Genomic DNA, 57,671 nt, shown 5'->3' on the forward strand with positions numbered 1-57,671 from the left:
GCTCTTTGGGGGTTGGGGGTTGTGTTTGGGGGGGATTTTGGGCTTGCCAAGATTTTAAGGGGCTAGGCTTGGGCTCAAAGAAGTTTTTTAGCGCATTGTTTAAGAGTTTGAGACCTTTTTTGAGTCTAGAGGGGGCTTGCAAACCAAACTGATAAAGCCATGTTTTGGAGGTTTGGTAGGTGCTAGGCATCAAAGTAGCCCACGCCCATATCCCCATGCATAAAATACACACCCACACCCCCAAAGACCCAATATAGACTTTTAACGCCCCCGTCAAGATCACACCCACCATACCTTTTTGGAACACCAAAGCCTGGATGAATAAGAGAGTCAAAAAGGCGATCAAGCTGGCTAGCAAGTGTTCTAAGGCTTTAAGAGTAGCGCGGCGTGCTAGAGTTACTATATAATACAGATAAAAGACATTGAGATAGCCCACATAACCAAAGTAATGGGTGTTAAAGCGTGCCACCTCTTGACCTATAGTCCCCACCAGCCCGCCACCCCCAAACCAAGTGGTTAAGAATAGAACAAATAAGAGGGCATAAAAAAGCCCAAACCCTATTTTAATGCCCCCTCCTCATTCTATGCCACACATATCAGTATAGGGGCAAAATTGGCAATTCTGTCTAAAGGGGGTTTTTTCAAAATCCACTTCACGATCCAAATCCCCCAATAAGGCTTCTAAGCGTTCTTGTTTGCCCTGCAATATTTCGGGGGTTTCTGGCACAAGTTTGCCTGCCCTGAGATCGTAAAATGCGGTTTGGATCTGACCCTCTAGCCCCAGAGAAGGGGCGGCAAGTTGGTAAATTAGCAACTGGTAATCTAAGCCCTTGGGGCTGTCTAGGTCCTTATCCACGCTCACTTTGGATTTAAACTTGTAATCCAAGATGGCATACGACCCATCTACGCCTTGATCGATGCGATCAATGCGCCCATTAATTAAAACCCCATGCCAAGAGAAAGAGAATTTTTTTTCACACGCCAACACCTTGCCACTAGCTAACCTTTTTTGCTCCTCAGCAAAAAACGCCCCCATTTTCTCCAAACCCAACTTAACATTTAAATGTTCTAATGGGCTTAGATTTTCTAGGCGTTGTTGGAGGTAGTTTTGCATGTGCGCTTTGGTGATGGGGGTTGCGGGGTGGGTGCTGTAGTGCTGGTATAAAATCTCATGGAAGAATGTCCCCATGTTGAAACCCTCTGTGGGCGTGGGCGCATAATTTTTGATATATTTAAAGTAGAAACGGCGTTTGCAGGCACTCCAATCGTTAAGCTTAGTCGCACTCCATGTAAAACCAGCAGGGATGGTTGTGGTGATTTTTTCCTCTTGGTAATTGAGTGTGCGGGGGTTGGGGAAGAGTTTAAAGGGGGATGGGCTGTTTTTGTTTTTATGGCAATCGAGTAATTGGAGCTCTAAGATCATCTTGGAGTAAGTGCCATTGTTGGCTTGGCTGTAGGCAATGTCTACTTGGGTGCTGTTTTGCAAAAGCTGGTAGTAATAGTGCTTTTTGAGATTCAATTTATCTTGCAAGGTGGGGATTTTGAGGCGTTGGCGGGTGGGGGTGTTTAAAAAGAGGTCGTGATCCTTGATGTGGGGCACGAGGTGATCGTTAAAATCCAGTAACACCACATGTTCAAAGCGCAAGCCCCTAGTTTCTAACACATCAAGTACCTTGACCTTCCCCCCGCCCACATCATCAATGCGTAAATCCTTGAGGGCACGCATGTAAAGTTCTAACAAGTCTTTAAACCCATAGCCCTTCAGGCTAGCTTGGATGGGGGCATAGGTGCACCTAAACTCCTCATTAAAACTTTGGAGTTTAGGCGGGATGGTGTGGTAGATTTGCAAACATTGTTGGCATGCTTGCTGGAGTTGCTCTAAGGGGGGCTTGGGGTTGTGTGGGTCTGGTGCAAAGTTTTCGAGGGCTTTTAAATAGGGCTCAAAGATCGCGCATGCCTCTTTCCCACGAGCAAAATTCAAATTGCCCTTAATATCTAGGAGTTTGAGCCATGCATTCATCTCAGGACTGGGCGTGATGATGGCTAATTTGCTAGGCTCTAAGCCTTTTTTGAGCCACTCTTGCACACGGGCTAAAGCTAAGCCAATTTGTTCCATGCGCTCATTAAAGCCCCAAATGTTGATTTTATCTTTGTCAAAGGGCGTGTATGTGCTGTGCAAAATAGGATTCTGCCCGCCCACAAGGGCGCGTAAATCTAGCGCGTAGGTGTGATCGACTTGCAATTCTAGGTGCAGAAAATCTAAAAAATCCTTGTTGTAGCGATCGCAAGCGGTGTGCAAGATCACGGGCACTATCTCATTGATTTTAAACAGCATTTCCTTTTCGCATGCATTTAAAAAGCCCTCCATGTAAAACTCAATGTGGTTAAATTTTTGGAGCACGCTGGGGAGCAAGATAGGTTTAAGTGCCAATAGCGGGTCGTAAAAACCCCATGTTTGCAGGGCTTGGGTGTAGCGATCATAAATGCGTTGCAAAATCTCTAGATGGTAGGCGTAATCCCCGTAGGTGTCTTGACTAGGGATTTGGGCAATGTCTAGATCAAACTTAGCTAATTCGCTAAAAAAATGCGCCACAAAAGCACTCCCATCCAAATACCCCAAAAAGGTCTTTTCAAAAACAATTAAGTTTTCTGACCCCTCTAAAACACCCTCCTCTTGCACCTCTTGGATCGCGCCCATTAAGAGCACTTGGCGCACGCCCTCTGGGATTTTTTGCAAATGGGGCACATAGCTCACTTGGCTATAAAACTCTGACACGCTCCAAACAGTGGGCAAAAACCCATCCTCTTGTTGGGCACAAAATGCATTGCACGCACGGCGACTACTAAAGACATAGAGAATATTTCCAGCAGACATGGCTAACTTTCCAGCAAACTTTGCGCTTTTTGGGCGATAGTTTCAGAGCTAAAACCAAAATGTCTAAATAGCGCAGAGCCCGGGGCGGACCTGCCAAAACTCTCCATATTCACAAGCGCATGCGCAAATCTAAACCACTCCAACCCACGGCTAGCCTCAATGGCTAACACCTTGCCCACAAATAGCCCGTCTAAATACGTGCGGTCCTGCTCTAAGAGCAAATCAAAGCAAGGCACGCTCACCACTTGCACGCCGATATCTTGTGCCTCTAACAAAGAAGCCGCCTGCAAGCACGCTTGCACCTCGCTCCCACTACTAACTAAGGTGATCTGCACAGGCTGGGGGCCTTGATAAAGCACATACCCCCCCCTTTGCACTTTGGTTAGATCGCCTATGGGCAAGACCTCAAGGTTTTGGCGACTCAGCACAAAAGCACAGCTCTTTTTAAGCCCCAAAGCCACCTGCCAACAAAGGACATTTTCATGGGCATCCATGGGTCTAAAGACATAGAAATTAGGCAGGGCTCTTAGGTGGCTCAAGTGTTCGATGGGCTGGTGGGTCGGGCCATCCTCGCCCACCCCGATACTATCATGGGTGAAAATATAAAAAACTTGGTTGCCCATCAGCGCGCTCAAGCGCAAACTAGCGCATAAATAATCGCTGAAGACAAAAAAAGTCGCACAAAAGGGCACAAACAAGCCATAATTGGCAATCCCATTACAAATCGCCCCCATGGCATGCTCTCTGATTCCAAAATGCAGATTGCGCCCCGCATGGGTGGGGTTAAAATCTTTTAGTCCGTGTAGAGTCGTGTTGTTAGAGGGGGCTAAATCCGCACTCCCGCCTAAAAAACCTTTGTAAGCCCGACTGATCGCATTTAAGATTTTGCCATTGCTCACCCGTGTGGCAATTTGTTGCCCGACCTCAAAAGTGGGGTAAGCCACTTGGCTAAAATCTTTGGCTTGCAAGTGAGCGATCTGCTCTTGGATGCTTGGGGTGAGCTTTTGCTCCCACAAACGCTCCCACACCTCGTTTTTTTCCATGTGAAAATGCAGGGCGGCACTCTTGGGGATATAAAAAGGGGGGTGTTCCCAGTTTAAAGCACGCTTAGAGTTTTCTAGCACCTCCAGGCCCAAAGGCGCGCCATGCACCTTAGAGCTCCCCTCCAAGCCCAAAGCCCCTTTCCCGATGGTGGTTTTAGCGATGACGAGCGTGGGTTTTAAGCTTTGTTTAGCACTCCTTAAAGCCCGATCGATATCTAAAAAATCATGCCCATCACAGCTAAGAACCTCCCAATTCTGCGCCCTAAAGCGCAACTCTACATCTTCGCTAAAGGCTAGATGGGTATCCCCCTCAATGGTGATGGCGTTGCTATCATAGATCACAATGAGATTTTTAAGCTCCAAATGCCCGGCTAAAGATGCGCTCTCATAGCTCAAGCCCTCTTGCAAATCCCCATCCCCACACAGACAATAGACCTTGTGATTGATGATCTCTGTGCCCAACATCTCCTGAGCCAACTTGCTAGCTAGACTAAAGCCCACAGCGTTAGCAAACCCCTGTCCTAGCGGACCGGTGGTGATCTCAATGCCCTCTGTGTGCTTGTATTCTAAATGCCCGGGGGTTTTAGAGCCCAGTTGTCTAAAGGCCTTTAAATCCTCCAAACTGATATTAAATCCCCACAAATGCAAGAGCGCATAGGCTAGAGCACTGGCATGCCCACCACTAAATACGAGGCGATCGCGATTAAGCCATGCCGGGTTTTTAGGGTTGATTTTCAAATGCAAGCCTAGCACCACCGCCACATCGGCTAACCCCATCGCCACACCCGGATGCCCGCTATTGGCTTGTTGCACCATGTCCGCACACAAAAAACGCAAAGTGGTTGCCATGTTTTGGAGTGTGGGCAAATCCTGGGGGCTTAAGGCTAAAGATTGCATACAATACCTTTTGATAGATTGGGCACATTGTAACATACTTCCCACAGCTTCAAGCTAAAGCATAGAAATACTCCCAATAAGCGCATTGGTGCAAACCCACACGACTAGCGAGGAGATCAGCCAAGTACAGGCCATAGAGAGGCAAGCACCCACACAAGACATACCAGCCTAACAAGCCCCAAGGCAACCACTGCCAAAAATACCCATCAGCGCACTATTTGGAGTATTAAAGAAAATTTAAGGGGAATTGTGGTCAATGGCACTAGCGGACGTTGCCCCTAAAAAGGGGGTTTAAACGGGTTTTGATATAACCATCAAAACCGCTAACACTACGATTAATTTCATAGTTTGCTCTCCTTTGGAGAGTTACCCCTCTCTCCAGCCCACGCTAAAAGCGCATTACCCCATAGCGCAAAAGGGAAGCAAACTACTATGTGACGCCCCCATTTTAACGCATTTTGGCTTAGGGAGGCGCATTAACGCTTTATTATCAACCAACGTTAAAGCATTTTGCAAATGCGTTGCGTTTGCGCATTAAACCCTTCGGCACTCTAAGATAGGGCTTTCGCCCTCTATATCATATAAACCCTTCGGGTTTAGTCCTTGTCCTCTCTCTAGGCAAATGCTAAGATGTTAGGGCAAATGAGAGAGTCAAGCAAGAGGGCATTGGCATTTAGAATTAGCCTAAACCACGTTTAAAAAGCAAAATGAAACCCAGTTTGCTAGCAAAGCCCAGCAATTAGAGACACAATTCAAGAAGGCCATTCAAGAGAGCTTAGATCACCCCCCATTCAACATAGATATATAAGCGTGTTTAGAGAATCTAGTCAGCCAGCAAATCCAAACTTTAATGCCCCCCAAATCAGCCAAAAGGCGCGCACAGGAAAATAAGAAGTTAGATGCTAGCAGATCGCACAAGAGGTACAAGATAACCTCAAAGAGGCTATTATTGCCAAGCTAAACCTAGAGGATATTTTAAGCCCTCATAGAGTTAGAGGGACTTTAGGGGAGATTAAAAACCCAAGTGGTGCAACACTGGCAAACCCAAGAACAAGCCTTTTAACCACTTTTCAAACCCAAATACAGGGCATTTTAGGCAAGGGGCAAGAGAAGCTAGAGCAGGGGACTTTAAAGCCAGATCGAGAGACTAGGGACTGGGCAACAAATCGCTTTTATCTCTAATGAAAGCCCAAGTGGAACGGCTTGACTTAGGTTTTTAAAAGAGCAACACGATCTCTTTACCCCGCCATTGAAAAGCACTTGAAGGCGTTATTTTTCAGGGAAATAGAGCAAGACTTTTTAAAGCGTTTTGCAAAGACGGCTAGCCCAAGAGACCCAATTCAGAGCTTCAAAGAAATGGATTTGAAGCCCAAATGCACTTAGAGAGTTTGTTGCTAGACAATGCGTCAAAGATATTGTAAGAGGAGCAAACAGAGCTGATGCAAATGCGTTTAAAAGAGTTGTAATTTGCTAATAATATGGCATTGGCGATGAAACGCCAAGAGCTCATCAAAAGGGTATCTTGCAAGAAGAGTGGCTGGATTGGTGTTTGTTTAAGTAGCGCAACTAAAACTAGGCAGTTATGAAACAATTAGTCTAAAAGATTACTAAATAGAATAAGAAGGCATGATACATTATCTTAAGGTTTATTTTATTAATGGCATATATGATTTCGTTTGTAATTCCATTTTCAAGGCGTGTGATGAAAAGTTTTAAGATATTAAAAAGAGTGTTGCCATGTAGCGTGGCTCTTTGTGGGTTTTTAAGTACGGGTTTGCAAGCGGCTAGCTTTGCTTACGATCTCAAGTTTATGAGCTTCACCTACAACTTGGCGGGCAAGGACAACCCTTATTGGAATAGTCTTGTTAATATGAAAAACCGAATCATGCCCGAGATTGGGATTCAATTTGACAAGCACCAATCTATCATGTTTGGGGGGTGGTTTATCCAAAATCTGCACACCCATTATAGTTATTTCCCCTACTCTTGGGGGGTTACGATGTATTATAGTGCGGTGGGCAAGGACTTTAGAGCATATGTGGGCATCATCCCCAGAACTTACACGATGGCATCCTACCCCTTAGCCGCCTTTAAAAAGCTCTTTTGGTTTAAAGACCCGACCGTTAGGGGGGCGATGTTCCAATATAAACCCGCCTACAACCCTAACCGCTGGTGGAATGGCTGGGCGGAGTTCATCATTGACTGGTATGGGGGGCGCAACTGGAATAACATTGGTGGCAAGAAATATGCCGCCAACCATTACAACATGAACCAAATGCTCTACTTTGGGGCGAGTGAATGGTCGTTTTTAAAAGGTTATTTGGGCTTTGGGGGGCGCATTGTGGCATTCCACAACACCAGCTCTTATAGCATGGGTGATCCTTATCCCTTTGGGGGCAACCCCGATCCAGCCATGCGCGGACAAGACCCACTATGGCCCAATGGTTACCCCTATGCCGCCGGGCAACCCGAGGCTGGCAAACCCGGTGTTTATTCTAACCCCACGGTGCTCGATCGCATTTACTACTATGGCTACATCAAAAGCGATTTAAAACGGCTTGCTCCCTTTTTAGACAAACTCTCTGTTGCTTTTGGCACAATGAGTGAGCAAGAGCATTACTGCGTGCGCTCGGGCAATCGTTGCGGGCCTAGCCAGTGGTACAATAGTTTTGGAGGGCAATTTGACTTCGAGGTACAGTATAAGGGCTTTGGATTTTACAACAAATACTACTTCTCTGACAAGCCCCAAATGAAGTTTTATGCCACCTATGGGCGCGCGCTCTATACGGGCTTGCCATGGTATCATGCCCCCAACTTCGAGCGCATTGCCCTTTATTATGTCTATAAAAACAAATTCTTAAGCGTGCGTGCAGACGCTTTCTTTAACTTCATGGGCGGGGGCGATGGGCATAGCTTGAATGGGCATGGGGGCAAGTGGTACACCACTTTCCAACAATTTGTAACCGTTGGTATTGACACCCGCCAATTAGTGGATTTTGTCCGCGCCCACCACAACTAAAAAAGCCTTTAATCGTTTTTGACTCTCTTGATCCCCTAGGATAAAGAGAGCATCTTTTAGCCCAATGCCCCCAGCCTTGCCTAGCAAGGCCAATCTCAAGGGCAACATCAAAGCCGCGCTTTTAAGCCCATGTTCTTGCATAAAGGCATGTAAAAAATCCTCCAAGCTCTCTGGACTACTAAAAAGATCGGGATGGAATGTTAAGGGTTCTAGGGCTTTGCATGCACCCTCTAAGTTTTTAAGTTTATTGAGTTCATAGGTGCTAGGAGGGGTTAAAATCTCTTGGATACTCAATGCCATTTGTTTGAGGGTGGCACACCTAGCTTTTAGTGCTTGCAACAACACTTCTTGCTTGAAGGGGGGTAATTTTTCTAAAGGGTTGCAACCAAAATCTTTTAAAAGCGTTTTGAGCCGGTCTGTGGGGCTTTCTTTGATATAATGGGCGTTGAGCCAATCAAGTTTGTGTAGGCTAAAGCAACTGGGCGCGCTGTTGAGATCATCGGGGTTAAATAAGTTAGTCATCTCAGCCAAGCCAAAGATCTCTTGATCCCCATAACTCCAACCTAAGCGCACTAAGAAATTTAGCAACGCCTCTTTAAGATAGCCCAAAGCCTTGTAATCCATCACCCCCATTGCTCCATCGCGTTTGCTGAGTTTATGCCCGTACTCATTAAAGATCATGGGTACATGGTAGAATTTGGGGGGTGTGAAGCCCAATGCCTCATATAAGATCAGTTGTTTGGGCGTGTTGCTCAGATGATCATCGCCCCGAATGACAACATTAATCCCCATTAAAGCATCATCTACACTGACCACAAAATTATAAGTGGGCGTGCCATCCGCACGCGCAATGATAAAATCATCCAATTCCTTAGCCTGAACCGCCACCGCCCCCTTGATCCCATCATCAAAACAGATAGCACCGCTTAAAGGGGCTTTAATGCGCACCACGGGTTGGTTATGCGGGGGTGTGCCCTTAAAATCGCGGTAACGCCGATCATATCTTGGAGTCTCCCCTCTAGCCCTTTGTGCCTCTCTTAGAGCCTCTAATTCCTGCTTGTCCATGTAGCAATAATAAGCCTTGCCTTGATCTAGCAAGCGTTGGATATGCTCTTGATAAACTTTTAAGCGTTGGGACTGATAGACAATCTCCCCATCAAAATCCAAACCCACCCACTCAAAGGCTTTTAAAATCGCCTCGCTGGCTTCTTGGCAGTTGCGTTTGGAGTCAGTATCCTCAATGCGCAAATAAAATTTCCCGCCATTTTTTCTAGCCCAAAGGTAGTTAAAAAGTGCTGTTCTAAGCCCGCCGATGTGTAAATGCCCCGTGGGCGAGGGTGCAAAACGCGTTACAACCATAGATGTCCTTTTTAAGCGCAAAAATCTTAAAATAGGCATTTTAATACAGCTAACTTAAGGGGCGGTTATGATCTGCGTGTTGGATATTGAAAGTGTACCCGATGTTGCCTTAATTCAAGAGCATTACCCACAAATGTGTATGGGGGCTACTAATGATTTAGAGATTTGCCAAAAGGCTTTTGAGTGGCAAAAGGAGCAAAGCGGGACAGCCTTTTTACCTTTGTATCTGCACAAAGTGATCTCCATTGGTAGCGTGATCGCCGATGATTACGGGCATTTTAAAAAGGTGGGCAATTTTGGCAAACAACTTGCAGAGAAGAGCGAAAAAGGCTTGATTGCGGATTTTTTAGCATTTTTCAACAAGCACCAGCCTAAGTTAGTTACTTTTAACGGGCGGCACTTTGATCTGCCCTTGTTGATGCTCAAAGCCCTAGCCTATAACTTAGATGCGCATGCATTTTATGAACAAGATAACCCAGAACGCAATAAAAGCAAATGGGAGAATTACCGCCAACGTTACAGCGAAAAATTCCACACTGATTTATTGGATAGCTTGTTGCAATTTGATAGTACAAGGGGGCTTAGTCTTAAGGGGGTTTGTGCGTTGTGTGGCTTGCCGGGTAAATATGATGTGAGCGGGGATCAAGTCCATGTGCTCTACCATGCGGGGCAATTAGAGCAAATTGATAGTTATTGCCAAAGTGATGTGCTCAACACCTATTGGCTTTATTTGAAATACGAGCTCAATAAAGGGCATTTGCTCAAAGAGGATTATTTGAATATTTTGGTGCATTTAAAAGAGAATTTGCCCTCAGAGCAACCCTATACCTCCTTTTTCACCCAAGCTTTGCTAACCGAGATTGACAAAGAGTTACAAGCTTGAGTTTGTCTAGGTTTGTTATGATCGCCAATCTATACAACACAAAGGATTAACATGTTAAAAAATGCCGTATTTTGGCTTTTAGGGGCAGGCTTGCTTATGGCTGAACCCAACCACGATTTGAAATTTGATGTTTTTTACCGACCTGTGGGCGGGAAGATGATGGAGAGCATGATCAAACGCACTTATATGCGTATCACTTCTTTAAACAATGAAGCAGTGTTGATTGAAGATATTATTATCAACCGCGGGAACTCTTGTGCCATTGCCAAAAAAATAGGTGATAACTTCAAGGATAAGTTTAAAAAACAACCCTTGTTCAACTACCGCCTCAAATATTCCCAAGAAAGTGCTTATGAACTCAAATGCGCGCCCTCCCAGCTCCTAGAGATCAAGATTGTAACTGATAAGGGCGACTTTGAGCGCAAGGTGCAATAGGGGCTAGCGTGCAACCAATTTTTCTGGATAAAAGGGAGCTAGACAACCGCGCGCAGGTGCTCTATGGCTTAAGCGATCAGCTACTGATGGAAAATGCTGCCAATGCCTTAAAGCAGGTGATTTTAGCGCGGGCTAAAGCCCCTCAAGAGGTATTGATCGTGTGTGGGGGCGGGGATAATGGGGGCGATGGGTATGCTTTGGCGCGCCAGCTCAAGGGGAGTGGTTATGGCGTGCGTGTCTATGCCCCCAAAACCCCTAAAAGCACTCTATGCCAAATCCAATACCAGCGTGCTCTAGCCACTCAAGTGGAAATGGTTTTGGGCTTGCAACCCTGCGCTGTGTTGGTAGATTGCCTCTTTGGGTCGGGCTTTAAGGGGGATTTGAGCCCAGAAGATCAAGAACTCATCACACAAATGAACGCCTTAGAGGGGCTTAAACTGGCTTGTGATGTGCCTAGCGGGATAGACTCTAAGGGGTGCGTGGATTCTGTAGCCTTTAGGGCAGATGTGAGTGTGAGCATGGGGGCTTTGGGGCTGGCTCTTTTTAGCGATGTAGCTAAGGACTTTGTGGGCGAGGTGGTTGTGGGGGATTTGGGCGTGGGGCGTGGACTCTATGAGATTGAAAGCCCGCTTTTTTTGCTGGAGAAAAGCGATCTATGCCTGCCCCTGCGAGTCAAGCAGAACACGCATAAGGGGTATTTTGGGCATGTGTGCGTGTTTGTAGGCGAGCAAAGTGGAGCGGGCTTACTCAGTGCCCAAAGTGCTTTAGCTTTTGGAGCAGGGATGGTGAGCATTGTGGGCGATGGGTCGCTAAAGAATAGCAAGCCCCTAGAAATCATGTATGCCTCAGATGTGTTGCCACAAGCTAATGCCTTTGCCATTGGCATGGGCTTAGGGCAGAGCGTACCTAGTTGCTTGGAGCAAATGCTCCAACAAGGTCCATGTGTGATCGATGCGGACATGTTTTATCGCCCCTTGTTAAAGGATTTATTAGAGTTGCCCTATGATTTGGTGCTCACCCCCCATCCCAAAGAGTTTTTATCCCTCTTGCACATGGTGGGCTTTGAAGTGAGCATGCCAGAGTTATTGCAGGCTAAACTGGATTATGCCCTAGCCTTTAGCCAAGCCTACCCGCATGTGGTCTTGCTCTTAAAAGGGGCAAATGTGTTCATCGCCTACAATGGGCATATCCACATTAATACGCTAGGCAGTAGCGCGTTGGCTAAGGCTGGGAGTGGGGATGTGCTCAGTGGCATGATCGCTGCACTATTGGCACAGGGTTATAGTTTATTGGATGCTAGTATCCATGCTAGCCTTGCGCATGCCCTAGTGGCTCAAGATTTTTGTTCCTTTGCCCTCACGCCCTTGGAACTCATCAAGCACCTAAAAGAGTTAGCCTAATGACCTACACAAACACTTCCCAAGAGAATTTAATCATGATGGAAAGGGCGGTGTTTTCAGCTCTTTTGGAGGGCAATAAATACGAAGATTTTGCCTCGATACTCAAGCCCGATGACTTTTTTTATCCCAGCCACCGCCTTCTTTTTAACCTCTGTGGCACGCTTTATGACGCCAAAAAGCCCGTTGATGCGTCTTTTTTAGATAAAGAGTTGCTCAAACACGCCAACCACCAAACGCATCGGGAGGCGTTAGCCCAAATCATAGCAACTTCTCCCATTGCCAACCTAGAGGCTTATATCCGCGCCATTCAAGAAGCCGCAATCCACAGACGCTTGTTGCAACTCAGCATTGAGATTAGAGAGCAATGTTCCCAAGACAAGCCAAGTTCCATGATCTTAGATGAGGTGGAGCGCGCCCTTTATCAAATCTCCATGCAGGATGCCAAGAAGAGTTTTAGACCCGTTACAGAGATTGTTTATAACACCCTGAAGATGATTGAAGAAGCCAAACTACGGGGCAACAACAAAGTTACGGGTTTGGATACGGGTTTCCACCAGCTCAACGAATACACGGGGGGGTTTCAAAAGGGGGATTTGGTGGTCATTGGGGCTAGACCCTCTATGGGTAAAACAAGCTTTGTGCTCAATATCGCCCAAACCACCCTAGCCCACAACCAAGGCGTGGCGATCTTTAGCATGGAGATGAGCGGGGAGCAGTTGATGATGCGCCTCCTCTCCTCATTGTCTATTTTGCACCTGCATGACCTCAAAATGGGGAATTTGACAGACCCTGCTTGGGAGAATCTCTCTAGGAGCGCGCAAAACATCGCCCAAAAGCCCTTGTTCATTGATGATAGCAGTGTTTTGACCATCCAACATGTACGTTCCAAATTGCGCCAGCTTAAAAACCAGCACCCCGAGATTGCCATTGCCATTGTGGATTATTTGCAACTGATGAGCGGGGATCGTGGCGAACTCAAACGCCACGAGCAAGTTGCCGAAATCTCTAGGGGACTTAAGACTTTGGCCAGAGAGCTAGATATTCCCATGGTTGCCTTATCCCAGCTCAACCGCGCCTTGGAAAGTCGTGAAGATAAACGCCCTATTCTATCCGATCTCAAAGAGAGTGGAGCGATTGAGCAAGATGCCGATCAAGTTTTATTTTTATACCGCGATGCAATCTATAAAAAACGCGCCCAAAACGATCTGCTAGCCAAAATGCGCAAAGAGGGCAAAACTGAGGAAGTTAAAAAGCTAGAGAAACAATTTAGCGAGGAGGGTAAGTTGGAGTTTGGGCGAAACAATGGAGTAGAAGATGCCGAGATCATTTTGGCTAAAAATAGGAATGGGAGCATTGGGACGATTAAAGTGGGCTTTAATAAGGCTTATACCCGTTTTGAAGATCGCATTGAGCAAGAGGGCGATCAAAAACCCACCAACATGTCCAATGTGCCCGAAACGACCATGTCGGGTATGCCAAAGCCAGAGCCTTCTTATGATCTCGAGACGACCATGCCTAACATGTTGGAGTTTGTCTCCGTGCCCGAAACAAATACGCCAAGCATGTTAGAGCCTGCCGATGTGCCCGAACATGCCTCTAAAGAGTCCATGACCCTTGTACCCATCAACCACCGCTGAAAACACATTCTTTAGTCCAGCCCCTCTTACAAACTAAGCGCGATTGCTTGGGGGTGTGCCTTATCTTGCTCACTCTCCTTGCCCTTTCACTGGGCTATAAATACACCCAATACCAAACATTTTTAGGCAAAAAACCCCTAAGAATGCATGCTCAAGTGATCTTACAATATGCCAAGGGTCCCCAGCCCTATTATGTCCTCAAGCTCAAAGACCAGCATGGCAATCTCTTTTTCACCACCAGCAAAGAGGACATCAAGGACTTGACCTATGCTTTTGTGCAAGTCTATGGCAAGATGGCAAAATGTTCCTTTTGGGAATTTTTAAAAAGCTGTTATTTCCACACCTTTTATCTTGCCCTAAGCCCTTCTAAAGATTATAAAAACCCACTACGCACCTCTATTAACGCCCAACACCTAAACCCGCTGATGGGCAACTTCTACAACACTTTATTTCTAGCCGATTCTTTAGATGCACGCACCCGCAAGGTGAGCGTAGGGCTAGGCTTGAGCCACATCATCGCCATTAGCGGGTTTCACTTGGGAATCCTCAGTGCCTTTTTTTATGCCCTCTTTAAAATCCCCTATACTTTTTTGCAACAACGCCACTTCCCCCACCGCAACCGCACCTATGATTTGGGCGTGCTGGTGTTGCTTGTTATGGGGGTTTATTTGGTGCTCTTGGACTTCCAACCCTCATTTTTGCGCGCTTTTGTGATGGCTGTGGGGGCGTTTGTGCTCTTTTTTAGCGGGGTGGAATTGTTGAGCTTTGCGTTTTTGTTATTGGTGGTGCTGGTGGGTTTAGCCCTCTTCCCAAACCTAATCCGCCATATCGGCTTCATTTTGTCGGTGAGCGGGGTATTCTATATTTTTCTTTTCATCAAATACACGCCCAAAATGCCCGTTTGGCTCTATGCACTCTTGTTTAATAGCACGATTTTCCTCCACATGCTCCCCATCGTGCATGCCTTCTTTAGCCCCTTTAGCCTCTACCAACTCAGTGCGATCTTATTAGCCTTTGTCTTTGTGATCTTTTTCCCCCTAACTCTCATCTTGCATACTCTAGGCTTGGGGGGCGTATTTGATCCTTACTTGCTTAAAGCCCTAGAGTGGCACATCCCCACTTTGGACTACCTTACCCCTAAGTGGCTCTTGGGGCTCTATGTGAGTCTCTCTTTGTTAGCCATGCGTTATAAGTGGGCTTATATCGGGCTTTATGTGGTGGGTTTGGGAGTCTTTGCTCTCTTAGCCCTGCGTGCGCTTTATTGATTTTTATGCTAGAATAGGGATTTTTAGAAAGGCTAGCATGTGGGGTAAACTCAAGCTCTTTGGTGCGTTAGTCGCCATTGAGCACACCATTTTTTCTGGCATGTTCATTTTGATAGCCATCGTGGTGGCATGGGCACAAGCACATGTGGGTTTTGGAAAGGGGCTTTGGCTCTTGCTTTTGTGTAGCTTGGCTCTGCTAAGCGCGCGCAATTTTGCGATGGGCTTTAACCGCCTAGTAGACCGCAAATTTGATCGTAAGAATGCACGCACCAAGGATCGCCCCAGCGTAAATGGGAGCTTGGGTATTTTCTCCCAGCTAGTTTTTTGTGTAGCTAATGCTCTGCTTTTTGTGGGGGTGAGCTATGCCATCAATGCTCTTGCCTTCAAACTCTCCTTTTTCTTTTTGTTGATCTTGGGGGGGTATTCTTACATGAAGCGTTTTAGCTATTATGCGCACTGGGTGCTGGGTGTGTGTTTGGGGCTAGCCCCTATTGCGGGCGTGGTGGCAATCTTGGGGTCTGTGCCCTTGTGGAGTGTGTGGCTAGCTTTGGGGGTGGTCTTTTGGGTGGCAGGTTTTGATCTGCTCTATTCCTTGCAAGATATGGAATTTGACAAGCAAGAGGGGTTATACTCTGTGCCCGCCATCTTTGGAGCGCAAAAAACCCTTTGGCTCTCACGCTTAAGCCATCTTTTGGCGGTGTTGTGCTGGGTGGGGTTTGTTTATAGTGCGCATTTGGGAGTGGTGGCGTATGTGGGGGTGTTGGTGAATTTGGGGATTTTACTCTATGAGCAATGGCTGGTATTTAAGGATTTTGAAAATATCCCCAAAGCCTTTTTTGTGTTTAATGGATATTTGGGGGTGGTGTTTTTGATCTTTATCCTCATCGATCGGAGTGTGTGGCTTGGATTTGGGGCACTTTAAGCAACTTTGCAACCAACATGGACATTTTACCCGTTTAGTGGCTTGCTCATTGCCCATAGAATACGCGCCCTATCAAGAGGTGCATGCAAGCGAATATGAAAGTTTGGGTTCTTCAGATGCGATCCAAGCCCCCGATTGGGAAGTTTTCTATGGCAAGGATCGCGAGGATGTGATCTTAAGGGCTCTTTCTGAGATTTATGCCAAACTCAACCATCTAGAACAAATGATGAGCGAGCAACAGATCGCCTATTTGCCCTTAGAGTCCCAAAGCACTTTGGAGGTTTTAGGGCATGGCATTTTGGGCACGACTAAGGCTGGTTTTGAGCCCTCCCAAACTTACTACATGCGCTTTAAACTCCCCCACATGCCCTACAAACGTATCCCCCTCATAGCAAGGGCTTTTGATTTGCACTTGTTGCACATCACACGCATGCACCCCAGAGATGTGAAAGATTTTGATGGTTTCATTGCCAAAAGAGAATTAGAAAGTTTAAAAAAAGCGGATTAAAGGGCGCGCATGCAATTAAGTTTTGATGTGTTAATATGGATCATCGGCGGGGTGGTGGTTTTGGTTTTTGCTTGCTTGATAGCTTATAGTTATATCAAGGATAAAGAGTTTGCCAACAAGACCAAACAGCTTGAGAAAGCCCTAGATGCGATCAACCAAGAAATTTATAAAATCCGCAAGTGGATTCAAGAGAGCGAGTTACAAGCCGAGTTTAACGCCTCTAGCATGAGCGCGAGCGTGAAAGATGCAGTCAATGATAACCTCAATGCGAGTTTGTCTAATCTTTACAACCATCTCCAAGAAATCCAAGATAGCATCCACAAAGAACGGGATTATTTGGAAGAAAAGATTATTGTTTTAGAAAACAAATTCAAAGAATTGGGGCACTTCACGCCCAGCAATGATGATATTGATGAAAAAAAGGTCATTAAGATGTACAAAGAGGGCTGGAGCGTGGATTCAATCGCTAAGGAGTTGCGTAGTAGCAAGGGGCAGATCGAGTTTATCTTAAAGCTGGCGGATATTTAACATGGGAAATAGCAATACTTTATCAAGGCTCTTTGGCAAGTTTGCCCGCCACGCCTTCCCCACACCCGTGCAAAAGGTGATCAACCGTGTTTATGTGCGTTTGTTTAACATCGATCTAAACGGCTTTGCACCCCTAGAGTCCTACACCACCCTAAATGCCCTCTTCACCCGTGCCCTGCAAACCCCCAGACCCCTAGATACCAATCCCCAAATCTTAAATGCACCCAGTGATAGTATAATCACCGCTTGTGGGCTTGTGCAACACCAACAAGCCTTGCAAATTAAAGGTATGGCTTATAGTGTCTATGAACTCTTAGGACTAGATCGGCCCCTAGAGGAGCATTACCACTTTTTTAACTTCTACCTCTCCCCCAAAGATTACCACCGCTTCCACGCCCCTTGTAATCTCAAAATCCTAGAGGCGCGCCACTTTTGCGGGGAGCTTTTGAGTGTAGGGCAACGCGCCTTAAACAAACATTCTAATGTTTTTGTGCGTAACGAACGGGTGGTGGTGATCGCCCAAGACGATCGGGGCTTTTTGCTCTATTTTGTGGCTATAGGGGCGCTCAATGTGGGGCAGATTGTGCTCAACTTTGACCCCAATATCCAAACCAACGCCAAAATCCACCCCAAACCCCAAATTTACCACTACGATCCGCCCATTGTGCTAGAAAAGGGGGCAGAGTTAGGGCGTTTTGAGATGGGTTCTAGCATTGTGCTTTTTGTAGCACACAGCACGCCCCTACCCTTAGTGGGTCAAAAAGTGCTCTATGGCACCAACATTGCTACCTTGAATTGAGGTTAAACCATGCAAGATTTAGCCCAAAGCGTGCAAAAGTTGCTTGGCGATCTAGATGCGCTTTTAGTGGCGCATTTTTACCAAAAAGATGAAATTATCGCACTAGCCCAGATCACGGGCGATAGCCTAGAGTTGGCTAGACGGGCGAGTGCTAGCCCCCAAAACCTCATCGTCTTTTGCGGGGTGGGTTTTATGGGCGAGAGTGTGAAAATTTTAGCCCCCCAAAAAGAGGTCATCATGCCCAAGTTGGCTTGTTGTTCGATGGCTAGAATGATTGATAGTAGCTATTTTGATCAAAGCATGCAAATGCTCCAAAGATTAGGCATCCACGATGTCTTACCCATCACCTACATTAATTCCAGTGCGGGAGTAAAAGCCAAAGTCGGCGCGATGGGGGGGCTGGTTTGCACCAGTGCGAACGCCTCTAAAATCTTTGATTATGCCCAAAAAAAGGGGCAAAAAATCTTTTTCTTGCCCGATCGTTGTTTGGGGATGAATTTAGCGCGCGCCCATAATCTCAAAAGTGCCCTTTTAGGACTAGATAGCCCCGAGCAAATTTTACGAGCCGATGTGATCTGTTATAATGGCTTTTGTGCTGTGCACCAACTCTTTAAGCCTAGCGATGTGGCTTTTTTTAGAGAAAAATACCCCGATATTTTAGTCGTGGTGCATCCAGAGTGCGATCCTAGTGTAGTGGAGTTAGCCGACTTTGTGGGTTCAACTAGCCAAATTATCCAATTTGTGCGTTCCTTGCCCTTAGAACAAAAGGTCGCTGTGGGCACGGAGTTTAATTTAGTCAAACGGCTACGCGCACAAAATACCTATGTGCTCTCCAGCACCCTGCCAGAATGCCCGACCATGAATGAAACCACTTTGGGCGATCTCTTTGAGGTGTTGAAAGCCTATAAAAACCACCGCGCTTATAACCGTATCGAAGTGGATACTGAGGTTGCCAAGTGGGCGAAAGTGGCATTAGATCGCATGCTGGAGCTCTCATGAAAGACACACAGATTTTAGACTTTTTAAAGGCGTGTTTGCAAGAGGATTTGGGATCGGGGGATTTGTTTGAACGCCTAGCCCCACCCCTAGAGGTGCAAGCATGCGTGCTAGCTAAGGGGGCGGGGGTGTTATCCGGGCAACTCTATGTACAAGCCCTCTTGGAGTGGATGGGGATCAGGGGCACTTGGCATATTCATGATGCCCAAGCCTTTAGCCCCCAACAAGTGATTTTAGAGTTGCGAGGCGATTTTGCCTTACTCTTAAAATTGGAGCGGGTGATCTTAAATATCTTGCAACACTCCAGCGGAATTGCCACCCAAACCGCACGCTATATGAAACTCATTCAAGATTTGCCCATACAACTTTTGGATACCCGCAAGACTCGCCCCCTTTTGCGGGTGTTTGAAAAGTATTCGGTGCGTAATGGGGGGGCTAGAAATCACCGCATGGGCTTAGATGATGCCCTCATGCTTAAAGATACGCATTTAGCCCACATTGGCGATCTCAAAGACTTTATGCAAAAAGCACGCGCCGGCATTCCATGGACAGCCAAAATTGAAATTGAATGCAGTAGCGTGGCGATGGCACAAGAGATCATGACATTGGGGGCAGATATTATCATGTGTGATAATATGAGTGTCAAAGAGATAAAAGAGGTGGTTGCCTTTAGAAATGCGCATTACCCTTTGGTGCTTTTAGAGGCTAGCGGAAACATTACCCAAGAGAGCGTGCGCGCTTATGCGCAAAGCGGGGTGGATGCGATCAGCAGTGGGGCGTTGATCCACCAAGCGGTGTGGGTGGATATGAGCATGCAATTAGCTTAAACTTGGACATTGAGCGTTATTTTTTAGAGACTCTGCAAAAAAGCGCGATCACGCAAGGAATTGGCGATGATGGCGTGGTGTTAGCTAACCTGCCTAAAAATTTGGTTATGGTGTTGGATCTCTTTAGCGAGGGCGTGCATTTTAAAAGAGAATGGTTTGGTTGCGAGCAGGTGGGTTATAAAGCCTTGATGGTGAATATCTCTGATGCGATTAGTATGGGGGCTGTGCCCCAATATGCGCTTCTGGGTGTAACTTTGCCCAAAAAGATCACACCTGCTGAGATTAGGGCACTCATCAAGGGAATTGGACGTGCTTGCGTGGAATTTGGCGTGCGTGTGATCGGAGGGGATACTATTGTGGGGCAAACCCTAAGCCTGAGTGTGAGTTTGCTAGCCTACACGCCTAAGCCCTTGTATCGAGTTGGGGCACGCAAGGGGGATTTGATCATGCATACTGGCACGCTAGGCAGTAGTTATCAAGCTCTGCACACGCTCTTAAGAGGGGGGAAAGTTTCTAGTCACTCTAAATTTTACGCCCCCAAATTAAAAGCCTGTGCGCGTTTTATGCAAGAGGCGCGATCCATCTTGCATGTGGGCATGGATATTTCTGATGGACTCTTTGCCGAGTGCAACCGCTTATCTAAAACCAACCGCCTAGCCTTTAAGATCAATAACCCCCTATACCCACCCCACAAACGCGCCTTTTTGAGTGGCGAAGAGTATGAAATGCTCTTATGCCTAGCCCCCAAGCACAAACTTAAAGCCTACCGACTCGCCCAAAAACACCGCTTAAAACTGCGGATCATCGGGCGTGTCCAACAAGGGCAATCTCATTACCACCCCAAAATTTGGCATGCTTAAAAATCCATAAGCTACACCCTAATCACCCTTGACAAATTAGGCAAAGTCTATTAGAATTATGTTATTGTTATTTTTAATCATTTTTTATTATTTTTGCTTTTTTAAGGAGCTTTTTTTGATTACAATAACCAAAAACCTTAAGCATTCTCTATTGGGTTTCAGTATTCTGGCATGCCTAACTAACCCTTTGGGTGCGGAACGCAATAGCGGGTATTTTGCTTTAGGTTTCCAATATTCTTATATGAGCTCAGAGGGGAAGACTCAAGTTTTTGCCAGCCCTGTTCCTTCTGCCCAAACCGCAACAACCGATGCCATATCGGGTAGCCTTTTTGGGGGCAATCTCCAGCTAGGTTACAAACAATTTTTTGGCAAGAAAAAACGCTTTGGTCTGCGCTACTATGTGATGTTCAGCGCGCAAGGGGGGCGTTATAGCTACCCATATGGTTACAAAAATAACGCCGATGGCACGACTACAAGCTACACGATCCGCAATGGGGGGATGGCAGATTTATTTTATGGTGCGGGCATCGATGCGCTCATTAACTTTTTTGATGGCAAAGACCGCTCTTTTGGAGTCTTTGGAGGCGTGATGTTGGGGGGGACCTCGTGGCTTTTGGGGAACAATAAGGCATGCCCGGCCATGGATTATGTGGTCAGCGATAGTGCGGGGACAATCACATGCAACACCACGGATTCTTATGCACAACTGGCTAGAAAATTGGGGAGTAAGGCGCATTACTCGCCTAGTTTCGTGCAATTTGCCTTTAATTTTGGGGTGCGTGGCAATTTTAGTAAGCATAACGGGTTTGAAGTGGGGTTGCGTGTTCCTGTCATCAACACGCCCTATTTTACCAATAAAGACAACCCAACCATGAACTTAAGCTTTAGGCGGGTGATTGCCATCTTTGCCAATTATGTGGTGAATTTTTAGATTTCTCGCTGTGTCCTTGCTTAGTCAAAACATGCTATTATGTAGTTTTGCAGAAAGGATCATGATGAGACGGCCATTTAGAAAAATTGCAGATTATGCGATCGTGGGAGGGTTGAGTGCGGTGGTGGTGGTAACTTTGGCGGGCTGTAATAGCTCAGATCATAATAGCCACGAGCAAAAACCCAGCGAGCAGAGTAACACCAGCAACGCCTTAAAAAAGGGGGCATTTGTGATCTTGCAAGAGCAAGCAGACAAAAGTTATAAGGTCGCAGAAGAATATCCTAGTGACAAAACACGGGTTGTCGTGCGGGATCTGCAGGGCAAGGAGCGCATGCTCAGTGATGAGGAAATCCAGAAGCTCATTAAGGACGAGGAAACTAAGATCGATCAGGGCACCAGCCAGCTAACAAAGCCGGCTAGTGAGGGCGGGGGATCGGGGCTTGGCATTGGGGCAGCAATCTTGGGCAGTGCCGCGGGGGCGATTTTGGGGAGCTATATTGGCAACAAGCTTTTTAACAACCCCAATTACAACCAAAATGCCCAGAGAAATTACACCTCCCCACAAGCCTATCAAAGAAGCCAAAATACTTTTAAAAGCCCCTCAAGCCCAGCGGGCGCACCCGCATCTAGTGCAGGCAAGAGCGGATTTTTTAAACCTTCATCGAGCACGCCCCATGCTGGTGGTGCTCCCCATACTCCCAGTGCAAGTTCTTAAGGAGGATTCATGCAAGTTAAAACTTTAGACCCTTTGAGCCAGCAAGCCCTAGAGGAAATCGGGCTAGAGTGGCACACAGATACGGATAACAGCCCTTATATCAGCCAAGATTTGGTGGTGGTGAGCCAAAAAGAAGCCGATGCCTACTATGAGGCGTGCAATGAGCTTTATGAGATGTTTGTAGAAACCGGACAAGTGATTATTGATGAAGGGCGCTTTTTTGAGTTGGATATCCCTAATAGCATTGTGCCCTTGATCAAACAGAGTTGGGAAAATGAGGTGCATTGGCATATTTATGGGCGTTTTGATTTGGCGGGGGGGTTAGATGGCAAGCCCATTAAATTATTGGAGTTTAATGCGGACACACCTACGATGCTCTATGAAAGCGCAGTGGTGCAATGGGCGTTACTCAAATACAATGGCTACGATGCGGACTTGCAATTTAACAACATCCATGAGTCCTTGACGGAGAATTTTAAGCGTTTAGTTACTTTAGATGAGGATACAAGCGCATTTGAAAACATGTATGAGGGCTGGAAGATTCTCTTTTCTAGCATTAAGGGGAGTAGCGAGGAGGAACGCACCACGAAATTTTTAGAAGATGCGGCCAGAAGTGCAGGTTTTGAAACCAACTTTGCCTATATCGATGAGGTGCAGTTTGACAAGGATCGGGGCGTGTTTTTTGGGGGCGTGAATTACGAATACTTGTTTAAGCTTGTGCCTTGGGAGAATATTGCCATTGATGAACCCGAGCTAGCTGTCATCATGCAAACCATGATGGAGAATCAAAACACGATCTTTTTAAACCCGGCTTATACTCTGCTCTTCCAAAGCAAACGTTTTTTAAAAGTACTTTGGGATCGCTACCCCAACCACCCCTTATTGTTACAAACAAGCTATGAGCCCCTTAGTAATAAAAAACAGGTTAAAAAGGTCGCCTTTGGTCGAGAGGGGGCAAATGTAGCAATTTTAGGTGCTAATGGGCAGGTTTTAAAGCAAAGTGAGGGGGTTTATGGCAACCACAAACCCATTTACCAAGAATATTACGAGCTCAATAAAGACGGGGAGTTTTATTACCAACCCAATGTCTTTTTTGCCTACGAGGCGTGTGGATTGGGCTTTAGAAAGGGCGGATTAATTTTGGATAATTTTTCTAAATTTGCCAGCCACATCATTAGATGAAACGCAAATCCTCTGTGGGTATAGCCTATGCCTTCCATGCGTATGCGAGTGTCTTTTTCCTACCAATGGTCTTGCTCTTTGTGGTGAGCGGGGGGGCGTATTATTTGGGTTTTAACTCCAATACCGGAGCCCAGATTAGCAAATGGAGCGTGCCAGCGGTGGCAACCCAACAAGAATTAGATTTTTTGATCGCCTTTTTAAAAGACAAACAGGCCTTGCCCTCTAAAATTGAAGCCAGAAAATTCAGAGGGGCTTTGGTCATTGGCACACCCGCTTATGAAGCCAGTTTGGTAACCAAGGGAGAGAAAAGCGAAATCACGCTCACCAAGCGTAGCTTTTTGGGGGTGATCATGCAAGTGCATAAGGGTCGGGCTAATAAAGCCTTGTTGATCTTTGCGGGTATCTTTGTGGTGTTCTTGTGCCTGCTCTATGTTAGTGGGTTGTCAATGGGGATCAAGCGCAAGACTAAAGGGCTAATGGGTGTATTTTTGTTAGGCGTGGGGGTTCTTGGGGTGTTATTGTGGAGTGCACTTTAAAGCCAACCCTTCTTTTTAAAATAAAGAATAGGCAAAATGGTTGAGATGATCATGGTGAGCACGGCTAGGGGGTAGCCAAATTCCCAACGCAATTCGGGCATGACCTCAAAGTTCATGCCATAAATTGTGCCAATCAAAGTCGGGGGCATCATCGCCATAGTCGCCACGGTGAAAAGCTTGATGATTTTGTTTTGTTCCACATTGACTTGAGAGGTGAAAAGGTTTTGGATATTATCTAGGGCGTTGAGATTAGCCGTGCTGAAATCTACCAAGGAGCTAAAATCCTTTAAGATAATATTAAAATCCTTTTTGGTCTCATTATCAACCTTGTTGCTTTTTAGCAAGGTGGTGATGATACGCCGCTTGTCAAAGAGCGAGTCGCGCAATTCCATGTTAAATTCTTGCAAAAAAGAGAGGGTGATGAGGGTGTCCTCATGGGTGCAGATATTAGGTTCGAGCACAATTTGTTTTCTAAGTGCACTGGTTTCGCGATTGACCTCCTCCAAATAATCCGCACCCTTTTCAAAATAAAGCTCTAGAATTTTAGACAGAATATCAAAGCCATCCTGGAATTTTTTAGGGCTGGCTAGGATTCGTTTCTGCACATCTTCGAAGATGGGTAGGCTACCATTGTAAAGGGTGAATAAAATGTTGTCTGAAATAAAATAAGTCATCGGCTCGGCATGGAAAGCTAGGGGCGTGTCTTTATAAACAGAATAGGTATTGATGGTAATGGAAGTGCTATTCTCCCAATACTTGGCAATTGCGCTTTTCTCGGGCTCTTCTTGACTGGTGTTGATGTGGTAGTTTTGGACGATGCATTGTAATTCGGTGTCAGTGGGGTTGATGAGCTCAAACCACAAGATATTTTGCTCGTCCAAAGGGAAGGATTCAAAGCCGTGGAAATCCACAATCTCCACTAAGTGGTTGTTTTTGGCAAAAACATTAATCATGATCGGCCCAATTTTGTTTTTGATCCAAAACCTCAAAGGCGACTAAAATCTTGCCCTCCAAAAGCTCCAAACTCGCCCCTCCACCTGTGGAGATAAAACTCACACTATCTTTATCGCCCGCACGGGTCAAAACATCGATGGTGTCGCCTCCGCCAATCAGCGAATAGGCATAGGTGTTGGAAATGCTATGGGCGATCTGAAACGAACCTCGGCTAAAAAGAGGCACTTCATAAACACCTAATGGACCGTTCCAAATGATGGTTTGACTCCCTTGAATCACCAATGAAAAGAGCTTAGAGGTGGCAGGACCAATATCTACGACAATATGGTTTAGTGGGATGTCTTGAGCAGGGGTGATTTGGACTTGATCGGTATGATCCATGTGCGGGGTGCTCACCACATCCACGGGCAAATAGATATGCACACCCTTTTGTTTGGCTTTTTGTAAAATCTCTAGAGCCTCTTGAATCAAATCTTCTTCCACTAAGGAGGCTTGCATATTGTAACCCAGTGCCTTTAAAAAAGTGTTGCTCATCGCCCCGCCGATAATGACCTTATCTACGCGATCTAAAATATTGCGTAAAAGTGTGAGTTTGGAGCTCACCTTAGCCCCACCCACAATCAAGAGCACCGGTCTAAGCGGGTTGGCTAGAGCCTTCGCAAAGGAATTGATCTCTTTTTTGAGCAAGAAGCCTGCCACCTTCACAGACACATAGCCGGCAATCCCATAAGTGCTGGCGTGTTTGCGATGGCTTGTGCCAAAGGCATCATTGACATAAACATCGCACAAACTCGCTAGCTTTTGGGAAAAAGAAGGGTCATTGCTTTTTTCGCCTTTATAAAAGCGCAAATTCTCTACCAAAATAATGGGGTGATCTTGTTCTTGCAAACTCTGCGCCATCTCAAGCGAATGGGCAAACAGCACCTCTTTATTTAAAAGCCTCTCTAGGCGTTTGACCAAGTGGCTAAAGGAAAATTGAATCTGCTTTTCGCCATCTATCTTGGGCTCAGGCCGCCCCAAATGCCCGACCAGCACGACCGACTTAGCCCCATTATCGATACAATAGTTGATCGTGGGGATACTCTCACGCATGCGCGTATCCTCAGTGATATTAAAATCCTTATCCAAGGGCACATTAAAATCTACGCGGATCAAAACCCGTTTATCCTTGAGTGCCACATCCTGAATCCCCAAGACCTCTTGCATTTTCTTAATGCCCGCTAGCATGCTTGTCCTTTGCGTTGGTGAATGTATTGCGCCATATCCACTAAGCGGTGGCTATAACCCACTTCATTATCATACCATGCTAGGATTTTGGCATGGTGCTCGCCTAGCACAAGGGTTTGATCGGGGATGTAGATGGAGCTTAGGGGCGATCCTAAAAAATCGCTGGAAACACATTGGTGTTCATCAATGCCCAATACACCCTGTAAGGAGCCTTGAGAGGCTACATGCATGCTGGCATGGATTTTTTCTAAGCTCAAGGGCGTGCGTGTACTAAAGCTCAAATCTACCAAACTCACATCGGGGGTGGGCACTCTTAGGGCTAGCCCGCTGATCTTGCCAGCCAAATGAGGCAAGACTAGGGCAATGGCTTTATTAACCCCCGTGCTTGTGGGGATAATATTAAGGGCAGCTGCGCGCGCCCGGCGCAAGTCTTTGTGCTTGGAGTCTAGTAGGTTTTGATCGTTGGTGTAGCTGTGAATTGTTGTCATCAAAGCATGTTGCACGCCAAAATTTTCATCCAGCACCTTTAAGAGCGGGGCTAGGGCGTTGGTGGTGCAAGAGGCATTAGAGATAATGGGTTGGTTGTTGTAGGCAGTGTGATTGACCCCATAGACAAAGGTTGGGGTGTTGTTAGCTGGGGCTGAGATCACCACTTGTTGGACTTGGTTTTTGAGGTGGGCTTGGGCTAGGTCCATACTATTAAACTTGCCTGTGCATTCCAACACGACCTGCGCCAAACCAAAATCCAGTCTGGAGGGATCGCGATCGCTTAAGATCCGGACATACCGGCTATGTCCAATGGCGATGTGTTGCGAATCAACTTGCTCAATTTCTAGCGCGTGCTTGTGCAAGGAGTCAAAGCGCAAAAGGTGGATTAAAGTTTCTAGTGGACATGTGGAGTTGATTGCTACCAACTCGATGTCTTTTCTAGCCCCAACGACCCGGCTTGCACACAAGCCGATCCGCCCTGTCCCATTGATCGCTACGCGCACCCTTAAAATCCCTTAAAGCTTAGTATGAGGGGCTATCATACAAGTAGCTAGCTTGAATCGCTCTTAAAGGGGGGTGTCTGCCTTGAGATTTAAGGCTCTAAAGGAAGGTTGGAGCGGGTTTTGTTCCCTAAAATTTACATTTTGTAGTATAATGCTTGCCGTATTTTAAGCATGTCAGAAAGGTTTGAGATGAAAAAAGCGGAGTTTGTCGATTTACTTAAGGAAGAGGGTGAATTTGAGAGCAAAAAAGACGCTGAAAAGGCGTTAGATGGTTTTGTAAAAGCCATTGAAAAGGTGTTAGGCACGCATGAGAGTGTGGAGCTGGTAGGTTTTGGCAAGTTTGAAGTGGCGTTGCAAAAAGGCAAGAGCGGGAAGGTGCCCGGTAGCGATAAGACCTATAGCACACCGGATAAAATGGTCCCCAAGTTCAAGCCCGGTAAGTTGTTAAAAGATGTGGTGGCAGCGCACAAGAAGCCCAAAGTAAATAAGAAGAAGTAGCTTAGCTTTAAGCCTGATTTTTGATGAGTGTGGATCACACTCAGAATCCGGTGTTGTTGCTTTCTGTTAGATGGATTGGTCCTTGTAGCTCAGTTGGATAGAGCGTACGATTCCTAATCGTAAGGTCGTGGGTTCAAATCCCGCCAAGGACACCACCCATTTTTGTGTGTTGCTTAAATTGGAGTTAGTCGTGGGTTTTTTGCGTTTTTTACCAATCCAAAGTAAGAGGTTCTCATGGATTAAGGGCGGTTTGGCATTGGCTTTTTGCTGGAATTTACAGGGTTTGGAATTAGAGACCTATTCTCCCCCCGGAGATGATCTAGGCCCCAATATGAAACAATTAGAAAATATGGAGGATCGCAAATTTGCCGATACACAAGGGCATGCGCTGGGTTTGGCAGATTTAATCAAAAATGCAGACAATAACTATTCCCTCCAAGCAGCCCGCCTGCAAGTGCGCCAAGCCCTCAAAAACCACGCCATTGCTAAGGCTAAGTTTTTACCCACCTTGAGTAGCAATTACACCTATAACCACCGCAACAGAAACACGCCTTTTTATCCCGAATACGACATGCAATTACTCAACACCAATCTAAAACTCAATGTCTTCAATGGCTTTAGCGATGTTAATAATGTCAAAGAAAAATCAGCCAGTTACCGCTCTAGTAGTGCCAATATGGAATACACCAAGCAAAGCATTTATTTGCAAGTGGTCCAGCAGTATTACCAATATTTCAACAACATGGCACAGCTGGTCGCCTCCAAAAAGAAATTAGCTGAGTTGCGTTCTGATATTGAGCGCACCAGACAACTCTTTGAGCAAGGATTAACCACGGCTGATAATTTAGAGAGCGCAAAGGCACAGGGGGCTCTTAGCGAAAATGATATTACCCAAATGGAATTTGATATTGAGCAAAACCGCTTGACCTTAGAGTATCTGACCAATAGCAAGATTCCCTCTCTAAAGAGAACCACTCTACTTTCTCCCACTCTCTCATTAAAAGAGCGAGCAGATCTGCGCGCCCTAAGAGAACAGATTACGGCGATTCACTACCAAAACAAACAACTCAACTATTACCCAACCGTTGATGTTAATGACGACTGGCAATATTATATCCAAAAACCTGCCTTTGCACGGGGGAGTGATAACCGATTTGGAAACTTGTTCCCTAACCAGCAAAACACCGTGGGGGTCGTAGTAACCTTGAACATTTTGAATGATATTGGCTTGAATTTGCAAAAACAATACCTGCGCTTAAACCAAATGGCGCAAGAAAAAAATCTGATGTATAAAAAAATGGAACAAGTCAAGGATGTGGAACTTTACCGCAAGTCTTTAGACATGGCACGATCGCGCATCCGTAGCTCTGAAGCCAGCTTAAAATCTGCCAATATCGCCTATGAGAGCATTAAGAAAAAATACAATGCCAATTTGGTTGATTTTACTACCTATTTGAGGGCTCTAAGGACACGCTTTGATGCCGAAGTAATCTATAACCAATCTCTCAACAACTACGAAATGCAAAAAGCCAATTACATTTTTTATAGTGGGCATCATATCCAAGATTATGTGCGCTAAGGGATTCAGTATGCGATTAATATTCATTGCCCTATTCTTGATGGTAGGGCTCCAAGCAAAAGAGGTTTATGCGATTTTTAATGTGGTCGCGCTCAAAGATGCCAGTCTAAAATTAGATTCAGCGGGTATTGTGGATGCCATTTATGTAGATGTAGGCTCTCATGTCAAAAAAGGCGATGTGCTCTTAACCCTTTATAACAGGGACAAGAAAGCCCAAGCCGATTCAATCACCCAGCAATATGACTTTACGCAAAAACAATATGCGCGTTACCAAAAAATCGGGCGTGCCGTGGATAAGAATACGCTAGACAAATATTATGCAGATTATAAAAAACTCGAATACGATCGCGACTATGCCCTCTCGGTGGTGGAAAAGACCATTTTAAAAGCCCCTTTTGATGGGGTGATCGCTAGCAAGAATATTGAGCTAGGGGAGGGGACTAGTGCGAATAGCACCGTACTTTTTAGATTGGTGAGCAAGCGGGTAAAGATTGTGCTAGAGTTTGACTCGAAATATTTGCCTGTCGTCAAAGTGGGGGATAGATTCATCTATAGCATCGATGGCAAACCTGAGAAAAAAGAAGTCAAGATCACTAAGATTTACCCCACGATTGATGTCAGCACCCGCAAGGTGAATGCAGAAGCCCTACTGCCTGCCAACAGCCCCCTAGTCCCCGGCATCTTTGGGGATGGCTTTATCCAATAGGGGGCTTTTGTGTATAAGTTTGCGATCCAAAGACCCATCACAACCTTAATGTTTGCGTGCATGGTGGTCTTCTTTGGCACGATGGCACTCAAAAAAATCAGTGTTGCGCTCTTCCCCAATATTGACTTCCCCATTATCGTGGTGAAAACCGCTTACCCGGGGGCGAGTGCGGACATTGTGGAGAGTAAAGTAACCGACAAGATTGAAGAAGCTGTCATGGGTGTGGATGGGATCAAGAAGGTTACTTCCAATAGTGCGCGCAATATTAGTATTGTGGTCGTGGAATTTGTGCTTGAAAAGCCCATCACGGTAGCTCTCAATGACATCATCAACAAAGTTTCCTCCGTGAGTTTTGGTGATCCCAATATCCGCCGCCCTTCCATCGATAAGGTCGATACCAGTGGGCAAGCGATTCTCTCGATCTTTTTAACCAGCAAGACCAAGACTCCGGCCGAGCTCAACGATCATGCTAAAAACATCATCAAACCCATGTTGCAAAAGATCGAGGGTGTGGGTGGGGTGCAATTACAAGGTTTTGAAGAAAAGCAAGTGAGGATTTATGCCGACCCAAGTTTGATGAACAAATATGGCTTGACCTACACCGACCTTTACAACGCCCTAAAAAGCCAAAACCTAGAAATGGACGGGGGCAAGATCACTGGTCCTAAGAAAAACTACGCCATTTTGGTGGATGGCAATAGCTATACCCTTGAAGAATTGGCTAATATCCAAATTGGTAACCATGTTCGCCTAGCCGACATCGCCACGATTGAAAAGGGCATTGATCCGGACATCACTTATGCTAGTTACAAGCACGATCAAGGTATCGTTTTAGAGGTGCAAAAGATTGCCGGAGCCAATGAGATCAAAATTGTGGATGCGGTGTATCAAGAAATGGATGCCATGCGCGCAGTGAGCCCGGGCTATGAGTTGCGCCCCTTTTTAGACACCACCGATTACACCCGCCACTCCATTAAAGATGTCAAGTTTGACTTGATATTGGGGGGGATTTTAGCGATCTCTGTAGTCTTTTTCTTTTTGCGTAGTCTATCCATCACCTTTGTATCCGCAATGAGTATCCCCATCTCCATTATGGGGACATTCGCGCTCATCCAGTGGATGGGCTTTTCTTTGAATATGCTGACCATGGTTGCGCTCACACTCTCCATTGGGATCATCATAGACGATGCGATTGTGGTGATTGAAAATATCCACAAAAAGCTAGAAGCGGGCATGGACAAAAGAACCGCCAGCTATGAGGGCGTGCATGAAATCGCCTTTGCAATCATTGCCATTTCGGCAATGCTTTTATCTGTCTTTATTCCTGTGGGCAACATGAGCGGGATTGTGGGGCGCTTTTTCCAAAGCTTTGGGATCACGGTTGCCCTAGCTATTGTGATTTCTTATTTTGTGGTGGTTACAGTGATCCCCATGTTAAGCTCTATCATCGTATCCACCGAGCAATCTAAATTTTACAAGCGCACAGAACCCTTTTTCCAAAAAATGGAGCAATCTTATGCCAAGTTATTAAGCTGGCTTTTAAACCATAAATTGATTGTGGGATTAGCCGTGGCGGGGATTTTTGCTAGCTCTGTGCACGTGGCTGGTAAGCTGGGCATGGAGTTTATGTTAAAAGAAGATCGGGGCATGTTTTATGTCTATGTCAAAGCACAAACTGACATTAGTCTAAAAGCGATGCTGGCCAAAATGAAAGCTTTACAAGCCGTGATTGAAAAGGACCCTGATGTGGAGTTTGACTCCATGCAAGTGGGTTATGGCAATATCCAAAGCACCTTTAAAGGTAAATTCTATGTCAAGCTCAAAAAAGGGCACAAAAGAAGCCAATTTGTGATTATGGAGGAGATGCGTCACAAATTAAGGGCCATCCCAGAGGCTAAAGACATTGCCTCCATTAATCTAGCCGAAGTGCCTTTGATTGGTGGGGGGGATAATTCGGCGTTTCAAGTCTATGTCTATGGCCCCACGCAAAAGCTCGTGGATGAAAGCGTGGCAAATCTCCAAAAATTCTTGCTAGAAAGCCCTGAGATGAAGGGCAAGGTAGCAGGCTACCACACCAACACCTCAGATTATCAAACCCAATACCAATTACGCGTTTTAAGGGCAGCCACAACCAAATACGGCGTGAGTGCCCAAGACATTGCGAGCGTGGTGAGCAACGCCTTCTCAGGGGAGAATCGGGTGAGCTACTTTAAAGAGGATGGCAAGGAATATGACATTGTGATCCGTGTCCCCTCCAATAAAAAAATCAATATGGATGACATCAAGCGGCTACAGATCAAAAACAAAGATGGCAAACTGATGTTTTTAGATGGGCTGATTGAAGTCGTTGAGCGTAAAGTACCCTCCAATATCACTCGCTACAACCGCCAAAGGAGTGTTACTGTGCTTGCCCGCCCCGCTACTGGGGTGGATTTAGGCGAACTCTTAAGCCAAGTGCAAAAGCACCAAGATCAATGGCTGGCTAAAGGGGCAGCTTTCCGCTTTACAGGCGACTCAGACAAACTCAAAGAAACTAATGAGGCCTTTGGCGTGGCGATCGCCACTGCCTTTATTCTCATTTACATGATCTTGGCCGCCCTTTATGAGTCGCTCTTAGAGCCCCTGATCATCATGGTTACCATGCCTCTAAGTTTCTCAGGGGCATTCTTTGCGCTAGGGCTCGTGCATCAGCCCATGAGCATGTTCTCTTTAATGGGGCTGATTTTGCTCATCGGCATGGTGGGCAAGAACGCCACGCTCATCATTGACATTGCTAACGATCGGCGTAAAGAAGGGCATGGCATTGAAGAAGCCATCATTTTGGCCGGTGAGTCGCGCTTACGACCCATTTTGATGACCACGATCGCGATGGTGTGTGGGATGTTGCCTTTGGCTTTGGCTGTAGGGCAGGGCTCGGCGATGAAGTCGCCTATAGGTATTGCGATGAGTGGGGGACTATTGGTGTCTATGGCATTAAGCTTGTTGGTCGTGCCAATTTTCTATCGCTTATTAGCTCCTTTAGATGACAAGTTAAAGCGATTCTATCAGGATCGCAAATGATAAAACGGATATGCGGACTCTTGCTGGGTGTGGGGTTATTGGGTGCTACTAGCGAGAAAATCCAGCATAAAAGCCATATTTTTGTGGGTGTGATGAGCGGTTTTGAAACCTATAGACTTTCCATTGCGCCCAAACGTCCTTGGACAAATTCTTTTTTGTGGGGGATCAGGGCAGGTTATCAATACGATTTGGTGAAGTATGCCACTTTGCGTGTGGATTTGAGTTATATCATGGGTTTAAAGCCCACAGCGTTCCATACCCTCGTGCATTCCTTTTTAAGCCTCAATATGGATGTGGTGAGCGATTTTTACAAGATAGGCAAATATTATTTTGGAGCTTATGCGGGTTTGGGGTTTGGGTATTTTCAAGGTGCCCCCACTTTGGTCAGCTCAGATAGCAACCGCTCTTTTATGGGTTATAACGGGGTTTTTAATGTGGGCGTGGGGAGCACCATTGAGCAAAGACACCGCGTGGAGTTAGGGGTTAAAATCCCCTTTGGCAAGACAAAAGCACTCATGGGGAAAGGATTCTACTCGGAGCGTTTCTACTGGGTGGCTAGTTATGCTTATTTGTTTTAATGCCACTGGCTGGCAAAACTTGGCTTTTTAGTCTGTAGAAATCTCTAAAAATCTTTGGGCGACCTTGAGTTGGCGCATCTGCACGCCCAAAGTTTGTTGCTCCTCTTGGAGTCGTTCAATGGTCGTGCTGATAAGGGCTTTAGCGGTCTCTAAAGTGGGCAAATCGCTACAACCCTCTTTGAGGAGCGGGCACTCTTCAACCAGCTTAAAAGCTTTTTGCGTGTTGTTTTCTAAAAGCGCGATCTTGAGCTCATCGACCCAATTCATGAGCATGGATCTCCCGCCAAGCCTCTAACAAGCCCCTAGCAACCCCCATCACCAAATCGATTTTAGTGCTATCATTCTCCACATTGGCCTGTGTGAGGGTTTTGATCTGGTGGGTGTAAAGCCCGGTTAGATAAACAGCCACTTCACCCCCACGCTCATAATCCAAGACATTTAAGAGTTCGGTAAAAATATCGGCGACCTTATTGATATAGAGAATCTTTTTTTCAATATCATCGGCTTCCATGTGCCTTTTAGCCTGGGCAGCGAATTTCAAGATACCCTCATAAAGCATCTCAATCAGTTTAGCCGGAGACTCCACACTCACAGAGTTTTGCTGGTATAGATTATACGCATTTGCCTTAAACATCTTCATCCTCACTAATTCTTTTTGGCTGTTGCTTGATCGATCATCATTTGCACCGCATCAAATGACTTGTTGGCTTTGGAGATCTGCCCGTCATAGGCGGCAAAACGCTCCGCCATGATGTCATAACGAGTTTTCAACAAATCCATCGCGCTCTGTTTGTCACGACGCAAATCCTTAGCATCTTGTTCTAAGGAGTCTCCATATATTTTCAAGCTAGCACTACTACCATCGACTAAATGCGATAAAACTTTACCGAGTCGTTCAAAAATCCCCTCCTGGTGAATCTCCTTGCCCCCCATGCTTTTTACCTGAGACCCATAGAAAAAGTCTTGCACACCTTGAGGATCTGTGCCAAGAGCACTGGACAGCTTGCTTTCATCTAGACTCAACTGCCCGTTCTCATTAAACATGATCCCATATTTCATCAAGCTATCCACGCCCTTCTCAGTGGTGCGTGTAAAAGCGATGGCATTGTTGATTGAGGAACGGATCGTGCGGATATCCCCCACACCATTAAAAATCCCGGCAATCCTAGTATCGGGGTCGTAACGGGTGGTCTCATCTAATTTGGGAATCAAGGCGTTGTAAGCTTTGACAAACTCTTTGACATGATCGACAATGGCTTTATTGTCTCTAGTGATGCTCACAATAGCGGGTTTGCCCGGCTCAGTCTTGCCTAGTAAGCTCAAAGACACACCATTGATCACATCATTGACTTCGTTAGTGGGGCGGGTGATGGTCGCCCCATCGTAGGTGAATTTCGCATCGCCTGCCTTCTGGAGATTCTTAAGTGCGAAGAGACCTTGCGTGTGGGCGTAGTTTTGGGTGAGCCCTTCTGTGAGCCCAATATTCCTAAGACCTGCCTTGCCGGTAGGTCCCACACCGGCTATGCGCAACTCTCCGCTATCGCTATTGAGCACCAACTTACCATCTGCTCCCATAGAAGCGTGCAAGCCCTTAATGGCATTGATGGCTTTGACAATTGCCTCCCCATTCTGTGTGCTAGAATTACCTATCAAGGTAATTGCCCCGAGATTGATGTCGTGATCATTGATGCGGATCGTGCCCTCAATCTTGCCCTGCTTGATTCCTGTGGTGGCTTTAAACAGATCACCACTCTCGGATTTATCTTGGACAAAGCCCAACTCCCCAGCCTTAGCCCCCCCAACGGCTACCTCTAACCCGCGTTTGTCATTGATAATGAGCGATTTGCCATCATCAACCACTTCTACATTGAGCTGACCGGAATCCACTAAGGACTTTGTATCGGGGTTATCTTCCAGGGCCTTTTGGATGGCTGCACGCAAGACTTCATTTTTCTTAGGCACAGGCGTAGCGGTGCTCAAATCAAGGGCAATGGGGATCTCTACTAGCTTGTTATTGGCATCATAAACTTTGACAAAAAAATCATGCTCGGCTTTGGCTGGAGTCTTGCCATCAGGGCTAGGCGCGCTAGCTAGGCTTAGAGTGATGGGTGCATCGCTACTCAAATGCGAAACCACGCTTGTGCCAAAAAAGAGACGGCTATTGGCTCCAGTGTTTTTGGAGTTGATCATCAACTGGTAGGGTTTGTCCCCTCCAGTTTTCATCACGATCCCCATCGCATTCCCATCGCTTCCATCGGTGATCGCTTGGGCCACATCGCCCAAACTCATGCCCGCCTTGATGTCAATGGTGTAATTTTTGCCATTGGTATAAAAGTGCAACTTGGTATTGGCTTGGCTAAAGGCATCATCTCGGGAGCGAAAATGCGTCCCCACCTCGTTAATATCCCCCTGTGCCAAGCTTTCAACGTCAACTTTGATATTTTGGAGCGGAATCCCCGGACTGACACTTGCTTTAAGCGCATCTCCACTCACATGGCTATTTCTAGCCGTGTAGGTGGAGTAGTCGCTCAAGGCTTGCACGGGAGACTCCAAGGCGGAAATGAGGCTTTTGATCTCTACCAAAGCTTTTTGCTTTTGGATATTATTTTCCATTTTTTTGTCAATAGGGGCGATCATGGTCTTCTCATCAGCCGCCTTGAGCTTGTCGATCACATCGTAATTTAAGACCTTGCTCCCAATCCCTAAAGAACTTAGTTTCCCAACACCCATTTTCTACTCCAAAGACACCTAGCCTTTTTTATCAAAAATAATCCCCACAATGTCGCGCATCTTCTCCATCAAGCGCACCATCCCCTGAGGTGGGATTTCGCGGATAATGTGCTCACCCTTACTATCCTTAACCACCACCACCAAACTCCCAATCTCCTCATTGTATTTGAAGACCAAATTAGAGTGGATGCGCTTCATCTCTCTATTGAGTTCCTTGCTCAGTTTCTGCAAATCCTGTTCCTCTAGCAACAGGGCATTATTGGCATCTTGTTCTGCCTTCTCTACTTTTTTCAAATCTGCTTTATTGGCAATGGGCCGTAGTAAATCGCTATGCTCCTCCATGTTGATCGAACTGACTTGCGGGACTGCTTGTAATAAATGAGGTTGTTTTGTAAAATTAATGGTTTCAACTGACATGGAACTCTCCTTTCAAAACGCTCGTTTTGAGATCGGCATGTCTTTGTTACTTTTAATGTGTTTGGGCGATGATCTCCAAAGGATCGATGTGTTTGTCCTTTATGGTAACCTCAAAGCTTAGGCGTTGATCGATACGCCCGATCACATAGCCCTTTTGCACCCGTAAGCCGTGCTTGATCGTGGGGGCGATTTTATCTAGCTGGGAATAAATCGTGTGCATGCCCCCCTTGTGCTCAATGATGATCACTTTTTTTAAGATCGGCACTTCTTTAGCATAGACCACCCGCCCATCAAAGATACTCCGCACGACCGCATTGGGTTTTGTAGAAACAAGCGTGATGTATTCATTAAAGACCTTGAGTTTATAGACCGGATCAAAGTAAGGCCCAAATTTTTGCACGATTTTATAATTAGCTAGGGGGGCGATGGTCTTAGGACCATTGTAAGCGATAGTAACAATATCGCGGTAAGAATTAGCCACCTGCCGCACCTCTAAAGGGGCTTGGATACCCCCGATTGCACGCGGTGCTTTTTGCTTGTTTTGCTGTTCTCTTTCTAGTTCTTTTTCTTTATTGCGTTTGATAATATTTAAAGAGGCTAGGAGCTGATCGAGTTCTTTGCGTTCCTTGTCTAAAGCAGTTAATTTTTTGTTATAAATGGCTAATTCAGCGCGCATAGTTGCGATTAACTTCTGTTGTTCTGAAACCATGATTTCTAAATTGTGTTGGCGATCTTTTTGTACCCCGATGGTTTTATTGATTTGGTTGATACTTTGGGTGATTTGGGTGATTTTGCTATTGATCTGCTCTTCTTTGAGATTCAAGTCGGCTAATTTGATTTTGGAGTCTTGATTAACATGCTTGAAGATTTCTTGCAAGATCAAATCCTCCGGGTTTGCCGAACTCTCTTGTTCCAAGATCAAGACAAATAATAAATCTTTAAGCAACACGCTTGTAACGGCATCTTGGATTTGGTGGCGATCCTTTTTTAAACTATTTAGCAAGGAGCGGTGTTGTTCGAGAGATTTTTCTTGGAGCAAGTTTTGTGCTTGGTTTTTTTCAATGCTTCTTTGGAGGGCTTGGATTTGTTGGGATAATTCTTGGCTTTGCTGGTATTTTTGGTTGATGGCATTGCCCAAGCTGGTTAAATGGTTGCTCAATTTGGTTTTTTCTAGAGTGGTCTCCTCTAATTTATTTTGATTGAGCATGATATTGCGGTTGATGTCCTCTAAACCTGTCCCCTTATTGCCCAACAAGCCCATGCTAAATAAACCCATTAAACCCAAAAGCCTTAAGGCTTTCATGCCACTCTCCTTTGGATTACAACCACCCACACACACATTAAGGACACCACAATAGAAGTGCCTAAAAAGATCAACATATCTTCTTGCCACACAAACAAACCGCCCTTAATTTCTAGGGCTTGCAAGATCGCTTGGAATTTGTCTTGTAGGGATAAATACAAACTCCCGATCAGCACCCCCGCGCTGGCCAAAATGGAATCCACCAAAGCCAATTTGAACAAAAAGCCGTTTTTGATCCGCATGGGTGCGCCCAAAAGTTCCATGATCTCAATACGCTTAGAATATTGCAAATTCCACACGCTCACTTGCTTCATCAAGAGCAAGATTGAGAGTGCCACCACAAGCACGCCAAGAACCATGATGCTTTTTTTGAGCAAGAGTAGTAGGCGGTATTCTTGGTCGTGGGTTTTGCTAAAGACTTCGATTTTTTCCACCCCCGGGATTTTTAAAAGCTTTTGGTGGATTTGCTGGAGTTGTGCTGAGGTGGGGAAGATGGCTAGTTTGAGCGAGTAAAAATAGGGGAGATTTTTTTTGATATTGGTGATATTGGTTTGGGTTAAATTTTGTTGGAGCTTTTCTAAAAGCATGTCAGGATCAATGAGGGTGAGTATAGCACTCTCTTTGATATTTTGCTTTAAAAAGGGCAGTGTGAGCTTTTGCTTGCTGGCAATGGTGATTGTGTAGCTCTTAGAAAGCTTTTCTTCTCTAATATTGACGGCACGATTGATAAATAAAATGCTTTCCAAGCTAAAGAGCAAAGCCATTAAAGGCAACAAAAAACCCAAATGTTCTTTAAGTGTATTCATGAATCTCCCCGTCTTTGATGTAAATTTTGCGGTAAGGGATATTAAAACTACTGGGAATCCTATGCGTCACCACCACAATCGTGATGTCTAGTTGTTTGTTAGCCCCTTTAAGCAAGCTCCAAATCATATCGCTTGAATAATCATCAAGGTTACCCGTAGGCTCATCAGCTAAGATTAAAAAGGGCTTGTGGGCAATCGCGCGCGCCATCGCCACGCGTTGTTGCTCCCCCCCACTAAGTTCCAGCGGGTAGCGGTTAGACTTGTAGAGCAAATCCACATGGGCTAAGAGTTTTTCAGCTTGGATGTTGCATTCATCTTTTTTATAGCCATTGATGGTCATGGGTAATTTAATATTTTGCTCCACAGTCCATTCCTCAATCAACTTATAATCTTGGAACACCACACCAATATTGCGTCTTAACTCATTAATAAAGGTCTTAGAAGCCCGATTGACATTGATATTGCACACCTCTAAGCTCCCGCCCATCATGGGCAAATCCCCATAGAGCGAGCGCAATAAAGTGCTCTTCCCGCTCCCACTAGCCCCCGAGATAAACACAAAATCCTTACGTTCAATACGCAGATTTGCCCCCCTGATCACCCATTCATCTTTTTTATACCCCAAACACAAATCTTTAGCCACAATGATACTAGCCACAATTCTCCTCCTGCAAAATCTCTAGCAAATGTTGGTGCGCTTGTCTGTGGGCTTTTGTATTGAGCGGTAAGCCCCCGATATACTCGATCGTGCCCTTTTTGCGATCCACAACGACCATTTTATTTAAGGGGGTGAGCAAGTCCCCCAAGCTCAACACCAATAACCACAAATTTTCATATTCTAACACATCTTGAATATTTAAAAAACAATTCTCCTGTATCCACGCCTTTTGTTGCCACAAATGCAGAGGTTCTTGTTTGGTGGGTGCTTTAAAGTGCAGGGGTGCATCTAATGAAAAGGGCAGGTAAGAGCGATTAATGGGGTTTAAGACGCGCAATTTTAAATCCCAAATATCTTTTTGTTGCCGCCTCCAACGCGCCTCGTATTTGCTCAATACCATATCTTGATCTATATTCTTGCAAACTTGCAGATCACAACAAGGCAAGCTTAAAACCAGTTGCAAACTCTGTTGGAAATAGGGTTTATCATCGCTCCTTAGCCACAACCACGCATTTTTGCATAAAATTGCGCGCATGTGCTCTAAGGTCTGGGGATTCATCACACGCCGATTAGGGCTCTTGCTCCAAGGCACGGGAAAATGCACATCCAAGCCCAAACAGCCTGAGGGCAAGATTTCTAACAGCGCGCGCGCGTCAGCTTGAGCCAGGTAGAGATTTTTAAGCCCTAAAAGTTCAATTTGGCGCAAGACTTGCTCTAAAGAGGGGGTGTGAATCTCCACTCCGATATAGGTTTCTTGTGGGTTTTTTTGGGCTTTGTTGAGCAAATGCCGCCCTGAACCAAAACCAATTTCTAGGTGGTAGGATTGGGGGAATGCAAAGCGATCCCAATGGATCAAAAAGGGGCTTTCAAAATATGGGCTAGGCGTGCCCAAATTAGAATAAGACACCTTGCAAAAGCGCGCCAAAATTTGCAAGGCTTTTTGCAAGACACCCACTGGGAGAGGGCGTGTAGATTTTTGCGCCTTGAATAAGTCTCCCCCTTTTTGTTTGATTTGTAAGATACAAAAATCATAGAGCCCATAGAGTCCCTGCTTTTGGACACGAATCGCGCTCAGATGCGCATCTCTCAAACTACAAGCGCGGTATAAGAAAACAAACCCCTCACTCTCAAAGGGGAAATCAGGCAATTTAGCCAAAGAAGCAAACAAGTGCGGCATGCACAACTAGCGATCCAAGCGCAATTCCACTTCTTTACTCGGATTAGACTCCAAGCCAGCTCCATCGACGCTCACCACTTGGTAGCGGTATTTTTGCCCACTCACCATGTTGTTATCCACAAAACGAGTCTTGGTAATATCCCCAAAACGCAAGGGCTTAGAACTGGAATTGCCATCAAAGCGATAGACAGCATAGCCCTTAACCCGCCCATCTTGGATGGGTTGCCACTCGATGATAGCCTGCCCATCCTCAATTGTGCCCTTTGTGATCATGGGTGTGGCTGGGCGGGGCAATGTCATGCCCTGAATTGCTGTTGTGGGCATCGCGCTTTCAAGATTGTATTTATCCACTGCCACGACTTTATAAAATCTCTGTACCCCATCTGCATCGACATTATCTAAGTAGCTGGTATCATTGGTTTCAGCGATGTTTTTAAAGCGTTCGTCCATTTTATTAGCTGCATAAATGCGGTAAGACACCACATCTTTTTGATCAGAGGGAGTCCAACTCAGCTGGATTTTACGCGTGAGGTTATTGCTGGCTTGCACGCTAGTTACCCCTATTGGGGGCTCTTTTGTCCTGCCTGTTACTACAGCACTGGGCAAAGACTTAGCCCCTTCAAAACTCTCGGCAATCACGCGGTAACGATATGCGCTCCCATCGGGCAAATCCTTATCAAAATACTCCACATACAGTCTATTTTTCACCACCCCAATATTGGAAAATTTGCCATCGCTCCCCTCCCGCTGGATAATGTATTTATCAATGCTTGGATTTGGGTGCGGGCTCCAAAAAACCTTGATCTCCTTGGGCTCGACATGGCTAGCAAAAACACTCTCCACCGGATTAATAAAGGAAGTGCGGACACTAATTGTTTCGGAGGCGCGCGAGATTCCACCGTTTTTACCAATGGTGGCAATTTGGTAGTAATATTGGGTTTGGGGGGTGAGTCCATCATCATAGTAATGCGTGGCTAGCGGATTACGCACAATCGCCACGCGCCTAAAGCTTTGATCGGCTTGCATGCGGTAGAGCACAAACCCATCAATGAGTCCCGGATTGCTCACAGGTTGCCATTCAAATCCCACAGACTGCACATCATCGATGGTTTTAATCCCCTGCACAATAGGTAAGTTCGGATTAAGGGTCTCTTCTTTTTTCCCAAAAAATGAGAGAACATTATTCTTCCTTGTAGGTGCACAACTAACCAGCAATACTGCCAAACAAGTCACCAATACTGCTTTCCAACCCATCCCAACTCATCCCTTCAAAGTGATTTTCTAAATATTGTAGCATATCCTTTAGCATGTTGGCTTTAAAAAGAAGTTTGCGCCCATCTTTTGGGTGGGTGACATAAAGCAAGTAGGCGTGCAATAAAATGCGTCCTGCGTAGCTATCTTTTTGCCCATATAGTGGATCGCCTACGATGTGGCGATTCAGGCTTTCCAAGTGCGCGCGGATTTGGTGGGTGCGTCCGGTTTCTAATTTGGCACAAATAAGCTGGGTCTGGTTAGTGCCTGTGATTAAGGGCACAAAATGGGTTTTAGACATTTTGCCACCCCTAATGGGAGTTCTGAGCGCATCTAAATTGGTCATTTTCAAGCGGTTGTTGGGGTGGCGGCCCAAATGGCATGCCACACTCACCGGATTATTCAGAGGTTCTGAGAGAATGGCCAAATAATAACGCCCCATTTGTTTGCTTTTCAGCTGGGTTGCCAAATGCGCATGGCTGGCGTTGTTCTTAGCCACCACCAATACCCCGCTTGTGTCTTTATCCAAACGATGCACGATCCCATAGCGCAACGCCCCGCTCAGAGTTGAGAGCGCATAGCCCCTAGCCTGCAAATAATCCACCAAAGTTGCCTCTTTGACACTGCTAGCATGATGAACAACCAAATGAGGGGGTTTATTGATCACCAAAATATCCTCATCTTCGTAAATGATCTCCAAATCTAGGGGTGGCAGGCTCAAAGGCTGGCTTTCTTGGGGCTGGATACTCCAAATCTCCAAAACATCTCCCAATTTTACGCCCACTCCCCCCTTACTACATGCCCCCCCATTGAGGCGCACACAACCAGCTTTGATGAGTTGGAGGACTTGATTTTTAGCCACTTGGAGTTTAGTGCTTAAAAAAGTATCCAAGCGGTCCTTTTGATCCACGATCCAAGTCTGTTTTGGCAAAACAAGCCTTTCATAAACTTTTTATTGCTAAAAGGATTTTAGCAGAAATATTTATGGGTATAATAAGCCGTATTTTGATAATAAGAGCAATTTTTAGAGGAATAAAATGGATAAAATTATTGTTGCCTTAGTCGGACAGCCTAATGTGGGTAAAAGCTCGCTGATCAATGCTATTAGTGGGGCGCATTTAAAAGTGGGTAATTTTGCAGGTGTGACCGTGGAAAAAACAGAAATCCACACTTTTTATGGCGACACCCCCATTGTCATTGTGGACCTGCCCGGCATTTATGCCCTAAATGATTTTACCATTGAGGAGAAGGTTACCCGGCATTTTTTAGAAAACGAGCATTACGATCTGATCTTAAATGTGTTGGATTGCACCAATTTAGAACGCAATTTGGCGTTGAGTCTCCAGCTCTTAAACACGGGACACAAGGTTTTAATGGCACTCAACATGTGGGATGAGGCACTCAAAGAGGGCTTAGAAATTGATCTAGAACGCTTGTCTCAAGCCCTCAACACCCCCTGCATCCCCACCTCAGCACACTCTTACTTTAATATCCAAAAACTCTTGGAACACATCATCGACACACACCACAAAACTTACAGCCCCCCTAAAATCACCTATAGCCCTAAGTTTGAGAATGCCTTAGATGCACTAGCCAAAAAACTAGAGAGTTTGGAGCACCTGCACCACTCTCTTTTAAACCCCAGGCAGCATGCGTGGCTTTTACTACAAGGGAGCTTACAGCCCCCCCAGCAAGAGGCTTTCAAGTATTGCCAAGAAGCCAAGACAGAGTTGAGTGCCTCTTTTGGAGAAAATGCAATTCCTCTCATTTTAAGTCAAGAGGCTCTAGGCTTTTGCAAACGCCTAAGCCAGCAAGTGGTCTCTTTTAAAGAAACACAGACCACCCAACGCACCCAACAAATTGACAAATATCTCATGCACCCCGTTTATGGCTTGCCAATTTTTCTAGCCTTGATGTTTTTGGTATTCTCCTTGAGCTTCTTAGTGGGTGGGGGGTTGCAAACCTATGTTGATGATGCCTTTGCATTTTTGGGCACAGCCATTAAAGAACATGCCAATGATAGCAACTTGGGCTCTCTGCTAGGCGATGGAATCATTGGGGGAGTGGGGGCAGTGATCTCCTTTTTACCCTTGATTGTGGTTTTATACTTGGGTATTTCGCTCTTAGAGGCGACTGGCTATATGAGTCGCGTAGCCTTTTTATTAGATGGCATTTTCCATAAATTTGGTTTGCATGGCAAGAGTTTTATCCCCCTTGTTACGGGCTTTGGCTGTTCAGTGCCCGCCTACATGGCAACCCGCACTTTGCAAAACCAACACGAAAGATTAATCACACTCTTTGTGATCGGTTTTATGAGTTGTAGCGCACGACTACCTATTTATGTGCTCTTTGTGGGGGCGTTTTTTCCCGATAAATACGCCGGATTCGTGCTCTTTGGCATTTATATTTTAGGGGCTGTGGTGGCGTTATTAATGGCCAAATTCTTAAAACTGAGTGTCTTTAGAGGTAAAGAAGAATCCTTTGTGATGGAGATGCCCAAATACCGCATACCCAGCGTTAAGGTGGTTTGGTTTAGCATTTACACTAAATCGATCTCTTATTTGAAAAAGGCGGGCACTTATATTTTAGGCGGGGCGGTGATCATCTGGTTTGCCTCCCAATACCCCAAAAACCCCCAAGTCCTACAGGCTTACCAAGAACAACATGCCAAGATTGAACAAAGCGATCTAAATGAAGCCCAAAAAACCCAAGCCCTAGAGGCTTTAGAGGAGAACTTGCAAAAAAGCACGCTAGAGAATAGTCTAGTGGGGCGCTTGGGGACTTTGATGGATGGGATTTTTAAGCCCATGGACTTTGATTGGAAACTTTCAATCTCGTTGGTAACGGGCTTTATGGCTAAGGAAGTGGTGGTCTCCACTTTGGGTGTGTTGCACTCTTTAAATAATCAGGGCGCAAACTCCATTTTATTCAAAAAAGCCCTCAAAGAGAGCGTGAGCACGCCCTCAGCGATCGCCTTCATTGTTTTTGTGATGTTTTATATCCCTTGCTTTGCAGCCACGATCACCTTTGGTAAAGAGGCAGGGGGGGCTAAATTTGTGTTCTACTTGTTTGTCTTCACAACAGCGGTCGCCTATTGTTTTTCGCTTATTGCTTACTATGCCACCCAATTTATCTTGGGAGTCTTCTTGTGATTATTAAAATATAACAATTTTTAGGAAAAATAACTCCAAAAGCTTGACTTTGTTTTCTCATTTATGCTATAATAATGGGACAAATTCAAACAAAGGAGTTTTTAGTATGTTGCCTAAGGAAACAATCAAAATGCTGAATGCACAGGTGATGGAGGAGTTTTACTCTGGTAATCTTTACATCAGCATGAGTTCATGGTGCTATACCCATGGTTTTGATGGAGCTGGTTTGTTCTTGTTTGACCATGCTAGCGATGAATACGCGCATGCCACCAAGATCATCACCTACCTCAATGAAAACGAAGTGGGCGTGCATTTGAAAGAAATCAAAGCCCCCGAACACGAGTTTAAAAGTTTGGTGGAAATCTTTGAAAAGGCTTATAAGCACGAACAACACATTACCCACTCCATTAATAGCTTGGTGGATAACATGTTGAAAGACAAAGATTATGCCACCTTTAACTTCTTGCAATGGTATGTGGCTGAACAGCACGAGGAAGAAGTGTTGTTTAAAAACATCTTGGACAAAGTCCAGTTGATGGGTGAAAGCGGGCATGGCTTGTATCTGGCCGATCAATACATTAAAAGCCTTGCCAAGGACAAAAAATAATCCCCATCAAAGCCCCTCCGGGGGCATTCACTTTATGATTAGTGCACGATTTACCTTGTATTAGTGCTCCTGTTTTAATATTTTTTTTGCAATAACAATATTGCAAAAAAAGTCACAAGGAGTTTTTTCATGGGAAGCATCGGAAGTATGGGTAAGCCCATTGAGGGTTTTTTGGTCGCAGCCATTCAGTTTCCTGTCCCCGTTGTCAATAGCCGCAAAGACATTGACCACAACATTGAGAGCATCATTAGAACTTTGCACGCTACAAAAGCGGGCTATCCGGGCGTGGAGCTCATCATTTTCCCCGAATACAGCACACAAGGGCTAAACACTGCTAAATGGCTGAGTGAGGAGTTTTTGCTAGATGTTCCGGGCAAAGAAACCGAGATGTATGCCAAGGCGTGTAAAGAGGCCAAAGTTTATGGGGTGTTTTCCATCATGGAGCGCAATCCTGATGCCAACAAAAACCCCTACAACACCGCCATCATCATCAATCCACAGGGTGAGATTATCTTAAAATACCGCAAACTTTTCCCATGGAATCCCATTGAGCCTTGGTATCCCGGGGATTTGGGCATGCCTGTGTGCGATGGCCCCGGAGGCTCAAAACTTGCCGTGTGTATCTGCCACGATGGCATGATCCCCGAGCTTGCCCGTGAAGCTGCCTATAAGGGGTGCAATGTTTATATCCGCATCTCAGGTTATAGTACGCAAGTCAATGACCAATGGATTTTAACCAACCGCTCCAACGCGTGGCACAACCTCATGTACACTGTGAGCGTGAATTTGGCCGGCTATGACAATGTCTTTTACTACTTTGGTGAAGGGCAAATCTGTAACTTCGATGGCACCACTCTTGTGCAAGGGCATCGCAACCCATGGGAAATCGTTACTGGCGAGATTTATCCCAAAATGGCAGACAATGCCCGCCTAAGCTGGGGCTTGGAAAACAACATTTACAACCTCGGCCACCGCGGTTATGTGGCTAAACCGGGAGGCGAATCCGATGCAGGCTTGACCTACATTAAAGACCTCGCCGCTGGCAAATACAAATTGCCTTGGGAAGACCACATGAAAATCAAAGATGGCTCCATCTACGGCTATCCCACCACCGGTGGACGTTTTGGAAAATAACTCTTAATCTGTGCTTTTGCTAGGACCTGCTCAAAGGTCCTAGTCCCCCTCCAAGTTTTAAATCCCGCCCACCCTGAGTGGGTCGGCGTAGCTAGACTTTGAACTTCCTAAACTCACCTTCTAGCTCTTGGTTTTTGGTAACAATTTGCAAGCTGTGTTCCTCAAGTCCTTTGCGCACATTCCTAACCTCCGCAAAGATATTGGTAAATTCACTGATCACTTGGTTGAGCTCTTCCATTTTAGCCAACACCACTTTATTTTGATCCACGGTGTTTTGGGATTTTTCTTTGGTCAAGGTCAAATTATCCTTGGCATTCTTGGCATCGCCGACGAGGAGCGAGGTTTTATCTGAGACCTCTTTAGATTGTGTGGCGACATTTTGGATGCGATCGCCCATGCTCTCAATACTCTGGGTTACCATATTCACCATGGCAGTGATCTCACCCAAAGACTTTTGGGTCTTGCCTGCTAGGTTGCGCACCTCATCAGCCACCACCGCAAAGCCCCGTCCATGTTCGCCCGCTCTGGCGGCCTCAATAGCCGCATTGAGGGCTAAGAGATTGGTTTGGTTGGCGATCTCTTCGATGATGGAGAGCACATTTTTAATTTCTGTAGCATGCTGGATTAGAGAGGTCGAATCGGTGGCAATCTCTTGTTGGCTTTGCACAGAGACCAAGATTAGATCGACTGAATTTTGAATCTTGCTGATAAATTCGTTGAGTACAACACCGGTTTTATCTAAATTGTCAATCGTGCTATGCAAGTTATCTTGGGCTAATTCCAAACTCTCACTCACTTGGTGGTTGATGTCCTTCAAATTCTCCACCGATGCCAATTCTTTCTGTGCTGCTTGCCCTAGGGCTTTGGTCGAATCCTTGAGCGCGTCCCCTACGCGGTTATTATCCTCCACAATGCCTTTCCCAACTTTGATAATGTCGGCGATTTTGCCTAAGAATTGATCGACAAAGCCCGTAGCCAAACCAATTTCATCTCTGCTTTTATAATTCAAACGCTTGGTCAAATCCGCCTCTTGCGAGGAGACCAAATCCCGAGCGGTGTCTTTAAGTTTATTTAAGGGTCTAATAACATCTTTTTGCACCACCAGCAACAACAAGATGATGATCCCCAAGGACACACCCACCATCCAGCTCAAAGTTTTCACGCTAAAAAAGCTAGCGTTTTTATAGGCTTCTTGCAAAGAAAGCTTGACCTCCATCACCCCAATCATGTCCCCGGGCTTATTGTTGGTGTGGCAAGCCACACAAGATTTATCGCCTACTAAGGGTTGCCACACGATCACATGCCTATCTGCTCCCTCTCCGCGCACGAGCACCTGTTGGGGAGTCTTGGGATCGTTAAAATATTTTAAAATCTCCGGGTTTTGTGTAAAAGCTTCGTTGAGTCCAAAAAGGCGGATGTCTCCTTCTCCAGGATAAAACTTCATCTGCACACCGGGCAAGTGGTTGCTATCATCAATAGCTTTATAAATCGCCTCCTTAGTCCCTACGGCAATGGCTTGCACGATGGTATTGATAATGGAGGCATTCAAACTCTTAGCCACCGTGCGGCCTTGCAATTCAGCCAAATTGGCATAATCTCTTTGGATAAGAGTAAAAACCAAAAGAGCAAAGAGAGATAACAAAATAATCAGATAAAACGAAGCCCTAACCTGCAAACTTCTAAACACAGCGATCTCCTATCGTTTTTAGCATTTTACCAAAATAATAAGTTTTAAGACAAACAAACAACGGGCAAGATGGTTTGTGTGGCAATGTCTAAATCCTCTAAACAGCTAAATTCCTGCATTTGGTAACTTTGCACGGCTAAACGCCCAATCATGGCAGCATTGTCTGTGCAAAACTCTAAGGGTGCTAGATGCAGTGCCATGCCAAATTGCTCGCAGAGTGCTTGGATTTTCTCTCTAAGATACAGATTCGCGCTAGCACCCCCCACCAGCCCAAAATTTTGGATTCGTTGTTTTTGGAAGTAACGCTTTAAAACCTTGAGTAAATGCGTGCATGCAATTTTTTGAAACCCCGCACACACCCGCGCTTTAAATTCTTCTGCAAGCTTAGGCGTTTTTTCTTGCTCGCTTAAAATAGCCAAGCGGACGGCATTTTTTAAACCCGAAAAGCTAAAGGCTAGGGCTTTGGAGGCTTTTAAAGGCAGGGGGAAGTCCAATTCTAGCCCCGGGGGGCACTCTTGGGCATATCTCTCCACCACTGGCCCGCCCGGATAGCCCAAACCCAACATCTTAGCCACTTTGTCAAAACTCTCCCCCAAACTATCATCCAGACTTTGGGCGACAATTTGCATGTGGGTGTGGTCAAAACTCTCGATAATGAGCGTGTGCCCCCCAGAGATTAACATGGTGCTGATAGGGAAGATAGCCCTTTGGTTGATGAAGAGCGAATAAATATGCCCCTTGAGGTGATCGATAGAGATTAGCGGAATCTGGAGGCTTAAAGACAGGGCTTTGGCCATCATCAAACCCTCTAAAAGCGTAATACTTAACCCGGGTCGCGTGGTAACACCAATGGCTTTTAGAGAGTTTAGAGAATACCCTTGTGTTTGTAGAAAAGATTGGGCTTGTTTCAAGAGATCTGGGAGATTTTTAGCATGCAAGCGTGAGGCCAGCTCGGGAACTACACCCCCATAAGGGCTGTGATCATTCTCTTGGGACATCTTGGCATGCCAGAGCAATTTAGCCTCTAAATTGGTCAAAGCCAACGAACTATCATCACAACTACTTTCAATGCTTAAAAGCATCCAGTCTCCATTAGGGTATAATAAAATGATTATACTACAAGGGTTTCTATGAAAAGATTTAAAGCCGAATGGGAAGAACAAAGTGCGATTTTAATGGCATTTCCCCATGTGTCTAGTGATTGGATCGGGTGTTTGGCTGATGCGCAAAAGTGTTTTTATGACATCATCGAGACCATTAGTCGTTACCAAAATGTCTTGGTGTGCGTGTCCCCTGATGATTCTGCCACCCAAGATCGCCTCGCGCGTTTTAACCAAGTGCAAATCGTCTTGGTGGAGTGCAATGACACTTGGACGCGCGACTTTGGGCCCCTATGCGTGGAGACCAATAAGGTGATGCTTTACTTGGATTTTATCTTTAATGCTTGGGGGGGGAAGCACAGTGCCCACCTAGATAATGCCATCAGCTCCAAACTAGCCCAAAAAGGACTTTTAAAACACCCCTTAAGATTTGTGGATTTGGTGCTAGAGGGCGGGAGTGTAGAGAGCGATGGGGAGGGGACTTTACTCACCACAACATCTTGCTTGCTCAACCCAGAACGCAACCCTAACAAGGATCAAAACCAGCTCAGTGCGATTCTCAAGCAAGAGCTAGGTGTAGAGCGTATTTTGTGGTTAGATGTGAATCCCTTGGAGGGCGATGACACCGATGGGCATATTGACACCTTAGCGCGTTTTTTAGACCCCAATACAATCGCCTATGTAACCTGCAATGACCCTCACGACTCCCACTACCAGCCCCTAAAAGCGATGGAAAAACAATTAAAGGAGTTTAGGACTTTGAAAGGCAAGCGTTATAACCTCGTGCCTTTACCCCTACCCTACCCCAAATACCATCAAGGAAGACGGCTACCTGCCACCTATGCGAATTTTTTATTCGCCAATAAAGGCGGACAAAAGGTTTTGTTTGCCCCCATCTATAACGATCCGATGGATGCCCCAGTGCTTAAAATCTTACAACAACACACAGGTTTAGAGGTTGTGGGCGTGGATTGTTCCGTGCTCATTAGAGAAAATGGGAGCTTGCATTGTGCCACCATGCAACTCTACTAAGTTTGTCCAAATCATCATCAGCGGGCAAGTGCAGGGGGTGGGTTTTAGGCCCCTTGTCTATCAGTTGGCCAAAGAGTTAGGTGCGTGTGGCTTTGTGCGCAATAGAGGTGGGCAGGTGGAGGTGGTTTTACAAGCAGAACTAAAAACCTTATTTTTGGCCCAACTAGATACCCATAAACCCCTACAAGCACAGATTAACGCCATAGAGTGCCAAGACATACCCCCAATCCACACGCAAGATTTTAAAATCGCCCCCAGCCTAACCCCCTCACTCAGTTTGAAAGATACCCTGCCCCTAGATTTAGCTACCTGCAAGCTGTGTTTGCAAGATCTAGCCAACCCCAAGAGTCGCTTTTTTAACTACCCCTTTGTAGCATGCGCGCATTGTGGCCCTAGATTTAGTTTATTGCACACTCTGCCCTACGATCGCGCCCAAACTTCTATGCGTGATTTGGTGATGTGCCCTGCTTGCCAAAAAGATTACCATAACCCCCAGAGTCGCCGCTTTTTTGCCCAAAGCCTCTCATGCCCGCATTGCCCTATCACACTTAGCTTTTATGATCAAGAGGGCAAACACACAGACCGGCCCCTAGAGCGTGCGATACAAGCTATCCGACAAAGTCAAGTGATCGCTTTGAAGGGCATTGGTGGCTTTGCCTTGGTATGCCATGCACAAGATAGGCAAGCAGTGCAAAAGGTGCGTGCCTTGAAGTGCCGCCCTAAAAAACCCCTAGCCTTGATGGTAAAAAATACAGCAGTGGCACACGCTTTGGTGCATTTAAACCCCCTAGAATTAGAAGCCCTCCAAGCCCCTAGTGCCCCCATTGTGCTGGCCCATAAAAAAAGCCCTTGTTATGACCATGTAGCCCCTAATCTCAATACTCTAGGGATTATCCTCCCCTATAGCGGCCTGCACCACTTGCTTTTGCAATTCTTTGAAGCCCTCATTTTCACCAGTGCCAATTTAAAGGGCGAGCCCATCATCACAGAGTTAGAAACTCTGCGCGCCAAATTTGACTTAGAGGGCATTTTAGATCACAGCCGCCCCATTTTGCATGGGATTGAAGATAGCATTTTGCGTTGTGTGGGCAAGCAAATGGGCATTGTGCGTCTGGCTAGAGGGCTATCTCCCCTATACATGCCCCTAGAAAGCCCCATATCTCTTGTGGGCATGGGCGCGCATAATAAGACCAGTTTGTGCTGGAGTCGAGAATCCAGTTTGGTGATCCCAGAGACGGGTGCGCTAGAGAGTGTAGAGAGTATCCAAAATTACCACAAAGATTGGGATTTTTATAGCAAACTCTATGGTTTGCCACAAACCATCGGCATTGACCAACACCCCCAATACACTTCTAGTCAAATCGGGCAAGAAAAAGCCCTAGAATGCAAGGCAACATGCACGCCTATCCAGCACCATAAAGCGCACATGCATGCATTATTGGGCGAATGGGAGCTAGAACACCCCCCTTTGGAAGGCATGGAAGTCTTGGGGCTTGTGTGCGATGGGAGTGGGCTAGGGGACCATCAAGAACTTTGGGGAGGCGAGGTTTTTAAAGCCCATTTTAGGGGCTTTTGGCAGGTAGAACATCTGTTGTCCTTGCAACGCTTTTGGATTCCAAAAGCCCCCAACTTGATCCAAGATGCCTGCACCATCGGTTATTGTCTGGCCTACCAACACGGCTTGACCAGACTCTTAGCACGCCTTGAAAAGCCTTTGGGTGCGCGTGCTAATGCCCTTAAAGGTATGCTGGATCAAAAAATCCAAGTGTCCCCAACCACTTCTTTAGGGCGGCTTTTTGATGCCATAGCGAGTTTTTGTGGGGTGGGGGAGTTTAACACCTATGAGGGGCAAAGCGCGGCACAATTAGAGAGTTTGGCAAGCACAACGGAGAGTCTGGATTTTTATCCCTTTAGCCTGCAAGATCGCCCCGTTATGGGCACGCCCATGCTCGAAGCGATCGAGCACGAGATTTTAGGCAACCAAGCCCCTCTAGTGGCTAGAAAATTCCACAATACACTAGCCCACATCGCCCTAGCTCTAGCTAAACGGCACAATCTGCCCATGCTCTTTGGGGGTGGAGTCTTTGCCAACCGCCTTTTATGTGAGCATATCACGACTCTTTTTACCCATCGGGTGTTCTTCATGCCCAAACTTCTCTCTTGCAATGATGGGGCATTGGCTTTTGGGCAGGCGCATTTTTTAGCCAACCAACAAAAGGAGCAAACATGGATTTTAAACAAGTCGCATTGAGTTGTGGGAATGGGGGCAAGGAGAGTCTAGAACTCATTGAGCGGGTGTTTAAGCCCTATTTACAAGAGTTTTTAGTGGCTGATGGGGAGGATGGTGGGGTTTTTAGTGGGAGTGGGGATTTTGCAATGAGCACGGATAGCTTTGTGGTCGATCCGCTTTTTTTTGCTGGAGGGGATATTGGTAAGCTGAGTGTGTGTGGGAGTGCCAATGATGTTACGATGATGGGGGCTAGGCCGGAGTATTTGAGCATGGGCTTTATGCTAGAGGAGGGCTTGCAAATAGCCACTTTGGAGCGTATTTTAGAGTCTGTCCGCACACAATTAAGGTTGGGTAAACTCAAACTTTTATCTTTGGATACAAAAGTTCTACCCAAAAATAGCATGGACAAGATTTTTATCAACACCACCGCTTTAGGGCGTGTGGTTTGTCCTGCTTTGAGTGCTAAAAATCTCAAAGAGGGTCAAAGCTTAATTTTGAGTGCCCCCATCGGTAGCCATGGGGCGTTGCTTTTTTCCTTACGCCATGAAATTGGGTTACACTCTGCATTGCAAAGTGATTGCCAACAACTCTTTGGCTTGTTAGAACCTGTTTTGTTAAGTGGGTATTCTCTCTATGCCTTGCGTGATGCCACGAGGGGTGGGTTAGCAGCCCTGCTCCATGAGTGGGCGCGCGCCTCTTTAGTGGAGATTGAGATTGAGGAGCGCAAAATCCCGATCTTAGAAGAGGTGCGGGGGGTGTGTGAGATTTTGGGGCTAGAACCCTATGTTTTGGCAAATGAGGGGGTGTGCGTACTATGTGTGGATACACCCCATGCACCCCCAATATGCGATTTGCTCCAAGCCAATGGAGGCGCGCCTGCGATCATAGGTAGAGTGTTGGGCAAGACCCAAAAACCTTGTGTATATTTAAAAAATGCTTGGGGTTCTAGGCGTTATTTAGAAATGCCTGAAGGCGAATTATTGCCTAGAATTTGTTAATCCGCCATTTCCTCAACACCCTCCGTTTGTTATATAAACATTTAATAATAACATAATCCCTACTCTCGGGTCTTTCCTTGATAGTAACCGCCGTAGGCCTTTTATCTTGCTCTAGTTGCCTTAACCTAGAAGGATTATTAAACCAAGAAGCAATGTGTTAAAAGAATTGCAAAACCCTAACTAAAAAAGCGTGAAGGGTATGGTTAAACTTTGGGGGCGCAAGATTAACGATTTGGCTTTGGTGAGTTTGTGGCTATCTTGAGTGTTCTCATCAAAAACGATGCTTTTGTTCCCAGCTCTAAGATTTGCTCTAGCTGTGGGGCACTCAAAGAGGATTTAAGTCTAAAAGATAGGGTTTTTCATTACCCCTCTTGTGGTTTTTCTTTGGATAGAGATTTGAATGCAAACATTAATATTCATAGAGGGCGGGCTCACTCTTGGAGTAGAGGTGCTTTAGACCCGCCAGTGGCCAAGCCTTGTTGGGACCTTCAATCCTCTAGCTTTGAGCGCGGGGAGTGTGTTAATTGCAAGATTTAGAGAAGTGGCAACAATGGCGGTGGGACGGGATACAAAATCAGAGAAAACCCACGCAAAGCGGACTCGAAGGCGCACCCAAGTGGAAGTTATTGCGATGCCTTGACCAAACACCAGATCAACACGTTTCTAGGGGCTAAAAAGCAGGAGATCAAGAAGACTATCAAGCAGAATTTGAAGCGTTTGGACATTGACCCAAATTGCGCTGGAGTGCTTAACGGAGATTAGCAGTGGATTAGTATAATTTAGGGAATAAAGTTTGCTTTAACTAAGCAATATTTGCATTAAAGGATCACCATGCTCCGCTCTTTATGGTCTGGCGTTAATGGCATGCAAGCCCACCAAATCGCCCTAGATATTGAAAGTAATAACATCGCCAATGTCAATACCACGGGTTTTAAGTATTCTCGGGCTTCCTTTGTGGATATGCTCTCTCAAGTTAAATTGATTGCCACCGCACCCTATAAAAATGGTCTAGCTGGGCAAAACGACTTTTCGGTAGGTTTGGGTGTTGGCGTGGATGCCACCACTAAGATTTTTTCGCAAGGCAACTTGCAAAATACCGATGTCAAAACCGATCTAGCCATCCAAGGCGATGGGTTTTTTGTGATCAGCCCCGATCGGGGGGTGAATCGCAACTACACCCGTAGCGGGGAATTCCTCTTTGATGCAGAGGGCAACTTAGTTACCACAGGGGGGTATGTGGTGCAGGGTTGGGTGCGCGATCCCAAAGACATGGGCACTAAGGGCAGTGAAACGGACATGCTCAAGATTGATAGCACCAAGCCCTTACAAAATATCCGCATCGATCCGGGCATGGTCATGCCTGCACGCGCCAGCACACGGGTGGCGATGCGCGCAAACTTGAATGCTGGGCGGCATGCCGAACAAGTGGCAAATGCCTTCATGCTTGATTCTTCTAGCAAAACCCCCTCAGATGGGGTCAAGCCACAATATGACTCTTCAACCAATCTTACACAAGTGGCTGAAGACATCGGTGCGCTTTATAATGAAGATGGAGATGCCTTCTTGCTCAATGAAGGGCAGGGTGTTTGGGTGAGCTATAAAAACGCTAGCATGAAAAAAGCCATCGTAGCCTCTAAAGGTAGCAACACTTTGGAGCTCAACGGGACTAAGATTTCTTTTACTAACGATTCGGCTGTTACACGTACCTCTTCTTTGAGTGCAGCTCAAAATGCGATCAATGCGGTTAAAGATAAAACCGGCGTTGAAGCTTATATTGATAATGGGCAATTGCGCTTAGAAAATAAAAACAACTTGGAGGGCGATGAGCACATCAAAAATATCGTGGTTACCGGCAAGGGTACGGGGGCTTTTGCTAATTTTGCCAAAGGGGATCAAGACATCACTGCCTTTAGATACCGCTACACTAAGGGCATTGAAGCCGATTCGAGTATCGGGCAATTTAAAACTACCGATCAACTACGCGCCTTAATGCAACATGACGCTAATATTGTCAAAGATCCCAACATGAAAAAGAATTACAAGGATTCAACTGCTTCTGTAGCCGTTACCCTCAACAAATATGGCATGTTTGAGATCACCAACAAGGACAATGGGAATGATAAAAAAGAAAACTTGAGCATTTTTGTTACCAACTACGCTTCAGATAAGGTAACCAAGAATGTCTTATTTGGCAAGACAATGGGTGCGCTTAACACTGCTTCTTTAATTGAGGGTGGGGTTTCAACCTCCACCTCTAAGCTCACCCACGCCATGCATGCTAGTAGCATTGATTTGGTAGATAGTTTGGGGACTAAGCACACTATGCGTTTAGAGTTTTATAAAAGCGGGGGGTCTGAATGGAAATTCCGCGTGATTGTGCCCGAACCGGCTGAGATTGTTGGCTCCTCGCCTGAGCGCCCCAATGTCTTTGAAGAGGGCGTGTTACACTTCAATAAAAACGGGAGCTTGGCGGGCATGAATCCGCCCGTGTTGCAATTTGATCCCAAAAATGGTTCGGATGCGCCCCAACGCATCACGCTCAGTCTTGGCACAGCCGGGGGCTTTGATGGAATCACCAGTGTGGATAAAATATCTGAAACCTATGCGATCGAACAGAATGGCTATCAAGCTGGGGATTTAATGGATGTGCGCTTTAATAATGAGGGGGCGTTGTTGGGGGCTTTTAGCAATGGCAAAACCCTAGCCTTAGCACAGGTGGCTTTGGCTAGCTTTGCTAACGATGCGGGCTTACAAGCTGTGGGGGGGAGTGTATTTTCACAAACGGGCAACTCGGGGCAAGCCTCGATAGGTGCGGCTGGCACGGGTAGACGCGGGAATGTCTCAGGCTCTAAGTTGGAATCGAGCAATGTGGATTTGAGTCGGAGCTTAACCAACTTAATTGTGGTGCAAAGAGGGTTTCAAGCCAACTCAAAGGCGGTTACCACCTCCGATCAAATTTTAAACACCTTGTTGAACCTCAAACAATAGAGGCGTGTATGCACGAATATTCGGTGGTCTCCTCTTTGATGGACTTGTGCGCCACGCATGCCCAAAGACACCATGCCACTAAGGTAGAAAAGGTGGTGGTGAGCATTGGGGAGAGATGCGCGATGGACAAGCAACTTTTTATGAGTGCCTTTGAAACCTTTAAAGAAGAGTTACCCCTATGCCAAGAGGCGATTTTAGAGATTGTAGAGGAAAAGATCGAGCTTAGTTGCAAGGAATGTGGGGTTGTTTTTGTGCCCCAAGGTTTGGATTATGGGGTTTGTGTGCGTTGTGGGGGTCATAGCTTGGAGATCACCAAGGGGACAGAGATGAAACTCTTATCTTTGGAGATGGTGTGAGTGACTCTATCTTTCAAGAATTTATCAAAAAAGCACCCATGATGAAGGAAAAATGGGAGGTCGTGCAACTCTTTGAGGAGGAACGCCAAAAATTCCAAGAGGAGTTGCGCTCTTACGAGCAAGAGATCGAACAGGCACGGGCGGTCTTAAAAAAATTGCGCGCGGAGGTGATGGAAACTAAGGAGAGCTTAAAGGACTTGCAAAAACGCCAAAAGGACAAAGAACAAGAAATGCAACAACTCAAAGAGGAGCTATTATCCCATAGGGTCAAGCGCGATCTCTTGGTCTTAGAAAAAGACAAGGAATTTTTACAAGAGGATAGCCATGAACCCTTGCCCCAACCGGTGAGCTTGGTAGAGATTTATCTTAAGGATCGCTCCGTAGCTAAAGCCCGCCCAGCCAAACGATTCTTTGGCGAGCAACTTTACCGCAAGTACCGCGTCTTGTTGCGTGAAAATCACATGCTTAAAGACAAGCTTTTTAAGTTGGATTTAGAAAATAGCACCCTCAAGGTTGAACTCAGAGACATCAAAACCAAAGATTTTTTAAGTGAGAATGGATATGTCGAGGAATAAGGGGGATTGCCATTTACCAGAAAGATTTAGAAGCCTATTTGAAGCGTGCCACCCCTAGGGCGGCTCTGTTATATGGGGAGTGGGCGTTTTATATCGAATACTACGCCCGCAAAATTGCTAAGGCTTACAGCCAAGCCCAAAAAAGCCAGTTTGATTTTGGGGATTATCGTTTCCAAGAAGTCTTGGAGGTCTTAAGCCAAGACTCCTTGTTTGCAACCGGGAATCTGGTGTGCCTGAGATTGGATAAAAAATTAGGGGC

General features: G+C 45.9%; 51 protein-coding genes, 1 tRNA gene and 1 pseudogene (1 of these 53 running past the window's edge). 34 read left to right on the forward strand and 19 right to left on the reverse strand.

The features are described 5' to 3' along the window. The 3 genes and pseudogenes from EAO36_RS02440 to tkt form a co-directional block, all read right to left on the reverse strand. Positions 1-490 (reverse strand): annotated as a pseudogene (locus tag EAO36_RS02440) (DNA translocase FtsK); the annotation flags it as partial. Between the two features lie 87 nt (positions 491-577). Beyond that, positions 578-2,875: a RecB family exonuclease gene (locus tag EAO36_RS02445; RefSeq protein ID WP_120955668.1), complete on the reverse strand. Its 2,298-nt coding sequence runs from the start codon at positions 2,873-2,875 to the stop codon at positions 578-580. Between the two features lie 2 nt (positions 2,876-2,877). Continuing rightward, entirely contained in the window at positions 2,878-4,815 is a 1,938-nt protein-coding gene (gene tkt / locus EAO36_RS02450; RefSeq protein ID WP_120955669.1) for a transketolase, read from the reverse strand. A 1,702-nt stretch (positions 4,816-6,517) separates the two neighbouring features. Between tkt and EAO36_RS02455 the strand changes: the two genes are divergently transcribed. Continuing rightward, positions 6,518-7,834 (forward strand): hypothetical protein, encoded by a 1,317-nt coding sequence (locus tag EAO36_RS02455; RefSeq protein ID WP_120947579.1) that lies wholly within the window; start codon positions 6,518-6,520, stop codon positions 7,832-7,834. Here the strand turns inward: EAO36_RS02455 and gltX are convergent. Further along, positions 7,802-9,193 carry a glutamate--tRNA ligase gene (gltX, locus tag EAO36_RS02460; protein WP_162983047.1) on the reverse strand — a complete coding sequence of 464 codons (1,392 nt, stop codon included), beginning with the start codon at positions 9,191-9,193 and terminating at the stop codon, positions 7,802-7,804. The genes EAO36_RS02455 and gltX overlap by 33 nt on opposite strands. A 67-nt stretch (positions 9,194-9,260) precedes the next feature. Here gltX and EAO36_RS02465 point away from each other — a divergent pair, with 67 nt between their 5' ends. The 16 genes from EAO36_RS02465 (at position 9,261) to EAO36_RS02540 (ending at position 23,617) form a co-directional block, all read left to right on the forward strand. Then, a complete protein-coding gene (locus tag EAO36_RS02465) occupies positions 9,261-10,076 on the forward strand; it encodes a 3'-5' exonuclease (RefSeq protein ID WP_120947583.1) in 816 nt (271 codons plus the stop codon). A 96-nt stretch (positions 10,077-10,172) separates the two neighbouring features. Next, positions 10,173-10,511 (forward strand): hypothetical protein, encoded by a 339-nt coding sequence (locus EAO36_RS02470; RefSeq protein ID WP_185962985.1) that lies wholly within the window; start codon positions 10,173-10,175, stop codon positions 10,509-10,511. An 8-nt stretch (positions 10,512-10,519) separates the two neighbouring features. Beyond that, positions 10,520-11,911: an NAD(P)H-hydrate dehydratase gene (locus EAO36_RS02475; protein WP_120947586.1), complete on the forward strand. Its 1,392-nt coding sequence runs from the start codon at positions 10,520-10,522 to the stop codon at positions 11,909-11,911. Next, a complete protein-coding gene (gene dnaB, locus EAO36_RS02480; protein WP_120947588.1) occupies positions 11,911-13,548 on the forward strand; it encodes a replicative DNA helicase in 1,638 nt (545 codons plus the stop codon). The genes EAO36_RS02475 and dnaB overlap by 1 nt, the downstream gene beginning before the upstream one ends. Before the next feature lie 65 nt (positions 13,549-13,613). Continuing rightward, a complete protein-coding gene (locus EAO36_RS02485; RefSeq protein ID WP_235852178.1) occupies positions 13,614-14,813 on the forward strand; it encodes a ComEC/Rec2 family competence protein in 1,200 nt (399 codons plus the stop codon). 37 nt (positions 14,814-14,850) lie between these two features. Continuing rightward, positions 14,851-15,735, forward strand: a complete 885-nt coding sequence (gene mqnP / locus EAO36_RS02490; protein WP_120947817.1) for a menaquinone biosynthesis prenyltransferase MqnP — start codon at positions 14,851-14,853, stop codon at positions 15,733-15,735. Next, complete coding sequence (locus EAO36_RS02495; protein ID WP_235852179.1) at positions 15,716-16,243, forward strand: hypothetical protein; 528 nt, start codon at positions 15,716-15,718, stop codon at positions 16,241-16,243. The genes mqnP and EAO36_RS02495 overlap by 20 nt, the downstream gene beginning before the upstream one ends. A gap of 9 nt (positions 16,244-16,252) precedes the next feature. Next, positions 16,253-16,771, forward strand: a complete 519-nt coding sequence (locus EAO36_RS02500) for a helix-turn-helix domain-containing protein (protein ID WP_120947592.1) — start codon at positions 16,253-16,255, stop codon at positions 16,769-16,771. A gap of 1 nt (position 16,772) precedes the next feature. After that, positions 16,773-17,570, forward strand: a complete 798-nt coding sequence (locus EAO36_RS02505; protein ID WP_120947594.1) for a phosphatidylserine decarboxylase — start codon at positions 16,773-16,775, stop codon at positions 17,568-17,570. A gap of 9 nt (positions 17,571-17,579) precedes the next feature. After that, positions 17,580-18,569, forward strand: coding sequence for a quinolinate synthase NadA (gene nadA, locus EAO36_RS02510; RefSeq protein ID WP_120947595.1), 990 nt, complete (start codon positions 17,580-17,582; stop codon positions 18,567-18,569). Then, a complete protein-coding gene (nadC, locus tag EAO36_RS02515; RefSeq protein WP_120947597.1) occupies positions 18,566-19,393 on the forward strand; it encodes a carboxylating nicotinate-nucleotide diphosphorylase in 828 nt (275 codons plus the stop codon). Before nadA ends, nadC begins: the two co-directional genes overlap by 4 nt. Next, a complete protein-coding gene (locus EAO36_RS02520) occupies positions 19,363-20,253 on the forward strand; it encodes a thiamine-phosphate kinase (RefSeq protein ID WP_235852180.1) in 891 nt (296 codons plus the stop codon). Before nadC ends, EAO36_RS02520 begins: the two co-directional genes overlap by 31 nt. Positions 20,254-20,368: 115 nt before the next feature. Next, positions 20,369-21,184 carry an outer membrane protein gene (locus EAO36_RS02525; RefSeq protein WP_235852181.1) on the forward strand — a complete coding sequence of 272 codons (816 nt, stop codon included), beginning with the start codon at positions 20,369-20,371 and terminating at the stop codon, positions 21,182-21,184. A 64-nt stretch (positions 21,185-21,248) separates the two neighbouring features. After that, positions 21,249-21,899 (forward strand): UPF0323 family lipoprotein, encoded by a 651-nt coding sequence (locus EAO36_RS02530; RefSeq protein ID WP_120947601.1) that lies wholly within the window; start codon positions 21,249-21,251, stop codon positions 21,897-21,899. A 9-nt stretch (positions 21,900-21,908) separates the two neighbouring features. Next, positions 21,909-23,081: a glutathionylspermidine synthase family protein gene (locus tag EAO36_RS02535; RefSeq protein WP_120947603.1), complete on the forward strand. Its 1,173-nt coding sequence runs from the start codon at positions 21,909-21,911 to the stop codon at positions 23,079-23,081. Then, positions 23,078-23,617: a hypothetical protein gene (locus EAO36_RS02540; RefSeq protein ID WP_120947605.1), complete on the forward strand. Its 540-nt coding sequence runs from the start codon at positions 23,078-23,080 to the stop codon at positions 23,615-23,617. Before EAO36_RS02535 ends, EAO36_RS02540 begins: the two co-directional genes overlap by 4 nt. Here EAO36_RS02540 and corA read toward each other — a convergent pair. From corA to gap, 3 genes are read right to left on the reverse strand one after another with little or no spacing between them, the layout of a single operon-like run. Then, complete coding sequence (corA, locus tag EAO36_RS02545; RefSeq protein WP_120947607.1) at positions 23,614-24,570, reverse strand: magnesium/cobalt transporter CorA; 957 nt, start codon at positions 24,568-24,570, stop codon at positions 23,614-23,616. The genes EAO36_RS02540 and corA overlap by 4 nt on opposite strands. Continuing rightward, entirely contained in the window at positions 24,563-25,798 is a 1,236-nt protein-coding gene (locus EAO36_RS02550; protein WP_120947609.1) for a phosphoglycerate kinase, read from the reverse strand. Before EAO36_RS02550 ends, corA begins: the two co-directional genes overlap by 8 nt. Continuing rightward, a complete protein-coding gene (gap, locus tag EAO36_RS02555) occupies positions 25,792-26,790 on the reverse strand; it encodes a type I glyceraldehyde-3-phosphate dehydrogenase (protein ID WP_120947611.1) in 999 nt (332 codons plus the stop codon). Before gap ends, EAO36_RS02550 begins: the two co-directional genes overlap by 7 nt. A 189-nt stretch (positions 26,791-26,979) precedes the next feature. On the opposite strand from gap, the gene EAO36_RS02560 reads away from it, so the two are divergent. The 6 genes from EAO36_RS02560 to EAO36_RS02585 all read left to right on the forward strand — a co-directional run bounded on the left by EAO36_RS02560 (position 26,980) and on the right by EAO36_RS02585 (position 33,211). Then, positions 26,980-27,288, forward strand: coding sequence for an HU family DNA-binding protein (locus EAO36_RS02560; RefSeq protein WP_120955670.1), 309 nt, complete (start codon positions 26,980-26,982; stop codon positions 27,286-27,288). A 78-nt stretch (positions 27,289-27,366) separates the two neighbouring features. Beyond that, positions 27,367-27,443, forward strand: a tRNA-Arg gene (locus EAO36_RS02565). Positions 27,444-27,619: 176 nt separating this feature from the next. Beyond that, the gene (locus EAO36_RS02570; RefSeq protein WP_120955677.1) at positions 27,620-28,867 is read left to right on the forward strand and encodes a TolC family protein; all 1,248 of its coding nucleotides are present in this window, start codon (positions 27,620-27,622) and stop codon (positions 28,865-28,867) included. Between the two features lie 10 nt (positions 28,868-28,877). Continuing rightward, positions 28,878-29,573, forward strand: coding sequence for an efflux RND transporter periplasmic adaptor subunit (locus EAO36_RS02575; RefSeq protein ID WP_120947614.1), 696 nt, complete (start codon positions 28,878-28,880; stop codon positions 29,571-29,573). A 9-nt stretch (positions 29,574-29,582) separates the two neighbouring features. Then, positions 29,583-32,633, forward strand: coding sequence for an efflux RND transporter permease subunit (locus EAO36_RS02580; protein WP_120947616.1), 3,051 nt, complete (start codon positions 29,583-29,585; stop codon positions 32,631-32,633). Further along, positions 32,630-33,211: an outer membrane beta-barrel protein gene (locus EAO36_RS02585; protein ID WP_120947618.1), complete on the forward strand. Its 582-nt coding sequence runs from the start codon at positions 32,630-32,632 to the stop codon at positions 33,209-33,211. Before EAO36_RS02580 ends, EAO36_RS02585 begins: the two co-directional genes overlap by 4 nt. A 27-nt stretch (positions 33,212-33,238) precedes the next feature. On the opposite strand, the gene EAO36_RS02590 is transcribed toward EAO36_RS02585, so the two are convergent. Genes EAO36_RS02590 through EAO36_RS02635 form a run of 10 tightly spaced genes read right to left on the reverse strand, consistent with a single transcriptional unit; the run spans position 33,239 to position 42,484 of the window. After that, positions 33,239-33,484 (reverse strand): hypothetical protein, encoded by a 246-nt coding sequence (locus EAO36_RS02590; protein WP_235852349.1) that lies wholly within the window; start codon positions 33,482-33,484, stop codon positions 33,239-33,241. Further along, on the reverse strand, positions 33,462-33,845 hold the full coding sequence (fliS, locus tag EAO36_RS02595) for a flagellar export chaperone FliS (RefSeq protein ID WP_006018226.1): 384 nt from the start codon (positions 33,843-33,845) through the stop codon (positions 33,462-33,464). Before fliS ends, EAO36_RS02590 begins: the two co-directional genes overlap by 23 nt. An 11-nt stretch (positions 33,846-33,856) precedes the next feature. Beyond that, positions 33,857-35,941: a flagellar filament capping protein FliD gene (gene fliD / locus EAO36_RS02600; protein ID WP_120955671.1), complete on the reverse strand. Its 2,085-nt coding sequence runs from the start codon at positions 35,939-35,941 to the stop codon at positions 33,857-33,859. An 18-nt stretch (positions 35,942-35,959) separates the two neighbouring features. Then, positions 35,960-36,358 carry a flagellar protein FlaG gene (locus EAO36_RS02605; protein ID WP_120947624.1) on the reverse strand — a complete coding sequence of 133 codons (399 nt, stop codon included), beginning with the start codon at positions 36,356-36,358 and terminating at the stop codon, positions 35,960-35,962. Positions 36,359-36,410: 52 nt separating this feature from the next. After that, positions 36,411-37,661 carry a murein hydrolase activator EnvC family protein gene (locus tag EAO36_RS02610; protein WP_120947626.1) on the reverse strand — a complete coding sequence of 417 codons (1,251 nt, stop codon included), beginning with the start codon at positions 37,659-37,661 and terminating at the stop codon, positions 36,411-36,413. Continuing rightward, positions 37,658-38,467 carry a cell division FtsX domain-containing protein gene (locus EAO36_RS02615; protein ID WP_120947628.1) on the reverse strand — a complete coding sequence of 270 codons (810 nt, stop codon included), beginning with the start codon at positions 38,465-38,467 and terminating at the stop codon, positions 37,658-37,660. The genes EAO36_RS02610 and EAO36_RS02615 overlap by 4 nt, the downstream gene beginning before the upstream one ends. Further along, on the reverse strand, positions 38,454-39,125 hold the full coding sequence (locus EAO36_RS02620) for a cell division ATP-binding protein FtsE (protein WP_120947630.1): 672 nt from the start codon (positions 39,123-39,125) through the stop codon (positions 38,454-38,456). Before EAO36_RS02620 ends, EAO36_RS02615 begins: the two co-directional genes overlap by 14 nt. Beyond that, complete coding sequence (locus tag EAO36_RS02625; protein ID WP_120947821.1) at positions 39,118-40,302, reverse strand: class I SAM-dependent methyltransferase; 1,185 nt, start codon at positions 40,300-40,302, stop codon at positions 39,118-39,120. The genes EAO36_RS02620 and EAO36_RS02625 overlap by 8 nt, the downstream gene beginning before the upstream one ends. A 6-nt stretch (positions 40,303-40,308) precedes the next feature. Then, positions 40,309-41,556 carry a fibronectin type III domain-containing protein gene (locus EAO36_RS02630; protein WP_185962983.1) on the reverse strand — a complete coding sequence of 416 codons (1,248 nt, stop codon included), beginning with the start codon at positions 41,554-41,556 and terminating at the stop codon, positions 40,309-40,311. Beyond that, entirely contained in the window at positions 41,507-42,484 is a 978-nt protein-coding gene (locus EAO36_RS02635; protein ID WP_120955672.1) for an RluA family pseudouridine synthase, read from the reverse strand. The genes EAO36_RS02630 and EAO36_RS02635 overlap by 50 nt, the downstream gene beginning before the upstream one ends. Positions 42,485-42,590: 106 nt before the next feature. Here EAO36_RS02635 and feoB point away from each other — a divergent pair, with 106 nt between their 5' ends. The 3 genes from feoB (at position 42,591) to EAO36_RS02650 (ending at position 46,446) form a co-directional block, all read left to right on the forward strand. After that, complete coding sequence (gene feoB / locus EAO36_RS02640) at positions 42,591-44,705, forward strand: ferrous iron transport protein B (protein ID WP_120955673.1); 2,115 nt, start codon at positions 42,591-42,593, stop codon at positions 44,703-44,705. A gap of 106 nt (positions 44,706-44,811) precedes the next feature. Next, positions 44,812-45,312 (forward strand): ferritin, encoded by a 501-nt coding sequence (locus EAO36_RS02645; protein WP_120947638.1) that lies wholly within the window; start codon positions 44,812-44,814, stop codon positions 45,310-45,312. A 129-nt stretch (positions 45,313-45,441) separates the two neighbouring features. Further along, positions 45,442-46,446 (forward strand): formamidase, encoded by a 1,005-nt coding sequence (locus EAO36_RS02650; protein ID WP_013890551.1) that lies wholly within the window; start codon positions 45,442-45,444, stop codon positions 46,444-46,446. 91 nt (positions 46,447-46,537) lie between these two features. On the opposite strand, the gene EAO36_RS02655 is transcribed toward EAO36_RS02650, so the two are convergent. Together EAO36_RS02655 and tsaD are read right to left on the reverse strand one after the other, a co-directional pair. After that, positions 46,538-48,133 (reverse strand): methyl-accepting chemotaxis protein, encoded by a 1,596-nt coding sequence (locus EAO36_RS02655; protein ID WP_120947640.1) that lies wholly within the window; start codon positions 48,131-48,133, stop codon positions 46,538-46,540. 44 nt (positions 48,134-48,177) lie between these two features. Beyond that, complete coding sequence (tsaD, locus tag EAO36_RS02660) at positions 48,178-49,215, reverse strand: tRNA (adenosine(37)-N6)-threonylcarbamoyltransferase complex transferase subunit TsaD (protein ID WP_120947642.1); 1,038 nt, start codon at positions 49,213-49,215, stop codon at positions 48,178-48,180. A gap of 48 nt (positions 49,216-49,263) precedes the next feature. Between tsaD and EAO36_RS02665 the strand changes: the two genes are divergently transcribed. The 8 genes from EAO36_RS02665 to holA all read left to right on the forward strand — a co-directional run. After that, positions 49,264-50,265 carry an agmatine deiminase family protein gene (locus EAO36_RS02665; protein ID WP_120947644.1) on the forward strand — a complete coding sequence of 334 codons (1,002 nt, stop codon included), beginning with the start codon at positions 49,264-49,266 and terminating at the stop codon, positions 50,263-50,265. After that, positions 50,243-52,516, forward strand: coding sequence for a carbamoyltransferase HypF (gene hypF / locus EAO36_RS02670; RefSeq protein WP_162983247.1), 2,274 nt, complete (start codon positions 50,243-50,245; stop codon positions 52,514-52,516). The genes EAO36_RS02665 and hypF overlap by 23 nt, the downstream gene beginning before the upstream one ends. Further along, a complete protein-coding gene (gene hypE, locus EAO36_RS02675; RefSeq protein WP_120947646.1) occupies positions 52,492-53,493 on the forward strand; it encodes a hydrogenase expression/formation protein HypE in 1,002 nt (333 codons plus the stop codon). Before hypF ends, hypE begins: the two co-directional genes overlap by 25 nt. Before the next feature lie 249 nt (positions 53,494-53,742). Then, entirely contained in the window at positions 53,743-54,030 is a 288-nt protein-coding gene (locus tag EAO36_RS08655) for a transposase (protein WP_235852351.1), read from the forward strand. A gap of 294 nt (positions 54,031-54,324) precedes the next feature. Continuing rightward, positions 54,325-56,481, forward strand: a complete 2,157-nt coding sequence (gene flgE, locus EAO36_RS02690; RefSeq protein ID WP_120947648.1) for a flagellar hook protein FlgE — start codon at positions 54,325-54,327, stop codon at positions 56,479-56,481. A gap of 8 nt (positions 56,482-56,489) precedes the next feature. Continuing rightward, positions 56,490-56,837, forward strand: coding sequence for a hydrogenase/urease nickel incorporation protein HypA (hypA, locus tag EAO36_RS02695; RefSeq protein WP_120947650.1), 348 nt, complete (start codon positions 56,490-56,492; stop codon positions 56,835-56,837). Continuing rightward, complete coding sequence (mua, locus tag EAO36_RS02700) at positions 56,834-57,412, forward strand: nickel-binding protein Mua (RefSeq protein ID WP_235852186.1); 579 nt, start codon at positions 56,834-56,836, stop codon at positions 57,410-57,412. Before hypA ends, mua begins: the two co-directional genes overlap by 4 nt. Before the next feature lie 38 nt (positions 57,413-57,450). Continuing rightward, on the forward strand, positions 57,451-57,671 hold the 5' end (the start) of the coding sequence (holA, locus tag EAO36_RS02705; protein WP_185962984.1) for a DNA polymerase III subunit delta. 736 nt of this gene lie beyond the right edge of the window; 221 of the gene's 957 nt are visible here — the first part of the coding sequence; it begins with the start codon at positions 57,451-57,453; its stop codon lies off the right edge, out of view.

The organism is Helicobacter mehlei (assembly GCF_003660265.1).
GTDB lineage: Bacteria > Campylobacterota > Campylobacteria > Campylobacterales > Helicobacteraceae > Helicobacter > Helicobacter mehlei.

What these genes read in the sequence shown, in the direction of transcription:
- EAO36_RS02445 (WP_120955668.1), bottom strand. Translation starts at nt 2,875, where the DNA reads ATGTCTGCTGGAAATATTCTCTATGTCTTTAGTAGTCGCCGTGCGTGC.
- tkt (WP_120955669.1), bottom strand. Translation starts at nt 4,815, where the DNA reads ATGCAATCTTTAGCCTTAAGCCCCCAGGATTTGCCCACACTCCAAAAC.
- EAO36_RS02455 (WP_120947579.1), top strand. Translation starts at nt 6,518, where the DNA reads ATGAAAAGTTTTAAGATATTAAAAAGAGTGTTGCCATGTAGCGTGGCT.
- gltX (WP_162983047.1), bottom strand. Translation starts at nt 9,193, where the DNA reads ATGGTTGTAACGCGTTTTGCACCCTCGCCCACGGGGCATTTACACATC.
- EAO36_RS02465 (WP_120947583.1), top strand. Translation starts at nt 9,261, where the DNA reads ATGATCTGCGTGTTGGATATTGAAAGTGTACCCGATGTTGCCTTAATT.
- EAO36_RS02470 (WP_185962985.1), top strand. Translation starts at nt 10,173, where the DNA reads ATGGCTGAACCCAACCACGATTTGAAATTTGATGTTTTTTACCGACCT.
- dnaB (WP_120947588.1), top strand. Translation starts at nt 11,911, where the DNA reads ATGACCTACACAAACACTTCCCAAGAGAATTTAATCATGATGGAAAGG.
- mqnP (WP_120947817.1), top strand. Translation starts at nt 14,851, where the DNA reads ATGTGGGGTAAACTCAAGCTCTTTGGTGCGTTAGTCGCCATTGAGCAC.
- EAO36_RS02500 (WP_120947592.1), top strand. Translation starts at nt 16,253, where the DNA reads ATGCAATTAAGTTTTGATGTGTTAATATGGATCATCGGCGGGGTGGTG.
- EAO36_RS02505 (WP_120947594.1), top strand. Translation starts at nt 16,773, where the DNA reads ATGGGAAATAGCAATACTTTATCAAGGCTCTTTGGCAAGTTTGCCCGC.
- nadA (WP_120947595.1), top strand. Translation starts at nt 17,580, where the DNA reads ATGCAAGATTTAGCCCAAAGCGTGCAAAAGTTGCTTGGCGATCTAGAT.
- nadC (WP_120947597.1), top strand. Translation starts at nt 18,566, where the DNA reads ATGAAAGACACACAGATTTTAGACTTTTTAAAGGCGTGTTTGCAAGAG.
- EAO36_RS02530 (WP_120947601.1), top strand. Translation starts at nt 21,249, where the DNA reads ATGAGACGGCCATTTAGAAAAATTGCAGATTATGCGATCGTGGGAGGG.
- EAO36_RS02535 (WP_120947603.1), top strand. Translation starts at nt 21,909, where the DNA reads ATGCAAGTTAAAACTTTAGACCCTTTGAGCCAGCAAGCCCTAGAGGAA.
- EAO36_RS02540 (WP_120947605.1), top strand. Translation starts at nt 23,078, where the DNA reads ATGAAACGCAAATCCTCTGTGGGTATAGCCTATGCCTTCCATGCGTAT.
- corA (WP_120947607.1), bottom strand. Translation starts at nt 24,570, where the DNA reads ATGATTAATGTTTTTGCCAAAAACAACCACTTAGTGGAGATTGTGGAT.
- EAO36_RS02550 (WP_120947609.1), bottom strand. Translation starts at nt 25,798, where the DNA reads ATGCTAGCGGGCATTAAGAAAATGCAAGAGGTCTTGGGGATTCAGGAT.
- EAO36_RS02560 (WP_120955670.1), top strand. Translation starts at nt 26,980, where the DNA reads ATGAAAAAAGCGGAGTTTGTCGATTTACTTAAGGAAGAGGGTGAATTT.
- EAO36_RS02570 (WP_120955677.1), top strand. Translation starts at nt 27,620, where the DNA reads ATGAAACAATTAGAAAATATGGAGGATCGCAAATTTGCCGATACACAA.
- EAO36_RS02575 (WP_120947614.1), top strand. Translation starts at nt 28,878, where the DNA reads ATGCGATTAATATTCATTGCCCTATTCTTGATGGTAGGGCTCCAAGCA.
- EAO36_RS02585 (WP_120947618.1), top strand. Translation starts at nt 32,630, where the DNA reads ATGATAAAACGGATATGCGGACTCTTGCTGGGTGTGGGGTTATTGGGT.
- EAO36_RS02590 (WP_235852349.1), bottom strand. Translation starts at nt 33,484, where the DNA reads ATGCTCATGAATTGGGTCGATGAGCTCAAGATCGCGCTTTTAGAAAAC.
- fliS (WP_006018226.1), bottom strand. Translation starts at nt 33,845, where the DNA reads ATGTTTAAGGCAAATGCGTATAATCTATACCAGCAAAACTCTGTGAGT.
- fliD (WP_120955671.1), bottom strand. Translation starts at nt 35,941, where the DNA reads ATGGGTGTTGGGAAACTAAGTTCTTTAGGGATTGGGAGCAAGGTCTTA.
- EAO36_RS02605 (WP_120947624.1), bottom strand. Translation starts at nt 36,358, where the DNA reads ATGTCAGTTGAAACCATTAATTTTACAAAACAACCTCATTTATTACAA.
- EAO36_RS02610 (WP_120947626.1), bottom strand. Translation starts at nt 37,661, where the DNA reads ATGAAAGCCTTAAGGCTTTTGGGTTTAATGGGTTTATTTAGCATGGGC.
- EAO36_RS02615 (WP_120947628.1), bottom strand. Translation starts at nt 38,467, where the DNA reads ATGAATACACTTAAAGAACATTTGGGTTTTTTGTTGCCTTTAATGGCT.
- EAO36_RS02625 (WP_120947821.1), bottom strand. Translation starts at nt 40,302, where the DNA reads ATGCCGCACTTGTTTGCTTCTTTGGCTAAATTGCCTGATTTCCCCTTT.
- EAO36_RS02630 (WP_185962983.1), bottom strand. Translation starts at nt 41,556, where the DNA reads ATGGGTTGGAAAGCAGTATTGGTGACTTGTTTGGCAGTATTGCTGGTT.
- feoB (WP_120955673.1), top strand. Translation starts at nt 42,591, where the DNA reads ATGGATAAAATTATTGTTGCCTTAGTCGGACAGCCTAATGTGGGTAAA.
- EAO36_RS02645 (WP_120947638.1), top strand. Translation starts at nt 44,812, where the DNA reads ATGTTGCCTAAGGAAACAATCAAAATGCTGAATGCACAGGTGATGGAG.
- EAO36_RS02650 (WP_013890551.1), top strand. Translation starts at nt 45,442, where the DNA reads ATGGGAAGCATCGGAAGTATGGGTAAGCCCATTGAGGGTTTTTTGGTC.
- tsaD (WP_120947642.1), bottom strand. Translation starts at nt 49,215, where the DNA reads ATGCTTTTAAGCATTGAAAGTAGTTGTGATGATAGTTCGTTGGCTTTG.
- EAO36_RS02665 (WP_120947644.1), top strand. Translation starts at nt 49,264, where the DNA reads ATGAAAAGATTTAAAGCCGAATGGGAAGAACAAAGTGCGATTTTAATG.
- hypE (WP_120947646.1), top strand. Translation starts at nt 52,492, where the DNA reads ATGGATTTTAAACAAGTCGCATTGAGTTGTGGGAATGGGGGCAAGGAG.
- flgE (WP_120947648.1), top strand. Translation starts at nt 54,325, where the DNA reads ATGCTCCGCTCTTTATGGTCTGGCGTTAATGGCATGCAAGCCCACCAA.
- hypA (WP_120947650.1), top strand. Translation starts at nt 56,490, where the DNA reads ATGCACGAATATTCGGTGGTCTCCTCTTTGATGGACTTGTGCGCCACG.